The sequence below is a fragment of the Paenibacillus dakarensis genome (genome assembly GCF_001373415.1).
Lineage (GTDB): Bacteria > Bacillota > Bacilli > Paenibacillales > Paenibacillaceae > Paenibacillus_AQ > Paenibacillus_AQ dakarensis.
Genome location: NZ_CDSE01000028.1, coordinates 1 through 57671 on the forward strand (window position 1 = coordinate 1; position 57671 = coordinate 57671).

52 protein-coding genes (1 of these 52 running past the window's edge) are annotated in these 57671 nt (G+C 45.8%); all 52 read left to right on the top strand.

Annotation, left to right across the window (positions count from 1 at the left end; translation table 11 throughout):
• Positions 1-260, top strand: a 260-nt coding sequence (locus BN1234_RS07795) for an endolytic transglycosylase MltG (RefSeq protein WP_170308005.1), incomplete at its 5' end; no start/stop codon positions are given.
• Between the two features lie 186 nt (positions 261-446).
• Positions 447-1145, top strand: a complete 699-nt coding sequence (gene rpsB / locus BN1234_RS07800; RefSeq protein WP_054956102.1) for a 30S ribosomal protein S2 — start codon at positions 447-449, stop codon at positions 1143-1145.
• 145 nt (positions 1146-1290) lie between these two features.
• Complete coding sequence (gene tsf / locus BN1234_RS07805) at positions 1291-1941, top strand: translation elongation factor Ts (RefSeq protein ID WP_054956103.1); 651 nt, start codon at positions 1291-1293, stop codon at positions 1939-1941.
• Positions 1942-2325: 384 nt separating this feature from the next.
• Complete coding sequence (gene pyrH, locus BN1234_RS07810; protein WP_054956104.1) at positions 2326-3054, top strand: UMP kinase; 729 nt, start codon at positions 2326-2328, stop codon at positions 3052-3054.
• Entirely contained in the window at positions 3054-3608 is a 555-nt protein-coding gene (gene frr, locus BN1234_RS07815) for a ribosome recycling factor (protein WP_054956105.1), read from the top strand. Before pyrH ends, frr begins: the two co-directional genes overlap by 1 nt.
• A 68-nt stretch (positions 3609-3676) precedes the next feature.
• Positions 3677-4444, top strand: coding sequence for an undecaprenyl pyrophosphate synthase (gene uppS / locus BN1234_RS07820; RefSeq protein WP_054956106.1), 768 nt, complete (start codon positions 3677-3679; stop codon positions 4442-4444).
• A 19-nt stretch (positions 4445-4463) separates the two neighbouring features.
• A complete protein-coding gene (locus tag BN1234_RS07825) occupies positions 4464-5264 on the top strand; it encodes a phosphatidate cytidylyltransferase (RefSeq protein ID WP_054956107.1) in 801 nt (266 codons plus the stop codon).
• Positions 5265-5283: 19 nt separating this feature from the next.
• Entirely contained in the window at positions 5284-6423 is a 1140-nt protein-coding gene (locus tag BN1234_RS07830) for a 1-deoxy-D-xylulose-5-phosphate reductoisomerase (protein WP_054956108.1), read from the top strand.
• Between the two features lie 132 nt (positions 6424-6555).
• On the top strand, positions 6556-7830 hold the full coding sequence (gene rseP, locus BN1234_RS07835; protein ID WP_054956109.1) for an RIP metalloprotease RseP: 1275 nt from the start codon (positions 6556-6558) through the stop codon (positions 7828-7830).
• A 165-nt stretch (positions 7831-7995) separates the two neighbouring features.
• Entirely contained in the window at positions 7996-9444 is a 1449-nt protein-coding gene (gene proS, locus BN1234_RS07840) for a proline--tRNA ligase (protein ID WP_054956110.1), read from the top strand.
• 151 nt (positions 9445-9595) lie between these two features.
• Positions 9596-13909, top strand: coding sequence for a PolC-type DNA polymerase III (locus BN1234_RS07845; RefSeq protein ID WP_054956111.1), 4314 nt, complete (start codon positions 9596-9598; stop codon positions 13907-13909).
• Positions 13910-14103: 194 nt separating this feature from the next.
• The gene (gene rimP, locus BN1234_RS07850; protein ID WP_054956112.1) at positions 14104-14565 is read left to right on the top strand and encodes a ribosome maturation factor RimP; all 462 of its coding nucleotides are present in this window, start codon (positions 14104-14106) and stop codon (positions 14563-14565) included.
• A gap of 36 nt (positions 14566-14601) precedes the next feature.
• Positions 14602-15699, top strand: coding sequence for a transcription termination factor NusA (nusA, locus tag BN1234_RS07855; protein ID WP_054956113.1), 1098 nt, complete (start codon positions 14602-14604; stop codon positions 15697-15699).
• 24 nt (positions 15700-15723) lie between these two features.
• Entirely contained in the window at positions 15724-16032 is a 309-nt protein-coding gene (gene rnpM, locus BN1234_RS07860; protein WP_054956114.1) for an RNase P modulator RnpM, read from the top strand.
• Positions 16022-16348 carry a L7Ae/L30e/S12e/Gadd45 family ribosomal protein gene (locus tag BN1234_RS07865; RefSeq protein ID WP_170308006.1) on the top strand — a complete coding sequence of 109 codons (327 nt, stop codon included), beginning with the start codon at positions 16022-16024 and terminating at the stop codon, positions 16346-16348. Before rnpM ends, BN1234_RS07865 begins: the two co-directional genes overlap by 11 nt.
• A complete protein-coding gene (infB, locus tag BN1234_RS07870; RefSeq protein WP_054956116.1) occupies positions 16341-19040 on the top strand; it encodes a translation initiation factor IF-2 in 2700 nt (899 codons plus the stop codon). The genes BN1234_RS07865 and infB overlap by 8 nt, the downstream gene beginning before the upstream one ends.
• Positions 19041-19059: 19 nt before the next feature.
• Positions 19060-19413 carry a 30S ribosome-binding factor RbfA gene (gene rbfA / locus BN1234_RS07875; RefSeq protein WP_054956117.1) on the top strand — a complete coding sequence of 118 codons (354 nt, stop codon included), beginning with the start codon at positions 19060-19062 and terminating at the stop codon, positions 19411-19413.
• Positions 19414-19442: 29 nt separating this feature from the next.
• Positions 19443-20420 (top strand): DHH family phosphoesterase, encoded by a 978-nt coding sequence (locus BN1234_RS07880; RefSeq protein WP_054956118.1) that lies wholly within the window; start codon positions 19443-19445, stop codon positions 20418-20420.
• Positions 20417-21331: a tRNA pseudouridine(55) synthase TruB gene (gene truB, locus BN1234_RS07885; protein ID WP_054956119.1), complete on the top strand. Its 915-nt coding sequence runs from the start codon at positions 20417-20419 to the stop codon at positions 21329-21331. Before BN1234_RS07880 ends, truB begins: the two co-directional genes overlap by 4 nt.
• Positions 21332-21373: 42 nt before the next feature.
• The gene (locus tag BN1234_RS07890) at positions 21374-22321 is read left to right on the top strand and encodes a bifunctional riboflavin kinase/FAD synthetase (RefSeq protein WP_054956120.1); all 948 of its coding nucleotides are present in this window, start codon (positions 21374-21376) and stop codon (positions 22319-22321) included.
• A 168-nt stretch (positions 22322-22489) separates the two neighbouring features.
• On the top strand, positions 22490-22759 hold the full coding sequence (gene rpsO / locus BN1234_RS07895) for a 30S ribosomal protein S15 (RefSeq protein WP_006211281.1): 270 nt from the start codon (positions 22490-22492) through the stop codon (positions 22757-22759).
• Between the two features lie 286 nt (positions 22760-23045).
• On the top strand, positions 23046-25139 hold the full coding sequence (gene pnp, locus BN1234_RS07900) for a polyribonucleotide nucleotidyltransferase (RefSeq protein WP_054956121.1): 2094 nt from the start codon (positions 23046-23048) through the stop codon (positions 25137-25139).
• 190 nt (positions 25140-25329) lie between these two features.
• The gene (locus BN1234_RS07905) at positions 25330-26310 is read left to right on the top strand and encodes a polysaccharide deacetylase family protein (RefSeq protein ID WP_054956122.1); all 981 of its coding nucleotides are present in this window, start codon (positions 25330-25332) and stop codon (positions 26308-26310) included.
• A gap of 95 nt (positions 26311-26405) precedes the next feature.
• Positions 26406-27671, top strand: coding sequence for a M16 family metallopeptidase (locus tag BN1234_RS07910; RefSeq protein ID WP_054956123.1), 1266 nt, complete (start codon positions 26406-26408; stop codon positions 27669-27671).
• Positions 27649-28095 carry a dUTP diphosphatase gene (dut, locus tag BN1234_RS07915; RefSeq protein WP_170308007.1) on the top strand — a complete coding sequence of 149 codons (447 nt, stop codon included), beginning with the start codon at positions 27649-27651 and terminating at the stop codon, positions 28093-28095. Before BN1234_RS07910 ends, dut begins: the two co-directional genes overlap by 23 nt.
• Before the next feature lie 174 nt (positions 28096-28269).
• A complete protein-coding gene (dpsA, locus tag BN1234_RS07920; RefSeq protein WP_054956124.1) occupies positions 28270-29169 on the top strand; it encodes a dipicolinate synthase subunit DpsA in 900 nt (299 codons plus the stop codon).
• Positions 29166-29762, top strand: a complete 597-nt coding sequence (locus BN1234_RS07925) for a dipicolinate synthase subunit B (RefSeq protein WP_054956125.1) — start codon at positions 29166-29168, stop codon at positions 29760-29762. The genes dpsA and BN1234_RS07925 overlap by 4 nt, the downstream gene beginning before the upstream one ends.
• Before the next feature lie 333 nt (positions 29763-30095).
• The gene (dapG, locus tag BN1234_RS07935; protein ID WP_054956127.1) at positions 30096-31310 is read left to right on the top strand and encodes an aspartate kinase; all 1215 of its coding nucleotides are present in this window, start codon (positions 30096-30098) and stop codon (positions 31308-31310) included.
• A gap of 48 nt (positions 31311-31358) precedes the next feature.
• Positions 31359-32240 carry a 4-hydroxy-tetrahydrodipicolinate synthase gene (gene dapA, locus BN1234_RS07940; RefSeq protein ID WP_054956128.1) on the top strand — a complete coding sequence of 294 codons (882 nt, stop codon included), beginning with the start codon at positions 31359-31361 and terminating at the stop codon, positions 32238-32240.
• Positions 32241-32494: 254 nt separating this feature from the next.
• Positions 32495-34174 carry a ribonuclease J gene (locus BN1234_RS07945; RefSeq protein ID WP_054956129.1) on the top strand — a complete coding sequence of 560 codons (1680 nt, stop codon included), beginning with the start codon at positions 32495-32497 and terminating at the stop codon, positions 34172-34174.
• 199 nt (positions 34175-34373) lie between these two features.
• The gene (locus BN1234_RS07950; protein WP_054956130.1) at positions 34374-35132 is read left to right on the top strand and encodes a ClpP family protease; all 759 of its coding nucleotides are present in this window, start codon (positions 34374-34376) and stop codon (positions 35130-35132) included.
• On the top strand, positions 35129-35377 hold the full coding sequence (locus BN1234_RS07955) for a YlzJ-like family protein (RefSeq protein WP_054956131.1): 249 nt from the start codon (positions 35129-35131) through the stop codon (positions 35375-35377). The genes BN1234_RS07950 and BN1234_RS07955 overlap by 4 nt, the downstream gene beginning before the upstream one ends.
• Before the next feature lie 40 nt (positions 35378-35417).
• A complete protein-coding gene (locus BN1234_RS07960) occupies positions 35418-38069 on the top strand; it encodes an FtsK/SpoIIIE family DNA translocase (RefSeq protein ID WP_245640121.1) in 2652 nt (883 codons plus the stop codon).
• A gap of 507 nt (positions 38070-38576) precedes the next feature.
• Entirely contained in the window at positions 38577-39398 is an 822-nt protein-coding gene (gene sleB / locus BN1234_RS07965; RefSeq protein ID WP_054956133.1) for a spore cortex-lytic enzyme, read from the top strand.
• Positions 39399-39519: 121 nt separating this feature from the next.
• Entirely contained in the window at positions 39520-40803 is a 1284-nt protein-coding gene (yfmF, locus tag BN1234_RS07970; RefSeq protein ID WP_054956134.1) for an EF-P 5-aminopentanol modification-associated protein YfmF, read from the top strand.
• 3 nt (positions 40804-40806) lie between these two features.
• Entirely contained in the window at positions 40807-42090 is a 1284-nt protein-coding gene (gene yfmH / locus BN1234_RS07975) for an EF-P 5-aminopentanol modification-associated protein YfmH (protein WP_054956135.1), read from the top strand.
• The gene (gene ymfI, locus BN1234_RS07980; RefSeq protein WP_054956136.1) at positions 42087-42857 is read left to right on the top strand and encodes an elongation factor P 5-aminopentanone reductase; all 771 of its coding nucleotides are present in this window, start codon (positions 42087-42089) and stop codon (positions 42855-42857) included. Before yfmH ends, ymfI begins: the two co-directional genes overlap by 4 nt.
• A 113-nt stretch (positions 42858-42970) precedes the next feature.
• Positions 42971-43225: a DUF3243 domain-containing protein gene (locus tag BN1234_RS07985; protein ID WP_054956137.1), complete on the top strand. Its 255-nt coding sequence runs from the start codon at positions 42971-42973 to the stop codon at positions 43223-43225.
• 182 nt (positions 43226-43407) lie between these two features.
• On the top strand, positions 43408-44175 hold the full coding sequence (locus BN1234_RS07990) for a DUF3388 domain-containing protein (RefSeq protein WP_054956138.1): 768 nt from the start codon (positions 43408-43410) through the stop codon (positions 44173-44175).
• Between the two features lie 33 nt (positions 44176-44208).
• Entirely contained in the window at positions 44209-45192 is a 984-nt protein-coding gene (locus tag BN1234_RS07995; RefSeq protein ID WP_054956160.1) for a helix-turn-helix domain-containing protein, read from the top strand.
• 184 nt (positions 45193-45376) lie between these two features.
• Complete coding sequence (locus BN1234_RS08000; protein ID WP_054956139.1) at positions 45377-45868, top strand: YajQ family cyclic di-GMP-binding protein; 492 nt, start codon at positions 45377-45379, stop codon at positions 45866-45868.
• Between the two features lie 244 nt (positions 45869-46112).
• Positions 46113-46700, top strand: a complete 588-nt coding sequence (gene pgsA, locus BN1234_RS08005; RefSeq protein ID WP_054956140.1) for a CDP-diacylglycerol--glycerol-3-phosphate 3-phosphatidyltransferase — start codon at positions 46113-46115, stop codon at positions 46698-46700.
• Between the two features lie 109 nt (positions 46701-46809).
• Entirely contained in the window at positions 46810-48072 is a 1263-nt protein-coding gene (locus BN1234_RS08010) for a competence/damage-inducible protein A (protein WP_054956141.1), read from the top strand.
• 236 nt (positions 48073-48308) lie between these two features.
• Positions 48309-49370, top strand: a complete 1062-nt coding sequence (gene recA, locus BN1234_RS08015) for a recombinase RecA (protein WP_054956142.1) — start codon at positions 48309-48311, stop codon at positions 49368-49370.
• Between the two features lie 126 nt (positions 49371-49496).
• Positions 49497-50240, top strand: coding sequence for a regulatory protein RecX (locus BN1234_RS08020; protein ID WP_054956143.1), 744 nt, complete (start codon positions 49497-49499; stop codon positions 50238-50240).
• 356 nt (positions 50241-50596) lie between these two features.
• The gene (gene rny, locus BN1234_RS08025; protein ID WP_054956144.1) at positions 50597-52138 is read left to right on the top strand and encodes a ribonuclease Y; all 1542 of its coding nucleotides are present in this window, start codon (positions 50597-50599) and stop codon (positions 52136-52138) included.
• 103 nt (positions 52139-52241) lie between these two features.
• A complete protein-coding gene (locus BN1234_RS08030; RefSeq protein ID WP_156337172.1) occupies positions 52242-53036 on the top strand; it encodes a TIGR00282 family metallophosphoesterase in 795 nt (264 codons plus the stop codon).
• A gap of 129 nt (positions 53037-53165) precedes the next feature.
• Positions 53166-53426, top strand: coding sequence for a stage V sporulation protein S (locus tag BN1234_RS08035; RefSeq protein WP_054956146.1), 261 nt, complete (start codon positions 53166-53168; stop codon positions 53424-53426).
• A gap of 82 nt (positions 53427-53508) precedes the next feature.
• The gene (locus BN1234_RS08040; RefSeq protein WP_170308008.1) at positions 53509-54468 is read left to right on the top strand and encodes a dipeptidase; all 960 of its coding nucleotides are present in this window, start codon (positions 53509-53511) and stop codon (positions 54466-54468) included.
• Positions 54469-54599: 131 nt separating this feature from the next.
• Positions 54600-56354 carry a 2-oxoacid:acceptor oxidoreductase subunit alpha gene (locus tag BN1234_RS08045; protein ID WP_054956147.1) on the top strand — a complete coding sequence of 585 codons (1755 nt, stop codon included), beginning with the start codon at positions 54600-54602 and terminating at the stop codon, positions 56352-56354.
• Positions 56355-56356: 2 nt separating this feature from the next.
• Positions 56357-57223 carry a 2-oxoacid:ferredoxin oxidoreductase subunit beta gene (locus tag BN1234_RS08050; RefSeq protein WP_054956148.1) on the top strand — a complete coding sequence of 289 codons (867 nt, stop codon included), beginning with the start codon at positions 56357-56359 and terminating at the stop codon, positions 57221-57223.
• A gap of 111 nt (positions 57224-57334) precedes the next feature.
• On the top strand, positions 57335-57671 hold the 5' portion of the coding sequence (gene pduL, locus BN1234_RS08055; protein WP_054956149.1) for a phosphate propanoyltransferase. 236 nt of this gene lie beyond the right edge of the window; 337 of the gene's 573 nt are visible here — the first part of the coding sequence; the start codon lies at positions 57335-57337; the stop codon falls past the right edge of the window.

Genomic DNA, 57671 nt, shown 5'->3' on the forward strand with positions numbered 1-57671 from the left:
CTTCTCCCGCCGTAAATAAACCCAAAACACCTGAACCAGCTCATGTCGGTTTTGTCATTTCAAAGGGCAGTAATTTAAGTGACGTGGCAGAAGGCCTGAACGCTGCAGGTGTAATTACAGATAAACAAGCTTTCATTAAAGAAGCTACGAAACAGCGGATTAATTCACATATTCAGACGGGTACATATACATTTACTGTCGGGGAGAATTATCAATCCATTATACGGAAAATATCCGAGAAGCCGTCCGGTAATCCTTAACAGGTTCCGTACGGTTTTTTTCATGCTTAAAATAATTGCATATGCCTAATACTTATGATATAGTAATTGACGGTGTTAATACACACGCTGAGAGATTTCGTTAAGGGTGCTTTCTATTTGAAAGTCTTAATGGGAAATGACCTTGGCGGAGGGCACACAAAAACCAAACTTAGGAGGTGTGTGAAGATGGCAGTTATCTCCATGAAACAGCTTTTGGAAGCTGGGGTACACTTCGGTCACCAAACACGTCGTTGGAACCCGAAAATGGACAAATATATCTTCACTGAAAGAAACGGTATTTACATTATTGACCTGCAAAAAACGGTTAAGAAAGTAGAAGAAGCATTTAACTTTGTTAAGAGTGTTGCTGGCGAGAACGGAACAATCCTGTTCGTTGGTACTAAAAAGCAAGCTCAAGACTCCGTTAAAGAAGAAGCTGAGCGTTGCGGCATGTACTACATCAACCAACGTTGGCTCGGCGGAACGCTGACTAACTTCGAAACCATTCAAAAACGTATCAATCGTTTGAAAGAACTTGAGAGATGGGAAGAAGACGGCACGTTCGAAGTACTGCCTAAGAAAGAAGTTATCCTTCTCCGCAAAGAGAAAGATCGTCTTGAGAAATTCCTTGGCGGTATCAAGAACATGAAGAGCCTTCCAAGCGCATTGTTCATTATCGACCCTCGTAAAGAGCGCATCGCAGTTGCAGAAGCTCGTAAATTGGGTATCCCAATTGTAGGTATCGTAGATACTAACTGTGATCCAGACGAAATCGACTATGTTATCCCAGGTAACGACGACGCGATCCGCGCGGTTAAGTTGCTGACTGGTAAGATGGCTGATGCTGTTGTAGAAGCTCACCAAGGTGAAGAAACTACAGCTTAATACAGGTCTTTAAGTATTGAGGATAAATTAAATGAAAAGGGTGGTTGGTAGGTGGATAACCTCTCACTGCCCTTTTTTTAAAGTCGGAATGTTAAAAATGCTGGGAACGGCATGACTATGTTAATTACAATTGGAGGGAATTTCAATGGCAGTAACAGCTAGTGCGGTTAAAGAACTTCGTGAAAGAACAGGCGCAGGTATGCTTGATTGCAAAAAAGCGCTTGATGAAACAAACGGTGATATCGATAAAGCGATCGCGCTTCTTCGTGAAAAAGGCTTGTCTGCAGCGGCTAGCAAAGCTGGACGTATCGCAACAGAAGGCGTTGTAGAATCCTACATTCATGGCGGCGGACGTATTGGTGTCCTCGTTGAGATCAACTGTGAAACTGACTTTGTTGGTAAAACAGATCAGTTTAAAGAATTTGCGCGTGATATCGCAATGCATATCGCAGCAGCTAGCCCTAAATATGTTCGTCGCGAAGAGGTTCCAGCTGATGAGCTTGAGAAGGAAAAAGAAATTTTGAAAGCTCAAGCGCTGAACGAAGGTAAGCCTGAGAAAATCGTTGAAAAAATGGTTGAAGGCCGCATTAACAAATACTATGAAGAATACTGCTTGCTTGATCAATCTTTCGTAAAAGATCCAGACAAAACAATCAGCGCGCTTCTTAACGAAAAAATCAGCACAATTGGTGAGAATATCTCCATTCGTCGCTTTGTGCGTTATGAGCTTGGTGAAGGTCTTGAGAAGAAAGTTGACAATTTCGTAGAAGAAGTTATGTCTCAGGTGAATAAATAAGCCAGTCAAGCTAAATATAGGTTTTAAAAAAGAGTGGAACACTTTGTGTTCCTTCTTTTTTAAAATAATATAACTAAGTATAATAATATCGTTATACTAAGCTTATATTTCTTATGAAACGATCACTGACCAGTAAAGGATCAGAGAATCGTTTTCACTTGGATATAGAAGAGAATATGCATCTTGGGGGACGGCTTCTCTATATCGCAAGAAAACTTCCGCTTAAAGCGGTCTGCTACGCTGAAGGTGTGTCGATAGACGTTTCCATGCGAAACGGAGTTTTTTACCCGATGAAAGTGCCGTCATGTCATGCTTTGCGTCTGTCTGTCGTTTTTCAAACGGGCGTCTTTCGAAAGGCGCCGTCTTAAAGTGGAGGGTAAACATTTGGAACAGCCTGTATTTAAACGTGTTATTTTAAAGGTCAGCGGGGAATCCCTGGCGGGCCAAAATGGTTATGGTATAGATGCCGACACGATTACATCCATTGCAAAGCAGGTTCAAGAGGTTGTTGCGCTTGGTGTTGAAGTTGCGATTGTATGCGGCGGCGGTAACATTTGGCGCGGCATCGCGGGTAGTGCCAACGGTATTGACCGGGCTACTGCTGACTACATGGGGATGCTTGCAACCGTAATGAATTCACTTGCATTGCAAGATGCCTTGGAGCAAATAGGTGTACCTACGCGTGTACAGACATCAATCTCAATGCAGCAGATTGCTGAACCGTATATCCGCCGCAGAGCGATCCGTCACCTTGAAAAAGGCCGGGTTGTTATCTTTGCAGCAGGTACGGGTAACCCGTACTTCTCTACCGATACGACTGCAGCTCTGAGAGCTGCTGAGATCGAAGCTGAAGTGATTCTAATGGCGAAGAACAAAGTGGATGGCGTTTATTCTGCGGATCCGTTCAAGGATGAAACGGCTGAGAAATACGAACAGCTTACTTATTTGGATGTATTGAATAAAAATCTGGGAGTTATGGATTCAACAGCTTCCTCATTGTGCATGGATAATAACATTCCGCTTATTGTATTTGCTATTACGGAGCAAGGTAATATTAAGCGAGTCGTTCTGGGTGAAAAAATTGGAACGATCGTTAAAGGGAGTGTAGATTAATGCCGCAAACGGTGAAGAAACATGCTGAAGAGCGTATGGAAAAAGCAATCGTGTCATTAAAACGCGACCTCGCTACCCTGCGTGCCGGCCGGGCAAGCTCATCTCTGCTCGACCGTATTCAAGTAGAATATTACGGGGCACCAACCCCGATTAACCAGCTTGCCAATATTACAACACCGGATTCCCGGACGTTAATGATTCAGCCATGGGATAAATCCTCGCTGGGTGATATTGAAAAAGCAATTATGAAATCAGATCTTGGATTGACACCGGCGAATGACGGTAACCAAATCCGCTTGTCGATTCCTGCTCTTACAGAAGAGCGCAGAACTGATCTGGTTAAAATGACAAAGAAGTTCGGTGAAGAAGCGAAGGTGGCCATCCGCAATATTCGCCGTGACGCCAATGACGACATTAAGAAAATGGAGAAAACGGATATTTCCGAGGACGAGTCCCGGAGACATCAGGATGACATCCAGAAGGCTACGGATAAATTTATTGCCGAAGTCGACAAAGTGCTCGTTGCAAAAGAAAAAGAAATTATGGAAGTATAGAGACTTAGGCCCCTCCTGCAAGGTGGGGTTTGTCTCTTTTTTGCAGAAAGATGCCTGGAGGAAATGGAATGATCAAACGGGTTCGATCGTGGTTGAATCAGGAGGACAGTCAGCAGGCGCCCAAGCTCTCTTCCGACAACATCCCTCAACATGTAGCCATCATTATGGACGGTAACGGTCGTTGGGCTAAAAAACGTGGATTGCCGCGGATTATAGGACACCAAAATGGCATGAAAGCAGTCAAGAGAGCAGCTATTGCGGCAGATGATTTGGGGATCAAGGTTTTAACGCTGTATGCTTTTTCAACGGAAAACTGGAAGCGTCCCAAGGATGAGGTCGATTTCCTTATGAAGCTTCCGCAAGAGTTTCTTGCAATTGAGTTGGAAGAACTGATTGAGAAAAATGTTCGGGTCACCATGATGGGGCATCCCGAGGATCTTCCCTCACATACGCTTGAGGCGATGAAAGAAGCGGTTGCAAGGACGGCGAAAAATGATGGGCTTGTTTTGAATTTTGCGTTGAATTACGGCAGCCGCAAGGAGATCACCGAATGTGTCAAAGCACTTGGGCGCGACATTAGCGAGGGAAACCTACAGCCTGAGGATGTTACTGAGGAACTGATTAGTAAGCGACTCCTTTCAGGTGATTTGCCAGATCCGGATTTATTAATCCGTACGAGCGGAGAACTGCGTCTCAGCAATTTCATGCTGTGGCAGCTTGCATACAGCGAATTGTGGTTTACCGACATTTTATGGCCTGAATTTACCAGTGAACATTTGGTGGAGGCTGTAGCTGAATATCAACGCAGATCACGGCGCTACGGCGGCTTGACATAGTTATGGGGGTTGGGACGTAATGAAGCAGCGTTTGATTACCGGAGTTATAGCGGGAGCAGTCTTTTTAGGATTATGTTTCATGGGTGGATTTTGGTATCATCTTCTCATTCTGGCTATGTCCTTGATCGGCTATTATGAATTTGCCCGAATGACAAAGATAAACCCATTCGGTGGAACCGCAGCTATAGGTTACCTTGGTGTTCTGATGTTTGTATTTCCTTGGAAACTGCTTGATCTGTCGTTCCCTCTTGCCGGGGAACATGGCATATGGCTTGTAATGCTGTTGTTTTTACTGGTGACGGTAATCAGCAAGAACAGAATTGGCATTCAGCAGGTTTCGCTGCTGTTTCTTGCGTCCGTCTACATCGGAATGGGCTTTATGTATATAGCGGAATCGCGCAATACACCTGACGGACACGGTTTGTTCTGGACCTTCTTGCTGCTGGCAAGTATATGGGCAAGTGATGCGGGTGCATATTTTGTAGGTCGCAAGCTGGGACGTACGAAATTATGGCCTGCGATCAGTCCGAACAAAACGGTTGAAGGTGCTGTTGGAGGGGTGATTATTGCTGTCATCACTGCTATGGTTTTCGCTTTCTTCTCAGGGGGGCTGCTACCGTTGAGCAATGCCTTACTGATCGGAATTGCCTGTGCTGTAATCGGACAGCTTGGAGATCTTGTGCAATCGGCGTACAAGCGCGTATATGGCATTAAAGACTCCGGCACTCTTTTGCCTGGTCATGGTGGGATTCTGGACCGGTGCGACAGCTGGATTGTAGTATTTCCATTTGTACATATATTAGGTCTTCTGCCTTACTGATGAAAGGAAAGATGCAGCAATGAAAAAGATTAGTGTACTAGGTTCTACCGGCTCCATCGGAACCCAGACATTAGACGTGGTATCAAAATATCGGGATTCTTTTCAGATTGAGGGCTTAGCGGCAGGCAGCAACATTGATTTATTGGCACAGCAGGTTAAGGAATTCAGGCCGAAAAAGGTCTCGGTAGCAACGAAGGAGCTGGCGGACCGAATTCGGCCGGACCTTCCGGAAGGTACACAGCTGTATTATGGCCAAGAAGGTCTGATTGAGGTCGCTGCCGCAACTGATGCCGATATGGTGGTTACAGCAGTTGTAGGGAGTATGGGCTTGCCGTCTACACTGGCTGCGATTAAAGCCGGAAAAACAATTGGACTGGCAAATAAAGAAACGCTGGTTACAGCGGGACATCTGGTTATGTCTTTAGCTGAGAGCAGAGGTGCTGCTATCCTTCCGATTGACAGTGAACACTCGGCAATATTTCAATGTCTGAACGGAGAGCGGCGTCAGGATGTAGATTTTATTACCTTGACAGCATCTGGAGGCTCCTTCCGGAATTTGAGCCGGGATCAGCTTGAACATGTAACCGTTGAAGATGCCTTGAAACATCCGAATTGGTCCATGGGTGCGAAAATCACGATAGACTCAGCTACGATGGTTAATAAGGGGCTGGAGGTCATCGAAGCCCATTGGTTATTCGGACTGCCGTACGAACAGATTCATGTTCTATTACATCCGGAGAGCATTATACATTCGTTCGTACAATATCGGGATTCCAGCATCATTGCACAGCTCGGGAATCCGGATATGAGAGTACCGATTCAATATGCTCTTACCTATCCGGAAAGATGGCCTTCACCATCTCAGAAGCTATCCTTGGCGGAAGCGGGTAAACTTCAATTCCTTGAAATGGACTTTGATCGGTTTCCTTGTTTAAGGATGGCCTATGAATGTGGTAAGATGGGTGGAACGGCACCAACGGTATTTAATGCCGCCAATGAAGTTGCAGTAAGCCGTTTTCTGCGGAGAGAAATTTCTTTTCTGCAGATTGAGAATATCATTGAAGGCGTGCTGGATAAGCACCAAAACACACCTGAACCGGCTTTGGAGGCTATTGAAGAAAGCGACCGTTTGGCCCGCAAACTTGCCGCAAGTCTATAGGAAATCTAAAGCGATCTGAACAATCTCCCTTGAAAAAAGCTGACAGAATGTGATTCTCTTGTGGTGTATAAGAGAATAATGATAATCTATAGGGACATACTGCGTTCTCAGAGGAAAAGGGGGATGTCAATATTGGAAATGGTACAGGTTGTTTTTTTAACGGTACTCATGTTTTTTGTTATCGTTACAGTGCATGAGTGGGGGCATTATTATTTTGCCAAAAGAGCCGGGATTTTGGTTCGTGAGTTTGCGATCGGCTTCGGTCCGAAGCTGTTCTCTTATAAACGCAACGAAACTCAATTCACACTGCGTCTTCTCCCATTCGGCGGATACGCCCGGATGGCTGGTGAAGATCCTGAATTGGTTGAAATTCAGGCAGGGCAGACGATAGCCGTAAGATTAAACAGCGAGAATCAGGTGAAGCGAATTTATTTGGATCAGCTGGATAATCGTAAAAATGTAATCCGGGGTGAAGTTCAGTTTATTGACCTGGAAGAGCGCCTGTCCCTGCGTCTCGATGTAGATGGAGAGTTTCAGCAGTATGAGGTTCACCCTCAAGCAATGATGATTACCAAGGGAGTTGAAACACAAATCGCTCCTAAGGACCGTCAATTCGGAAGCAAAACGGTTGGACAGCGTGCACTTGCTATTTTTGCTGGACCGGTGATGAACTTCTTGCTTGCGTTTATATTGTTTGCCCTCCATATACAGATGGCAGGCATTCCGGTGGAGAACCCTACCTATGTACAGATTGGCAAAATTACCGAAGGCATGCCGGCTGAAACAGCGAATCTTCGTGAAGGCGACATTATTGAAACGATAAACGGCACGGCAATCGGTGCAGATTACAAAAAAATGATCGAGCTTATATCGGAATCGAAGGACAAGCCGATGGACTGGACTGTACGTCGTGGTGAACAGGTGTTTAATGTGACGATAACGCCTGTTTCGATGGAAGGACAAGAAGGCGGCAAGGTCGGAATCGTGCCGGAACTTCCAACACGTTCTGCGGGACTTGGTGAGACTATTACAGGTTCCGGAAAAGCAATGGTTGATACCACGAATATTATTTTCCAGGGATTCAGTCAGTTGATTCAGCAATTCTCAATGGATGATTTGGGAGGCCCCGTTCGGACCTTTGAGGTAACAGGTCAAATTGCGAAGCAGGGTATTGTGCAGCTGACCTACTGGGCTGCCATCCTTAGCTTATATCTTGGCATATTCAATCTGCTGCCTGTTCCGGCACTGGACGGAAGTCGTCTCGTATTTCTGGGTATTGAAGCGCTGCGAGGCAAGCCGATCGATCCAAACCGTGAAGGAATGGTCCATTTCATAGGATTCGCCATGCTGTTCTTATTGATGATCGCCGTAACTTATAATGATATATTGCGATTAATAAACGGTTAGATAACGATTTACGGCTCGGTGCGCCAGCCGCACTAAGCCGTAAATTTTTTTAATTACTTAAGCATTTTAGTAAATTGCTGTTTATGAGCTGTAAACAGTACAACACCTAACATCAGCTTGATAGCTGTATAATCGATGCTTTTCATATGGGAGGACAATATTCTTATGTCTAAGGATAAACAATTCGTGACCGAAATTACTCCGCAGGGAGAAGACTTTTCACGCTGGTATATTGATGTCATCAAAAAAGCGGATTTGATGGACTATTCACCGGTTCGCGGCTGTATCGTATTTAAACCGGATGGTTATGAGATATGGGAGCATATCAAGGATGAACTGGATCGTCGGTTTAAAGAAACGGGCCACCGGAATGCTTATTTCCCGCTATTTATACCAGAAAGCTTTTTCCAAAAAGAAAAAGAGCATGTTGAAGGGTTTAACCCGGAGCTGCCTTGGGTAACCGAAGCCGGCGGTGAAAAGCTTGAAGAACGCCTCGCAATTCGCCCAACATCGGAGACAATGATTGGTCATATGTATTCCAAGTGGATCCAGTCCTATCGTGATCTTCCCGTGATGATTAATCAGTGGGCTAACGTTGTGCGATGGGAGAAGCGTACACTTCCATTTTTGCGGACAAGTGAGTTTTTATGGCAAGAAGGTCATACAGCTCATGAGACTGAAGAGGAAGCACGTCATGAAACGATGCAAATGCTGGATATTTATTGTGATTTTGTAGAGAATTACCTGGCTATCCCGGTTATTAAGGGACAGAAGACCCCTTCTGAGAAGTTTGCAGGTGCAGTAGATACGTATTCCATTGAAGCCATGATGAAAGACGGACGCGCTGTACAAGCAGGTACATCTCACTACATGGGTACCAATTTCTCCAAAGCTTTTGAAATCGAATATTTGAATCGTGACAATACGCTGGAGTTCGCACACACTACTTCCTGGGGTGTGAGTACTCGATTGATCGGATCCCTCATTATGGTGCACGGTGATGACAGGGGACTTGTCCTCCCGCCGAAGGTTGCTCCAACACAGGTGATCATGGTCCCAATTGGACCGCCTAAGACTTGGGAGTCTGTGGTAGCCCGTACCGATGAATTGTATCGTGAGCTTAAATCTGCCGGTGTTCGTGTCCGTGTTGACGACAATACAGATGTGCGTCCGGGCTGGAAGTTTAACGAATATGAAATGCGCGGTGTGCCTGTGCGTCTTGAAATTGGACCGCGTGATATGGAGAACGGCGTATGTGTGCTCGTATCCCGGATCACTGGCGAGAAGAAGGTTATAGAGCAGGCAAACCTGGTAGAAGAAGTGAAAGCGATGCTGGATCAGGTTCACCAGGAAATGTATGACCGTGCGAAGGAATTCCGTCAGGAACATTTCTATTCTGTAGATACTCTTGATGAAATGAAAGAAAGTATGGAAGAAAAACGCGGCTTTACCTTAGCCGGATGGTGCGGCTCTGAAGCATGCGAAGATACGGTGAAGCAGGAAACAGGCGCAACAAGCCGAAATATTCCTTTTGAGCCGGCTGAACACAAGAAGACTTGCCTGGTATGTGGAGAAGAGGCAAATCATACCGTACTGTTCGCAAGAGCTTATTAATGTGATAGAGTAATAGGTACCTAAGAAAATAAATATTCCGGAAAGCTTCTGGATGGCATGACGCTCTGTGGGAAACAGGACGAATGGGTGCTTCCCCAGGGGCTTTTCGTTTGTTATTTAACGATTTTTTTGTAAGCAGGGGGAGGAAACCATGGGCACAGCGGAAGAGAAGAGAAAACGGTTTGAGCTGCTGATGAAGCAGGGAGAGGTCCCGTCAGGTTTGATTGAACCCTATTTTATGGACGGTGTCATTGAACAGGTAGTTACAAGCCGCGGCAGTAAGGAATGGGCGATTACGATTGCGAAGGAGACGCTCGTTCCGTCAGAGGTGTATCGCACTTTTTGTTTAAGAATACAAGAGAAAATGAATCATATAGCGAAGATCCGATTTGTATTCCGTTATCAGGACTCGGTTAGGGAAGCTGATATTGTACAGGAATATTGGAGTCTGTTTCTGGAATGGGTACACCGGGAAATACCATCTGTAAATGGATGGATGGCCAGAGCCAAACAGGAAGTGGAAGAAGGGCAGCTGCTTCTAACGATGTCGGATGGAATGTCGCTCGAGCTTGCACGCAAGAAGCAGATTGACTCTGCAATCACCCGCTTCTTCAGTCAGTATTTTGAACTTAATCTTCGAGTGAAGATGAGTGTCGGTGATACGGATCAGACTGCATACGAGGAATTTGAACAGAAGAAGCGTGAAGAAGAACGAGAGGTTATCCAGGCGATGATGACGAGTCTGGAAGCGGAGAATTTTGAAGAAGAGGAAGAGGGAGATATCAAGCTGCAGGTTGGTTATGATATCAAGGATCAGCCTGTCTCCATTCAGCAAATTCAGGATGAAGAGAAGAAAATAACGATTCAAGGGACAATTTTCGGACTAGACCGCAAAGAACTTCGTAACGGCAGCACGCTCTTTATGTTTAATCTTACCGATTTCACAGACTCGCTCCAAATGAAGATGTTCGCCAAAACGAAGGATGATCTGAAGGTTCTTAGTCTGCTGGAAAATGGTAAATGGGTGAAGGCACGAGGTCGTGTTGAATATGACCGGTTCATGCAGGTGCCCGAGCTGGTCATGATTCCGTCCGATCTTTGTGAAGTGAAGGCACCCCCATCCCGTAAAGACAATGCCCCCGTGAAGCGTGTAGAGTTCCATCTTCATACAACGATGAGCGCGATGGATGCTGTAACACCGATCGATAAATATATAAAGACGGCTGCTTCGTGGGGTCACAGGGCAATTGCTGTCAGTGATCACGGCGGTATACAGTGCTATCCCGATGCCGATAAACATGCGAAAAAGAATGGCATCAAGATGATGTACGGGGTAGAAGCTAATGTCGTAAACGATGCGGTTAATGTTGTGGAGCAAGCTCAGCCGATTGAATTGAAAAGCGCCACATACGTCGTATTTGATATTGAAACCACCGGTTTATCGATTACTCAAAACAAAATTACAGAGCTTGCGGCAGTCAAAATGCACGAGGGTAAGGAAATCGACCGTTATGCTACATTTGTAAATCCGCATGAAAAAATTCCGTATCACATTCAGCAGTTGACAAACATTACGGATGAAATGGTTAAAGACGCTCCGGATTTAGAGCCGGTTCTTGAAGAGTTTGTCAAATTTGTTGGGGATGCTGTAATCGTCGCTCATAATGCCAGATTTGATATGGGCTTCATTCAGGCTTCACTTAAAAATGCCGGAATGCCTCTACTAGAGAATCCATATCTGGATACCCTGGAGCTGGCACGATTAATTCATCCAAGCATGAAGAATCACCGATTGAACACATTGGCGGATAAGTACAAGGTTATGCTGGAAAGCCATCACCGGGCGATTGATGACACGATAGCACTTGCAGGCATACTGAACGGACTTCTTGCAGATGTGGAGAAGGTGAAAGGGATAACGATGCTGGACCGGCTAAATGATTATGTCGGTACAGACCTATCGAATACGAGACCTTTTCACTGTGGTATTTATGCCTTGAATCCGGTTGGCAAGAAGAATCTTTACAAGTTAGTTTCGATGTCTCACACCGAATATTTCAAGAGGGTTCCTTGCATTCCGAAATCCAAGCTCGTGGAAATGCGTGATGGATTGATCGTTCTTTCAGGCTGTGAAAAAGGGGAGTTCTTTGAAACGGTTCTTAACAAGACCGAGGAAGAAGCGGAAGAGGTAGCCCAGTTCTATGATGTTCTGGAAGTCCAGCCGCTGACGATGTATATGCATCTTGTTGAAAAAGGCCTGGTCGGAAGCCCGGATGAAATCAAAACAGCTATTAAAAAAGTGATCCGGATCGGAGAGAAATTGAACAAGCCTGTTATTGCGACAGGGAATGTTCATTATCTTGAACCGGGACATAAACTGTTCCGGGATATCACGATTCATGGTATTACAGGCTTCAGTCCGCTGAAGGATATTACTAAACCGGATGCTCATTTCCGGACAACGGATGAAATGCTGAAGGAGTTCGAGTATTTAGGGCAGGATAAGGCTTATGAAATCGTCGTTCAGAATACCAATGATCTGGCTGACCGGTTTGAGGAACTCGAGCTGTTCCCATCCAAGCTGTTTACGCCAATTATTGAGGGAGCCGACGAGGAGATCCGCAACACCTGTTATGAAACGGCCAAATCCATCTATGGTGAAGAGCTTCCAGAGGTTGTCGTTGCCCGACTGGAGAAAGAACTCGAGCCGATTATCAAGTACGGGTTCTCGGCGAACTATCTCATTTCCGAGAAGCTGGTTAAGAAGTCGAACAAGGATGGATACCTTGTAGGTTCACGGGGCTCCGTAGGCTCCTCCGTTGTTGCCACATTCCTCGGCATTTCTGAGGTTAACCCGCTGCCCGCACACTACATTTGTAAGGATGCTTCTTGTAAATACAGTGAGTGGTTCCTAGATGGCAGTGTACCGAGCGGATTTGACCTGCCGGATAAACAATGTCCGAAATGCGGCGGTTCGCTTAAGGGTGAAGGACAGGACATTCCGTTCGAGACCTTCCTTGGTTTTAAAGGGGACAAGGTTCCGGATATCGACTTGAACTTCTCGGGTGAATATCAGCCGGAGGCTCATAACTACACGAAGGTCATGTTTGGTGAGAAAAACGTATTTCGCGCGGGAACGATTGGTACAGTGGCGGAAAAAACCGCTTTCGGTTATGCCAAAAAATATGAAGAGGATCATCACAAGCGCTGGCGCGGTGCTGAACTTAACCGGCTGGCAGCCGGCTGTACAGGCGTGAAGCGGAGTACCGGTCAACATCCCGGCGGTATCGTAGTTGTACCTGATTATATTGATGTCGAGGACATTACGCCGGTGCAGTTTCCGGCAGATGATGTCAACGCGGAGTGGAAGACCACTCACTTTGATTATCACGCTTTTGATGCGAACCTTCTTAAACTCGATATACTGGGTCACGATGATCCGACAATGATGCGTATGCTTCAGGATTTGACAGGAGTAGATCCAACAACGATTCCCATGAATGATCCGAAGGTTATGAGCATGTTCAACTCCACAGAAGCGCTTGGAGTTACGCCGGAGGAGATCCGTTCACCTGTTGCTACTTACGGAGTTCCAGAGATGGGTACGAAATTCGTGCGGCAGATGCTTATCGAATCACAGCCATCCAGCTTTGCTGACTTACTGCAAATATCGGGACTTTCACACGGAACAGGTGTATGGCTCGGAAACGCTCAGGAGCTGATTAAGAATGGTACATGCAATATCAAGACGGTTATTGGTTGCCGTGATGATATTATGCTGTTCTTGATCTATAAAGCGGGGATGGATGCAGGGCTAGCGTTTAAAATTACGGAGAGTGTTCGTAAGGGTAAGGGACTGTCACAGGAGTGGATTGACGAGATGAAGAGATGCAAAGTACCGCAGTGGTATATCGATTCATGTCTGAAAATCCAATACATGTTCCCGAAGGCACACGCCGCAGCATATGTTATCTCAGCTGTGCGTACCGCCTACTTTAAGCTTTATCATCCCATTGAATATTACGCCACTTATTTCTCCGTCCGTGCGGCGGATTTTGATATTGAACTCTGCTGTCAAGGCTATGATGCGATCCTAAGACGAATTGTTGAGATTGAACAGTTAGGATTCCAGGCAAGCATGAAGGAGAAAAGCCTGCTGCCAATCCTTGAGATGGCTTTAGAGATGACAGCCCGTGGGTTTTCTTTCAAAAGCATTGATCTGTACCGCTCGGATGCTCTTCGCTTTACGGTGGATGGAGACTCGCTCATTCCTCCTTTCTCTGCCCTGCAGGGAATCGGGGATAACGCTGCCCGCAATATTGCTGCTGCAAAAGAGGCTGGAGAGTTTCTCTCGATTGAAGACTTCCAGCAGAAAGCCAAAGCGAGTAAGACAGCAGTGGAGCTGCTTACACAGATGGGCTGCTTCCGCGGATTACCAGAGAGTAACCAGCTCTCATTGTTTTGAATAATAGCCCTGAATACTAGCAATAATAGGCTTCTTGACAACTTGACAGTCAAGGACTGATACTTGTCACTATTGTAAGACTATGTTATAATTTTTTTGGTAATCATGGAGATAAAACCGTTGTGTAAAGAGTGGGGCAACCCACTCTTTACTCTTTGGTATATAGGAAATGAAAGTGTTGGAGGTTATGTTCTTTGAGCACACCGAAGATTAAAACGACTGTGGAACAAATGGTGCAGCCGTATTTGGATGAACACGGCTTTGAACTGGTAGATGTGGAATATGTTAAAGAGGGAAGCAATTGGTTTTTGCGTGTGTTTGTTGACAAAGAAGGCGGCATTGATATCGACGATTGCGGTTTGATCAGCGAATACTTAAGTCAAAAGCTGGATGAGAATGATCCCATTCCGACGGCTTACTTTCTTGAAGTTTCTTCGCCGGGTGCAGAGCGTCCATTGAAAAAGAAGGAAGACGTGGCCAAGGCAGTCGGGAAAGACGTTTTCGTAACAGTCTATGAGGCTGTGGATGGAATGAAAGAATTTGAAGGCAGGCTGGAATCCTTTGAAAATGAGGAGCTTGTCATTAAATCCGGGAAGAAACAACATGTTATTCCATATGAAAAAGTTGCCAGTGCCAGATTGGCCATCATTTTTTAGAAACACGGAAGTTTTGAAAGGGGGAACCGATTTTCAATGAGTATGGATTTTATTGAAGCAATGAATGAATTGGAAAGAGACAAGGGCATTAGCAAGGATGTGCTGTTTGAAGCGATTGAAGCGGCACTCATTTCCAGCTATAAACGCAATTTTAACGCCGCTCAAAACGTACGGGTAGATATGAACCGTAATACTGGGGTTATTAAGGTGTATGCCCGTAAGCTGATCGTGGAAGAGGTTCTGGACTCCCGGACTGAAATCTCACTGACAGCTGCAAGAGATATCAACCCGCATTTTCAAATCGAGGATATCGCTGAGATTGAAGTAACACCGCGCGATTTTGGCCGTATCGCTGCTCAAACCGCGAAACAGGTAGTTACTCAGCGTATTCGCGAAGCGGAGCGGGGTCTGATTTACAGTGCCTTTATCGACAAGGAAGATGATATTGTTACAGGCACACTGCAGCGTCAAGACGCGCGTAATATTTACATTGACCTGGGCAAGATTGAAGCGGTTCTGCCGCTCACAGAGCTGATGCCTAATGAGAAATTCAAGCACGGCGACCGGATTAAAGCGTACATTACAAAAGTTGAGAACACAACGAAGGGACCGCAGATTATGTTGTCCCGCACACATCCCGGTCTGCTCAAGCGCCTGTTCGAGCTTGAAGTGCCTGAGATTTTTGATGGTGTGGTGGAAATTCGTTCTGTTGCCCGTGAAGCTGGCTTCCGTTCCAAAATCGCAGTGTATTCCCGCAATGAGGAAGTTGATCCTGTCGGCTCCTGCGTAGGTCCGAAAGGTATGCGTGTGCAGACGATCGTTAATGAACTTCGCGGTGAGAAGATCGACATCGTACGTTATTCCGAGAAAGTCGAGGAGTATGTTGCGAATGCACTCAGTCCTTCGAAAGTTCTGGAAGTACAGGTGTTTGAGGACGAGAAGATGGCTCGCGTCATTGTTCCTGACTACCAACTGTCTCTGGCTATCGGAATCAAAGGGCAAAATGCCCGTCTTGCAGCTAAATTGACAGGATGGAAGATCGATATTAAGAGCGAGAGTCAGGCGGAACAGGAATACGGCAGACCAAGAACCCTTACGGGTGAGATGCATCAGGATTCTGTCTCCGTCGATTAATGTAAAGGGACGGGGGTACTTGCTTTGAAACAGAGAAAGATTCCGCTTCGTAAATGTGTCGCTTGTCAGGAAATGAAGTCCAAGAAGCAGCTTATCCGTGTTGTTAAGACACCTGAAGATACAGTGCTTATTGATCTGACAGGTAAGAAGTCGGGCAGAGGCGCTTATTTGTGCGGAAAGCTGTCCTGCTTTAAACTGGCACAAAAAAACAAAGCGCTTGATCGTGCTTTAAAGCATCATGTTCAGTCTGAAATTTATGAACAGCTGGCTCAGGATTTCATCACGGTAGAAGATGAATTTCTTGCGGCTAAGGAGAGTGCCGATGAAGAATAGGGCACTTTCTCATTTAGGCCTTGCCATGCGAGCAGGTAAAGTGGTTACCGGCGATGAGATCGTGCTCAAAGCAATCCGGTCTTCTGAAGCGAAAATGGTCCTTCTGGCGGGTGACGCCTCAGATAATACAAAAAAAAAGTTCCGTGATAAATGCGGAACTTACAAAATCCCTCTGGTAATCGGATTTGACCGGGAAAGTCTGGGCACAAGTGTAGGTAAACCTGAACGTGTTGTGCTGGCAGTTACGGATCAAGGATTCGCAGAAATGATCTCCAAGCAAGTGGGGATAATGTCGGAGGTGGAGTATATTGAGTAAACAGGAAAACAAGGACAATAAACTTCGAGTATATGAGTACGCTAAATCATTGAATATGAGCAGTAAGGAAATCATTACAATACTCAAGCGTCTAAATGTTCCAGTTAATAATCATATGAGTGTTATGGAGAATGATACGGTTACCAAGGTGGAGCAGTTCTTTAAAGACATTAAGTCAAATGCTGCTGCAAAGCGGGACGGCTCGGATGCCTCCCGTAATGAAAGCCGTAAACCGGCAGTTTCAGCTGTAGGGTCAGGAGATGCTGCCAAAGCTCCCGCTGCAAACACTCAGACAAACGCTCCAACGCACAGCAGCGAAGGCGGCCAAAATGGGCAAAATGGCGGCCGTAATCAAGGTCAAAGACCATCTGGTCAAAGACAGGAAGAAGAACAGCCCAAAAAACAACAGGAAAAGCAGGTAGGTATGAACAATAGAAATCAAAACAACTCAAATGTAGCAGGTTCTCAGCAGCGCTCCCAAAGCAGTCAGGATTCCCGGAGAACGAATACAGGTTCTTCCCAAGGAAGCCAGCAGAACAACCGGAGCAGAAGCCCACAGCAGGGTTCTAGTCAACAAGGATCCCGTCCTCAGCAAGGCGGAGGACAACAGGGAGGTTCCCGTTCTCAGGGTTCAGGACAAGGCGGAGCTCGTAATCAGGGTTCACAATCCCAAGGTAACCGTCCACAGGGCGGAGGACAGTCCCAAGGTGGACGTTCGGATTCAAACCGTCCTAGCGGAAACACTGGCAGCAATAACAATGCTGGCAACCGCGGTGGAAATAGAAACAACAATAATAATAACAACAATAATAACCGTTCCGGCTCAAAGCGCTTTGACGATAATCGTCAAGGTGGAGGATTCCGTAACAATAATCGTGGAGGCAAGAATAACCGCGGACGGAATCAGAGCCAGCAGCCGCCTCGTGAGAAAATCGACAACACGCCGAAGAAAATTATCGTCCGTGGCAATATGACCGTCGGTGAAACGGCGAAGCTGCTTCATAAGGACGCTTCCGAGGTTATTAAGAAGCTGATTTTCCTCGGCGTGATGGCCACAATTAACCAAGAACTCGACATTGACACCATTCTGCTTCTAGCTGCCGAGTTCGGAGTTGAAGTAGAAGTGAAGATTCCGGTTGAGGAAGATCGCTTTGAAACTGTTGAAGAGGTCGATGATCCTGCGGATCTGAAAGAGCGCCCGCCGGTTGTTACTATTATGGGTCACGTTGACCATGGTAAAACAACACTGCTTGATGCGATTCGTAAAGCGAATGTGTCTGGCGGCGAAGCTGGTGGTATCACTCAGCATATTGGTGCTTATCAAGTTGAAATTAACGGCAAGAAAATTACGTTCCTTGATACACCTGGTCACGAAGCTTTTACAGCGATGCGTGCCCGTGGTGCACAGGTTACGGATATGACCATCATCGTAGTAGCTGCTGATGACGGCGTTATGCCACAGACGGTTGAAGCAATCAACCACGCGAAGGCAGCTGGACTGCCTATCATCGTTGCAGTTAACAAGATCGATAAGCCGGATGCTAATCCTGATAAAGTGAAGCAGGAATTGACAGAATATGAATTAGTGCCGGAAGAGTGGGGCGGAGACACGATCTTCGTTAACGTTTCCGCGAAACAGCGCATGGGTCTTGAAGATCTTCTGGAGATGATTCTGCTTGTAGCCGAAGTAAATGAGTACAAAGCGAATCCAAATAAACGTGCCCGGGGTACCGTTATCGAAGCTGAGCTCGATAAAGGCAGAGGACCTGTTGCTCGAATACTTGTACAGCACGGTACGCTTAAGGTCGGAGATGCATTCGTAGCAGGTAACTGCTTCGGTCGTATCCGGGCTATGGTGAATGATAAAGGACGCCGCCTCAAGGAAGCTGGCCCATCAACACCTGTAGAAATTACAGGTTTGACTGAAGTGCCAGGAGCAGGCGATCCGTTCATGGTATTTGAAGATGAACGTAAAGCCCGCTCCATTGCGGATAAACGTTCCATCACGCAGCGTGAATCCGAGCTCAATAAGAATACTCGTGTTACGCTTGATGATTTGTTCCAGCATATTAAGGATGGAGAAATCAAGGATCTTAACGTTATTATCAAAGGTGACGTTCAAGGATCGGTTGAGGCGCTTAAAGGCTCGTTGAGTAAAATCGAGGTGGAAGGCGTTCGCGTGAAAATCATTCACAGCGGAGCAGGTGCTATTACAGAGTCGGACGTTATCCTGGCTGCTGCTTCCAATGCGATTGTAATTGGCTTTAACGTTCGACCGGATGCTCAAGCAAAACAGACTGCTGAACAGGAAAAAGTAGATGTTCGCTTGCATCGTGTTATTTATAACGTTATCGAAGAAATCGAGCAAGCCATGAAAGGCATGCTGGATCCAGTCTACAAGGAAAATGTCATTGGACACGCAGAAGTGCGTAACACCTTTAAAGTGAGCAAGGTGGGTACCATTGCCGGTTGTATGGTTACTTCCGGAAAGATTGCCCGTAACGCAGAAGTACGCCTGATCCGTGACGGTATTGTTGTTCATGAAGGTAAGATCGATTCCCTCAAGCGTTATAAAGATGATGCCAAAGAAGTGTCACAAGGTTATGAATGTGGTATTACCTTGGAAAGCTATAGTGACGTCAAAGAAGGAGACGTTATTGAAGCCTTTATCATGGAGACGGTAGAGCGCTAACGTAAAGAGGTGATCAGACATGGCAAAAATTCGAACAGGACGCGTCAGCGAACAAATCAAGAAAGAGCTTAGTCAGCTTATACAGACAGAGCTTAAAGATCCTCGTATTGGTTTTATTACCGTAACCGGGGTGGATGTGACAAATGACTTGTCACAAGCTAAGGTTTATCTTAGCGTTCTTGGCGATGAAGACCAGAAGGCAGCATCGCTGAAAGGTTTGGAGAAGGCCAGCGGCTTTCTCCGCTCAGAACTGGGCAAGAGAATTCGCCTCCGGCATGTACCGGAGCTAATCTTTAAATTCGATGAATCGATAGCATATGGCAGCCGAATTGAGAAGCTGCTGGGTGAAATCGGTGAACGGGAAGAGGATTAGACAGATCTTTTTTATAAAGGAGAAGGCGAATGCAGACCTATAACCATGAGCTGCAGCAGGCCAAGAAATTCCTGCTGGAGCATGATGATTACTTGATAGTGTCGCACGTTCAGCCCGATGGAGATGCAGTCAGTTCTACCCTTGCGGTAGGCTGGCTTCTCTCATGTTTAGGCAAAAAATTCACCATGATTAATGAGGGACCTATTCCTAAACGAATGAATTCCTTATGGCATGCTGATGAACTTATTAACATGTCCGAGCAGAAGCCGCAGCGCACTTTTAATAAGGTTATCTGCGTGGATTGTGCTGATTTTGACCGTGTAGGCCGAACGAAGGAACTTTTCTCTGAAGATGTGGTCATCATGAATGTGGACCATCATCCTACCAATAACCGATACGGAACTGTGAACGTTGTGCTTCCTGAAGCTGCAGCGACTGCGGAAATTCTGTTTGATCTGCTGAGCCTATTTGATATCAAATGGGATGCTGAAGTGGCAACAGCCATTTATACGGGTCTCTTGACAGATACCGGAGGCTTCCGTTACTCGAATACAACTCCCAAAGTGATGGGAATAGCCTCTACACTTCTATCGTATGGTGTAGATGGGCCCGAGCTTGCAGAGTCACTGCTTGAGGAAATGACACTTCCCCAGTTGAATGTGCTTGTTGCAGCACTTAATACGTTAAAGATGTCTGCGGATGGTAAAGTGGCTTGGGTTCACGTTACACCTGAACATATGCAGGCAAGCGGAGCAATTAATGAAGACCTGGAAGGCATCGTCAATTATCCGCGCAACATCCAAGGTGTTGAAGTGGGGATATTGTTTAAACAGATCAACAGCGGGGCTGTTAAGGTGAGTTTACGATCTGCCGGAAAAGTGGATGTAGCAGCATTGGCACAATCCTTCGGAGGAGGCGGTCACGTTCGAGCTGCTGGCTGCCGAATTGAAGGATCACTGGAGGACATCATTAATCAGGTAGTAGAGCGGGTGAATCAAGCATTATGACAGAACTTGAAGGTGTTTTGGCGGTCCTAAAGCCTGCTGGATGGACTTCGCATGATGTTGTTGCTAAAGTTCGCCGTTTGGTCAAAATGAAAAGAATAGGCCATGCAGGTACGCTTGATCCTGAGGTGACAGGGGTATTGCCGCTTTGTCTCGGGCGGGCGACGCGTGTGGTTGAATATATGCAGGACCTTCCTAAAGAATACAAGGCAGTACTTCGGCTTGGACTTTCTACAGATACCGAGGATTTGACCGGGAATGTCATTGAAGCGGTGGATGAAGTAAAAGTGACAAGAGCAGAAGCTGAGGAAACACTTCGTTCTTTTACAGGTGAAATTTCTCAGGTGCCTCCGATGTATTCAGCGGTAAAGGTCGATGGTAAAAGATTGTATGAGCTTGCCCGTGAGGGTAAGACTGTTGAACGTAAAAGCCGTAAGGTGAACGTGCATGAGATTGAAATGACGGGTTTTGAGGAACAAGGGACCTACACGGATATTACTTTTCGGGTATTGTGTTCGAAGGGAACCTATATCCGTACACTCTGTGTGGATATCGGAAAGAAACTTGGACTTCCATCCACAATGGCGAAGCTGGAGAGAACCCTATCTGCAGGAATCTCCTCCTCAAAATGTCTGACGCTTGAAGAAATTGAGCAATTCATGGCCGATGGAAGTCTGCATTCCCGGTTGATCCCGGTCGATGAAGCCATTTCTCATTTGCATGCTCACACGGTAACTGATGAGAAGAGAAGCGCTGCCCTGCAAGGACAACGGCTGTCTGCGCAAGTGGTAAGTCCTCCTGTTAAAACTTCGGATTGCATTCGTTTATACGATAGTGCGGACAAGTTCCTGGGAATCTTTCGAAAACAAGAGGAATCCGGAGCAATTGCCCCGGTTAAGGTCTTCTCAGATTAAGATGATTGATGTCTATATAAGTGAATTGCAGGTGAGAAGCACATGAAAATCGTATCCCTATCTTATCCGTTAACCCCTGAACAGAAAATTGAACTGGGAATGCCGCAAATCGCGGCAATCGGTCAATTTGATGGTCTCCATACAGGTCATGCCAGTGTAATATCGACAGCCGTAGAGTTGGCACGTAAAGAAAGTTTGCCGTCAGCCGTTATAACCTTTTATCCACATCCAAAAGATGTTATGCGTAAAGGAAAATACGAGGGCTATCTAACACCTCAGCAGGATAAGCAGCAGCTGCTTTCTGATATGGGGGTTGACATATTATATGTGGTGGATTTCAATGAAGAGTTCTCACAAGTCAGCCCCGAGGATTTTGTGACTGAAATGCTTATGCCGCTTCAGCTGCATACAGCGGTGGTAGGCTTTGATTTTCGTTTTGGCTTTAAAGGTGCCGGTCATGCAGACATGCTGTGTGAGATGAGCCAGGGAACCATTCAGGTTGTTATTGTACCGCCTTTTTTGATGGATGGTGAGAAGGTGGGAAGCTCTGCGATTCGGGCAGCATTATATAATGGCCATATTTCGGATGTGACCCGGTGGCTTGGACGATATTACCGGATTCGAGGCACTGTGATTCATGGGGAGAAACGGGGACGGGCTTTAGGATTTCGTACAGCAAATCTGGAGCTTGAGGAGAATTATGTTACACCAGCGCTGGGAGTGTATGCGGTATGGGCCCGCTGTACTTCTCATCAAGAGTGGATTCCGGGTGTGATGAGTGTGGGCCTTAAGCCTACCTTTCATGAAGGAATTGTAAAGCCGATCTACGAAGTTCATCTGCTTGACTATGATGGTGATCTCTATGGACAGACGATGGTTGTTGATGTAGTTGAATTTATCCGCAGAGAACTTAAGTTTAATTCAATTGACAAATTGATTAAAGAAATTCAAAACGATGTAGAGAAGACACGCGCGATATTGCTGCCTTAATTTATATCGTTCTAGCGAAATATCATTAACTTATTTTCCTTTTTGAAAAAAGTATGATATACTCTTAGAGGCTGATCGGGTTAACCGATGCCGTAACCGTGGCTTGGTTGTTCGATCTCACCGTCGGCGACGAGGCTACAGGCGATTATAATGAAGGAGGTGAACAGGATGGCATTGACTCAAGAACGTAAACAACAACTGATTGACGAGCACAAAACTCACGAGTCCGATACAGGATCTCCAGAGGTGCAAATCGCTATCCTAACGGAAAACATTACGAACTTGACTGACCACTTGCGTACGCACAAGAAAGATCATCACTCCCGTCGTGGATTGTTGAAAATGGTCGGCCAACGCCGTAAGTTGCTTGCATACTTGAAAAACAAGGATGTTAAACGTTACAGCGCTTTGATCGAGAAGCTTGGATTACGCCGCTAATAATCCATAAGGTGTACGAAAGCAGCCTGGTTGTCCACTGTCCTTCTTGGAACGACAGCGGTGCAGCCGGGCTCTTTTTTAGATTATAAGAAACATCGATTAGACGTTTTTCTGTTGAAGATGATGGAGCGTCACTGTACATAGCATCCTTATTTTGCAAGAAAAGCAGCAGGGAGAAAGCGAAATCTTTTTACTGGTGACGTTTTTCTTATGAAGAGTGCGTATGTAGGCAATACTTTAATTTAGCCGAGTTAAATAAAAGATTTTCCTCAAGAGGAGGGGTTATATGGAAAAACGTGTTGAAATGATGCTGGGTGGAAGACCTCTTGTTCTAGAAACCGGGCGTTTAGCCAAGCAAGCAAATGCTGCGGTTATGGTTCGTTATGGCGAGACCGCTGTATTGTGTACAGTAACGGCTTCTAGCGAACCGAAAGATCTGGATTTCTTCCCGCTGACTGTGAACTATGAAGAAAGATTGTATGCTGTTGGTAAAATTCCAGGCGGATTCATTAAGCGTGAAGGCAGACCAAGTGAAAAAGCGATTTTATCCAGCCGTTTGACAGACCGGCCGATTCGCCCATTGTTTCCTGAAGGCTTCCGGAACGATGTTCAGGTATTGAACCTGGTGATGAGTGTGGATCAGGACTGTGAGCCTGAAATTGCTTCTATGATCGGTACTTCTGCTGCACTCAGTATCTCTGATGTTCCGTTTAACGGTCCTATCGGTGGTGTTGCCGTTGGCCGTATTGATGGTAAATTCGTTGTGAATCCAACCATTGCTGAGCAAGAAGCCAGTGACATTTATCTGGTTGTAGCCGGTACAAAAGATGCCATCATGATGGTTGAAGCTGAAGCGAATGAAGTACCGGAAGAAGTTATGCTGGAAGCAATTATGTTCGGTCACGCAGAAATTCAGAACATTGTAGCTACAATTGAGGAACTTGTTAGTATCGCTGGTAAAGAGAAGATGGAAGTAAAACTCCATGCTGTCAATGAAACAGTGAACAAGGAAGTCCGTGAGTATGCTGCAGAACGTCTGGTGGAAGCGGTTCGCATTGCCGAGAAGCATGCACGTCAGGATGCAATTGACGCAATTAACGATGAAACCTTCAATGTGTTTGAAGAGAAATACATCGAGACTCCTGAACTTTTGAAAGATGTTAAGGAAGTTCTGCATGACATCGTAAAAGAAGAAGTAAGACGTCTTATCACTCATGATAAAGTACGCCCTGACGGTCGTGGCCTTTCTGAGATTCGTCCGATCGATTGTGATACAAGCCTATTGCCTCGTACACATGGATCAGGACTCTTTACACGTGGTCAGACACAAGCCCTTAGTGTATGTACACTTGGAGCACTGGGCGATGTACAGATCCTTGACGGAATTGATCTGGAAGAGACTAAACGTTTCATGCACCATTACAATTTCCCTCCGTTCAGTGTGGGTGAGGCTCGTCCGCTTCGTGCCCCAGGACGTCGTGAAATCGGTCATGGAGCACTCGGAGAGCGCGCATTGTCCAAGGTTATCCCGTCTGAGGTTGAGTTCCCGTATACGATTCGTCTCGTGTCTGAGGTTATTGAGTCAAACGGTTCAACTTCCCAGGCTAGTATCTGCGCAAGCACACTTGCCATGATGGATGCTGGTGTACCGATCAAAGCACCTGTTGCTGGTGTTGCAATGGGCTTGATTAAGGACGGAGAGCATGTTTCTATCCTGACAGACATCCAAGGCATGGAAGATCATCTTGGCGATATGGACTTTAAGGTAGCAGGTACGGCAGCTGGTGTAACTGCAATTCAAATGGACATCAAGATTGATGGGATTGACCGTAACATTTTGCAGGAAGCGCTGGATCAAGCTAAAGAAGGCCGCATGCATATTCTTGGTAAGATGCTCGAAGTTATCGATAAGCCGAGAGAAACTTTATCCCAGTATGCGCCTAAGATCATTACCATGAACATTAATCCGGACAAGATTCGCGACGTGATTGGTGCCGGCGGTAAAATCATCAATAAAATCATTGAAGAAACTGGCGTGAAGATCGACATCGAACAGGATGGACGTGTATTTATCGCTTCTTCAAATGCAGAGATGAACCAAAAGGCAATGTCGATCATCGAAGGAATCGTGCGCGAAGTGGCTGTAGGTGAGATTTATACAGGCACCGTGAAGCGGATTGAGAAATTCGGCGCTTTCGTTGAAATTCTTCCAAACAAAGATGGTCTTGTTCATATCTCCCAATTATCCACCGAGCGAGTAGGTAAAGTGGAAGATGTCGTTGCGATTGGTGATGTGATAACAGTGAAAGTAACTGAAATCGATCAACAAGGTCGGATCAACCTTTCCCGTAAAGCAGTATTGACAGCTGAAACAAAGTAAAGCTGGTTCGAAAATACCATTCATAACTAAAGGAAAGAGGCAGAAATATATTCTGGCTCTTTTTTTATGTCCTATTAGCTGTTGATCAGAATGGTGGAGATAAGGGTGCTGGTTAAACAAGTTAAGTTACATATTACGGATCATCCTTTCATAAAATGGGACAAAGCCAGCAAAGGGGATGGATACGCCCATGAAGGGACTGAAAGTGGCAGTATTGCTAGTCGGCATTGCATCTGTATCCGGGATCACCATATTAACCGGATCTTGGGACTACGTTCATCAACTAAGTGAAGCAAGCGGCGGAGCAGCAACAGGACAGCAGGCGGCATCTATTGATTTGGAGTTACTCAGTGAAATTGAAACGGAAGCAGCTAGAACAAAAGTAGAGCCAATCGATGCCAGAGTGGATTCGGTATGGAAGGCAATGCCCGGATATAATGGTCAGGAGATAAATATCGATGAAACGTACAAGCGAGCGCTCAAGAGGAAACCGGGCGACCCGATCCCTTATGTATATCAGCAAATTCCGGCCAAAATTACACTTGAGGACTTGGGGGAGCAGCCTATTTATCGGGGGAACCCGAATAAACCGATGGTATCCTTCATGATCAATGTCGCTTGGGGAAATGAGTTTATCGAACCCATGCTCAAGGTTTTGGATGAGGAAAAGATTAAAACAACATTTTTTCTGGATGGAAGCTGGTTGAAAAAAAATCCGGAGCTCGCAGCCGAGATATTGAAAAGAGGACATGAGGTTGAGAATCATGCATATTCACATCCGAATATGAGTCAGCTCAGCAGGGCACGGGCCGAGCTGGAAATTTCGAAGACACAGGATCTGCTTAAAGAGAGCCTGGGTATAACGAACAAATGGTTCGCTCCCCCTTCCGGTGATTTTAATCAACAGACGGTTTCTATCGCTCACGCGAGAGGGCTCAAGACAGTTCTATGGACACTGGATACAGTAGACTGGCGAAATCCAGCTCCTGAAGCGGTGGTTCAAAAGATATCCAAGAAGGTTGAACCGGGATTTTTAATACTAATGCATCCTACGGCATCTTCATCACAAGCCCTAAGAGGAATGATACAAGGCGTACGTGCGAAAGGGCTTCATATTGGTACCGTAAGTGAAACACTATCACCCGAACGAATTATGCCTTATGGAAGTTGAGCAGTCTTATTAATTTTGTTACAATGAATGGATGGCACAAATTATTAATTTTATATAGATGTATTGTAACCTAGAAGCAGTCAGGAGGGCCTTTCGTGAAAAAAATACAGCTGTCAAACGGCCTGAGAGTAGTTATGGAACAAATCCCTACAAGCCGTTCGGTTTCTTTCGGGATATGGGTGAAGACGGGGTCCCGGAATGAGTCCGAGAATGTTAACGGGATTACGCATTTTATTGAACATATGATGTTTAAAGGTACAGAGCGTTTTGATGCCCGTGCTATTGCCGAGCAGTTTGATGCAATTGGTGGAAATGTCAATGCATTTACATCCAAGGAGTATACATGTTATTACGCAAAGGTACTGGATGAGCACCTTCCTATTGCAGTCGATGTGTTATCGGATATGTTTTTTAACTCCAAGCTTGATTCGGTGGAGCTGGCGAAGGAGAAAAATGTGATTTTAGAGGAAATCGCGATGTATGAGGATACTCCGGATGATCTCGTTCACGATCTGATGTCGATGGCGGCATACGGAGAACACCCGCTTGCATACCCGATTCTGGGCACGAAAGAACGTCTTGAAGCCATGGACTCGGATGCCTTACGATCCTATATGAACAGCCACTATACGATTGAGAATACAGTAATTGCTCTGGCTGGTCATATTGACGATGGCGTGATCGAACTGTTGGAACGACATTTTGGCGCTTTCAGGAATAGTGCTTCCAGCCGGAAGCTGACAGTTCCAGATTTTAAAGACGGGGTATTATTCCGCAAGAAGAAAACAGAGCAAAACCATATTTGTATGTCTTTTCCCGGCAGTTCCATTGGGGATGATCTTCAGTATGCAATGGTACTGCTCAACAATGCTATCGGCGGCGGCATGAGCTCACGTTTATTCCAGGAAATCCGTGAGAAGCGGGGACTAGCCTATTCTGTGTATTCCTATCACAGCTCTCATGCAGATAGCGGGATGTTTACCATATACGCAGGTACAGCACCGAAACAAACGAAGGAAGTTCTGGAATTAACCAAAGAGATATTGTCAGATCTGGCGGTAAACGGGATGACAGAGGATGAACTGCGAAAAGGTAAAGAGCAGCTTAAAGGAAGTTTGATTCTCAGCCTGGAAAGCACAGGAAGCCGGATGAACCGCCTTGGCAAAAATGAGCTTATGCTCGGTCGTCATTTTAGCCTGGATGAGATGATTGAGCGAATTGAAAAAGTTAACATGAATGATATTGAGAGCGTATTAGACCGGATGTTTGTAACTCCATTTGCTCTGGCAATGGTCGGGTCCTCAGATAAGGCGCTTAACAACATTAGGAGGGACGAATTTGTTGCATCACGTTCAAATTAACAGATTATCAGGAAATGAAGATGTATTGCTCCCGGTTAAAATGTCAGAGCTTGCTTCTGGCTTTGACCTGCATGCTGCCGTTGCAGAACCGGTGGTTTTGATGCCAGGAGAGCGCAAGCTGATCCCTACCGGATTCGCGATCGCAATGCCGGGGGAATTAGAGGCGCAGATTCGTCCACGCAGCGGACTGGCCTTTAAACATGGTATAACCTGCCTAAACACGCCAGGAACCATTGATGCCGATTACCGTGGAGAAGTTAAGGTACTGCTCATTAATCTCGGTCAGGAGCCATTTACGATTGTACGTAATGAACGGATTGCTCAGATGGTATTTCAGACCGTACCGGTAGTCGAATTCGAGGAAGTCGACGAATTATCCGATACCGTTCGCGGAAGCGGAGGATTTGGGCATACAGGTAAATAAGAAATATATTAATCAGGAAAAGCCTGCAGAGATCATCTCTGCAAGCTTTTTTTGTTATGAATTCAAAGATTTATGCTGAATTGAAAGTAGGTTTAGAAACTGCCCCGCTCACCTCTTTATAGGCCAGTGCATAAGATGGTCTATACATTGGTTTGGAAAGGAGCGACGCCTTGCATGCTGACAGGAGTCCGAACCGTATTTCTTGGCGGTGACGCGCGGCAGATTGAAGTAATCCGCAAATGCGCTGAAATGGATGCCTCTGTATCAATAGCCGGTTTTGACAAATTGCAGGATTCCTTTCAGGGAGTAACCCGGGAGCCTCTTACAGCTGAGCTGCTGTCAGATGCTGATGTGCTGATACTGCCTGTTGTTGGTTGTGATGATGAAGGCCGTATTGGTGCGCTTTACGCGGAAGGGCCGCTGAAGCTTGAAGAGGAACACATCCAAGCCATGCCGAAACATGGTGTTGTATATACTGGGATGGCTAAAAGCTATTTAAGATCACTGTGTGAGAAAAACAACATCAAGCTGGTTGAGCTGTTAGAGCGTGATGACGTAGCCATTTACAATTCGATTCCGACGGCAGAAGGCGCGCTGATGATGGCTATTCAAAATACAGATTTTACGATTCATGGATCGACCAGTATGGTACTAGGTATGGGGCGCACGGGTTTTACAATGGCAAGAAGTTTACAGGGTTTAGGAGCCAAAATCAAAATGGGAGTACGCAAAACAGAGCATTATGCCAGAGCGGAAGAAATGGGCTGGAAACCTTTTATGATCAAGGATCTCAGCTCTCAGTTATCTGATATCAATCTGTTATTTAATACGATTCCATCGATGATCGTTACAGCACAAATTATATCGAAGATGCCTCGTGAGGCTGTCATTATAGATCTGGCCTCTGCGCCTGGCGGATGTGATTTCCGTTATGCCGAGAAGAGGGGGATCAAAGCCATGCTTGCACCCGGACTACCCGGAATCGTAGCTCCAAAAACGGCGGGCATTATTATGGCTAATACGCTAGTGGAGTTGATTTCAGAAGAAATCAAGATTCGGGGGGACGCCAAATGAATTGGAACGGGATAACCGTAGGTTATGCATTAACGGGCTCACACTGCACCTTTGAAGAAGTTATGCCCCAAATCAAACGTTTTAAAGATGGAGGTGCGAATGTAATTCCCATTGTATCCGGAACGATCATGACAACGGATACTCGATTCGGGACTTCAGAAAATTGGCAGAAACAGTTGAAAGAAATAACAGGGAATGATATTATTTCTACAATTGTGGAGGCTGAACCGCTCGGTCCCTCCAAGCTTCTGGATGTTTTGGTTATTGCGCCTTGTACAGGGAATTCGACAAGTAAGCTTGCGAATGCCATGACGGATGGCGCTGTCTTAATGGCAGCCAAAGCGCAAATGAGAAACGGCCGGCCGCTTGTGCTGGCTATTTCAACGAACGACGGACTTGGATTGAATGCTGCAAATATTGCGAAGCTGCTTGTTACGAAGAATATTTATTTTGTTCCTTTCGGACAGGATAATCCAGAGCAAAAGCCCAATTCGCTTGTTGCGAAGATGGATCTTATTCCTGAAACTTGTTATGAAGCGCTGAAGGGTAAACAGTTGCAGCCAATGATCATTGAACGGTTTCATTCCGCATAAATTGGATCGATCCCGAAGATTTGCAGTTTGCGAGAAAAAAGGTTATGCCCTATACATTGAACGAAAAATTGGCCCGTGAGACCGAAAAAGGGCGACAACTCCACTGACGTTACCAGCTGCTTGCACGTATTCCAGTAGCTTATGGCCATTCTTAAATCCGTAACTTTAGAATTCAAAGCGATTCGTTTCGGATAACCTGCTGAGCAGCGCGGCTTGGAATGCTGTGCAAATTGCAACATTAATTGCTTCCAAACGAAACGGCCAGGCTTGTTCTGGCCGTTTCAATCCATCGGGCGCCTTGTTTTGTCTCCGGAACTAAACGGAGGATTTACCATGCGCATTCTGGTTCAGAAATTTGGAGGCACCTCATTGTCTTCGCCTCAGGCAAGGGCACGTGTCATCGAGCATATTCGCCGTGAATTGGCCCAGCAGTATCATCTAGTTGTGGTCGTATCTGCCATAGGACGTCTGGGCGAACCTTACGCTACGGACACGCTTCTTCATTGGATTGAGCAAAACGGCAATGAACTTCCGGTAAGAGAAAAGGATATGCTTCTCTGCTGTGGAGAGATCATTTCGGCAGCGACCTTATGCAGTCTTCTTCAACATGAAGGTGTTTCAGCAGTTGTATTAACAGGAGCACAAGCGGGATTGATTACAGATTATCAGTATGGGAATGCGAGGATCCTCGATGTAAGGCCAGGCAGAGTCCGAACAGAACTGGAGAAAGTTCAAGTTGTGATCGTTGCCGGGTTTCAAGGACAGACCGAGAACGGGGATTTAACGACACTTGGACGAGGCGGCAGTGATACATCGGCTACAGCCCTAGGCGCAGCCCTAAATGCAGAAATGGTTGATATTTATACAGACGTAGACGGTATTTTGACGGCTGATCCCAGAGTAGTTGAAGACGCCAGACCGCTTAGCCAGGTGAGTTATACAGAAATATGCAATATGGCGTACCAAGGTGCAAAAGTTATCCATCCGAGGGCTGTTGAAATTGCTATGCAGTCTTCTATACCGCTGCGTGTTCGTTCAACCTTTACAGATACGGAAGGTACGCTTGTAACACAGCCTGACGGTTTTAAGGATTCACCAACAGGTATTCTCGACCGCCATGTAACGGGGCTGGCCTATGTAAGTAATATAACTCAGATTGCGATAGATGGTGACCGAACGGAGAACCTCCAGCTGAAGGTATTCCGGACAATGGCTGAAAATTCGATCAGTGTTGATTTTATCAATGTTACTCCTACAGGAGTGTTATATACCATATTTGATTATGACGCTGAGAAGGCGATTTCTGCATTGCAGAAATTAAGTCTGAAGCCAAAGAGCTTATCCGGATGTGCCAAGGTTTCCGTGATCGGAGGCGGAATAAATGGAGTTCCAGGGATTATGGCCAAAATTGTTGAAGCGCTGAGTGAAATTGAAGTTCCGATACTCCAATCAGCGGACTCCAACACTACAATATGGCTTCTGGTTAAAAAGGAAGATATGGTTCAAGCGCTCAGAGCGCTTCATCATAAATTTGAGCTTCACCGGTAGAATTTATCTATAATACATTTTCGCCGGCAATATGAAGGAGGAAGCACTGTGGATTTTGGAAGATTAATTACAGCAATGGTTACCCCGTTTGATGCTGATGGCGAGATTAATTGGGACGAGACCGCGAGATTAGTCGACTACCTTATTGAGGATCAGCACGCTGATTCTTTAGTAGTTGCGGGTACGACAGGAGAATCTCCCACTCTAAGCGATGATGAAAAGCTGCAGTTGTTCCGATTTGTTGTAGAGCATGCCGCAGGAAGAATTAAAGTTATTGCGGGAACGGGAAGCAATAACACCGAACACTCCATTAAGCTTACACAAAGTGCAGAACAGTGCGGTGTAGACGGCATATTATTAGTATCTCCGTATTACAACAAGCCTAACCAAGAAGGAATGTTCCTGCATTTTAAAGCTATAGCAGAATCCACGACACTTCCGATCATGTTATATAATGTGCCTGGGCGGACAGGAATTAGCTTGACTGCCGCTACAACACTCAGACTGGCTCAAATACCTAACATTGTGGCTACCAAGGAATGTGCTTCACTGGATCAAGTAACACAGATTGTTTCCGGAGCTCCTGAAGGCTTTTTCACATATACAGGTGACGATTCCTCGGCCCTTCCTGCAATGGCGGTTGGTGCGTATGGGATTGTGAGTGTTGCAGGACATATTGCAGGCAAGGAAATGAAGGATATGATTCATGCCTACCTGAAAGGTAACGTTCAAGATGCAGCCAGACTGCATCAGAAGCTAATGCCGCTGTTTAAAGGGTTATTTGAATGCCCTGAACCGCTCCCGAATCCGTCTGCGGTAAAATTCGCGCTAGTTGAGAAGGGGTATCAGGTCGGGGGAGTCCGGTTACCTTTGGTTTCACCTAGTGAGAATGAAGTTGTTTATATCCGAAAAATGCTGGAACATTTTTAAAATGTGAGTCGCAAAAACCTGCAAATTGTGTATATATACCATATATTCCGAAAAACCGCCGTCTTCACTCAAGAAGGCGGTTTTTCTTTTATAAAACGTTGCTTTAGAGGGGTATCCTAACCCTTACTGGGTGGGTGACTTGTGTTTTCACTTTTTCATCATGTATAATGAATTCAAGTGACTGGGTGCGGTATATTTTGAAATTTAATATAAGAATTGGTGATCGTCCAAAACTTTAGGAGGGTTAGATTGATTTGTCTAAAAAAATAAACAGCGATAAATTATCGATTTTTGCCTTGGGCGGCGTCGGTGAAATCGGAAAAAATATGTATGTCATTCAATATGCAAATGACATCGTTGTCGTGGACGCGGGGCTTAAATTTCCGGAAGAGGATATGCTTGGAATCGACATTGTCATTCCTGATATTTCTTATTTGACGGAGAATCGTGATAAAGTGAGAGGGATTTTACTCACTCACGGACACGAAGACCATATTGGCGGCTTGCCGTACGTATTGAAACATTTGAATGTACCTGTATACGGTACGAAGCTGACTTTGGGTCTTGTAGAGAACAAACTGAAAGAAGCGAATTTGCTTGGCGAGACGAAGCGGATTCTTATTCATGCGGATTCGGAAATTCAACTGGGAAGCACGCTGAAAGCGACTTTCTTCAAAACAAATCACAGTATTCCGGATTCCGTCGGCATCTGCATTGATACACCGGAAGGCTGTGTTGTTCATACGGGTGACTTTAAATTTGACCATACACCTGTTAATGATCAATACGCCGATTTGCAGCGTATGGCTGAAATCGGAAGCAGAGGCGTTCTGGCCTTGCTGTCTGACAGTACGAATGCTGAGAAGCCTGGATTTACGCCATCTGAGAAGAATGTGGGTATCGTTCTTGAAGATATTTTCCGTAAAGCAGATCAGCGTGTAGTTGTGGCTACATTTGCTTCGAACGTACACCGTATTCAACAGGTAATTAACGCTGCTGAATCCACAGGCCGTAAAGTAACGGTTATTGGCCGCAGTATGGTGAATGTTGTGTCTATCGCTTCCGATCTTGGTTATCTTCATATTCCAGACGGCATGCTGATTGAGCCAGAGGAAGTAAATAAGATGGCTGCTGATCGTGTAGTTGTACTGTGTACAGGCAGTCAAGGAGAACCAATGTCCGCGTTAACGCGTATGGCGCGTTCAACACACCGTAAGGTTGATATTTTGCCGGGAGATACCGTTATTATTGCAGCTACCCCAGTACCCGGAAATGAGAAGTATGTAGGACGTACGATTGATGAACTGTTCCGTCTTGGTGCGGATGTCATATATAGTGGTTCGAATTCCGGTGTACACGTATCCGGTCATGGAAGTCAGGAAGAGCTTAAGCTTATGCTGAACCTGATGAAGCCGAAATTCTTCATCCCTGTCCATGGTGAATTCCGCATGCAGCGTCGTCATGCTTTGCTGGCTGAGTCTGTAGGAGTTGACCCCGATAATATCTTTATTACGGATCTGGGAGAAATCGTTGAAATTCAAGCAGGCTCCGCACGTAAAGCAGGTAAAGTAACTGCAGGTAACGTATTAATTGATGGACTAGGTGTAGGCGATGTCGGTAATATCGTGCTGCGTGATCGTAAATTGCTGTCCCAGGATGGTATTCTGGTCGTAGTGGTTACACTTAGCAAGCAGAATGGTGCGATTGTATCCGGGCCGGACATTATTTCCCGGGGCTTTGTGTATGTTCGTGAGTCAGAAGGGTTACTTGAGGAAAGTAACCGGATTGTATCGAGCACATTACAGAAGCTGATGAGTGAAAATGTCAATGAGTGGGCTTCACTTAAGACGAGTGTTAAAGATGCTCTGGGACGCTTCCTGTACGAGCAAACTCGCAGAAGACCGATGATACTTCCAATTATCATGGAAGTGTAATAGGCACAACAAACTAAATAATCAGGCACACAGTCGCCCCTTTCGCAGGTATATTGGACGGTTCCCGCGAAAGGGGCTTTTTGCGTAGCGGGAAAAGGATGAATGGTTGAGAAAATATGAAAATAGGCATAATCCGGCTTAAAATTTTCCATACTACACCATAGTACAATATCAAAATGATAGAAGGCAGGGTGTAGAAATGACTAATAAATCGGGAAACAGCAATAGAACGGGAGAGACGGGAGTGCCTTCCACTCAGCCTGGAGAGAACAATAAACCGTCAGTGGTCGATACCATCCAGCAGTTAGGTCAGACCACAGTGCCTGGAAGCGGGGATTCTAATATATTTTGCATGACGATTATCGGTCAAATCGAGGGCCATTTGGTTCTTCCTCCGCACAATAAAACAACGAAATATGAGCATATCATCCCTCAGTTAGCTGCAGCTGAACAGAATCCGCGAATTGAAGGACTTCTAATCATCTTAAATACGGTTGGTGGTGACGTAGAAGCAGGCCTCGCTATAGCAGAAATGATTGCTTCCTTAACCAAGCCTACAGTGACGGTAGTTATAGGTGGGGGCCATAGCATTGGAGTGCCCATTGCTGTGGCTTCCAGTTATTCAATTATTGCGGAGAGCGCTACGATGACGATTCATCCAATCCGGATGAGCGGACTGGTCATTGGAGTGCCACAGACTTTTGAGTATATGGAGAAGATGCAGGAGCGGGTCGTCCGGTTTGTTACCTCCCATTCTCGAATTTCGGAGGAGCAGTTCAAAGCCTTGATGTTCAAGACAGGAGAGCTTAACCGTGACATTGGAACAGCCGTGTCGGGCATGGACGCAGTGAAATATGGGCTCATGAATGAAGTGGGCGGCATCGGACAGGCGCTGGCTAAACTGAATGAATTGATTGGGGAACTAAAGAAGACGACTTCTGGGGGGCTTGCTCAGTGACGCTTTACACTGTAATACCTGAAGATATGATCTGGTCAAATGACAACAGGGAGCAGGAGCCTTCTCATACGGTGGAGATTCAAATCGGCGGCATTCTTATGCAGGTTGAACCGATGCAGGATCACAAGGCTAAAATTGTTCGTTTGCTGAATGGTGAACTGGGAGATTACTTGAATCCGCTGTACACCCCGGGTAATACCATTTCCTTCGTTCCTGTCATGGATCAAAATAGTTCTAAAGTCTGAAAAGAGAACATAGGTGCGCCATCTGAAAATATGCTATAATATGGCTTCGGGGGTGACACTATTGGCAAAACGCAAACGCAAGAAAAGAGCCGTCTTTGCCTCGGTTCTTAAGTATGAAATTTATGGAATTATATTGATGACGCTCTCGGTGATTGCATTATCCGGAGAAGCTCCGGTAGGCCGGACATTGTCGAAGATGTCTGGTTATCTGCTTGGAAAATACTATTTTGTAATCCCCCTGATAGGAATTTATTACGGATTAATGGTGATGATTCACCGGGAATGGCCGAAACGTTGGAATAGCCGCCGGACTGGTGTCCTTCTGTTTGTCTTATCGCTTACCTTAATGAGCAGTATTAGCGGCCTTGAGCCTAAGCTGAACCCAATCGGCCAACTGAGCCCGGGTAATGTGCTTGCTCAGATACATAGTGATTTGCAAGGAGAACTTCTGCATGGCAGAGCAGACGGGAGCCATCCCGTTATGGGCAGGGATATAAGCGGGGGATACATAGGTGCATTGGAATTATCACTGCTGTTGATGTTCTTTGGCCTAGTTGGAGCCCGTCTGATTATGATTGTCATGCTCTTCATCAGTTTTATGCTGATTACCAATTTATCTTATGTGGATTTAATGCGAATGCTTCGGGTCCGATTGGTAAAAGCAGGTGAACAACTTCAAAAGAGGATGCGGGGACAGCAGACTAAGGCTAAAGCTAAATCGTCTTCAACCGGAAAGGCAAAGCCGCAGACAATTCCGCCATATGAGGATGATGGTGGTGATGATCTGGATGATGTGGATATGCCTTTGAAGAGAAAGAAATCCTCGCCCGTTTTTTTTCAGTTGTTCGGAAACAGAGATTCGAAATCCAAGAACGCAACAGAAGAATCGATGCAGCTGCAGGAGAATGAAGCCCATGCACAGCATGAGTTTCATTCTGGTATGGAATCTTCCGGATTGTCTTCAGACTACGATGGGGAGAACTCGTTTGGATACGACGACATTCCATCACAATCAGGTGTTCCAGCTCATTCTTCACCTATAATTCGAGATTTTTTTGAGCAAGTAAAACATGAGGGCACAGTTGATGAAGAGGATATGGATGAGCTGGACCATAACACGGGTCAGGCTTTTTCCCCAGACGGATCTCCTATCGATGAGAAGGATGCGAGTCCGGCGGCTGTAGAACCGTCGCCTGCTGATCATCCTGCAGGTGTTGAAGCGGATCAGGAGACAGCACCTGCTGCTCCGCCGCCTCCACCACCCAAACCTTATAAGCTTCCTTCGTTTCGTTTATTATCCAAACCGAAAAATGGAGGAAAGTCGGGAGATCAGAAGGATTACATGCAGACTGCCCGTAAGCTGGAGGCAACCCTCGAGAGCTTTGGAGTTCGGGCTAAGGTACTTGAGGTGGTTCGGGGACCCGCTGTTACCAGATATGAAATTCAGCCGGATATCGGCGTGAAGGTGAGCCGCATTGTTAGTCTGACGGATGATATTGCCCTTGCTTTAGCTGCAAAAGATATCCGCATGGAAGCTCCGATCCCCGGGAAATCAGCGATTGGGATTGAGGTTCCGAATAATGAAGTGTCTATTGTAACCATGCGGGAAGTCATGGAGACGCCGATGTTTCAGGACGCGCAATCCAAGCTGTCTGTTGCATTCGGGCGAGACATATCCGGCCAGACCATCGTGGGCAACCTTGCTAAAATGCCCCATCTTCTCGTTGCGGGTGCTACGGGATCAGGTAAATCCGTATGTATTAACGGAATTATCACGAGTATCCTCTTCAAAGCCAAGCCGGACGAAGTCAAATTCCTTATGGTCGATCCCAAGATGGTTGAGCTGAATGTATATAACGGCATTCCTCATCTGATGGCTCCTGTAGTTACAGACCCTAAGCGGGCTTCACTGGCGCTGAAGAAAATCGTGGTGGAAATGGAGAAACGTTATGAATTATTCTCCAAATCAAGTACAAGGAATATTGAAGGTTACAACACCTTGATGAAGGATAATAACCCGACTGCTGTACTGCCATATATTGTTGTGATTGTGGACGAGCTGGCAGACCTGATGATGGTTGCTGCACATGATGTTGAGGAAGCGATAACCCGTCTGGCGCAAATGGCCCGGGCGGCAGGTATACACTTGATTATCGCAACTCAGCGTCCTTCAGTAGACGTTATTACGGGTGTAATCAAGGCGAATATTCCTTCCCGGATTGCATTCGGCGTATCCTCTCAGGTCGACTCCAGAACGATTCTCGATATGGCGGGAGCCGAAAAGCTGCTTGGACGCGGCGATATGCTGTTTATGCCAATGGGATCATCTAAGCCCATAAGGGTCCAAGGGGCATTCATGAGTGATCAGGAAGTGGAGAGTATTGTAGGATTTGTTCGGGATCAGGGACAGGCAGAATATGATGAGTCTCTTGTGCCTGAAATCGATGAATCCGGGGCTTCCGATGATGAAGTGCTTGATGAACTTTACGATCAAGCCGTAACCATTATTTTGGAAGCAAAACAGGCATCGGTATCTCTGCTTCAACGGCGTATGCGGGTTGGGTACACCCGCGCAGCCCGGTTAATCGATTCGATGGAAGCCCGAGGTGTAATCGGCCCCTACGAGGGTAGTAAACCCCGGGAGGTATTGATGTCTATGGAGCAGTACCAGCAGAGCCGGGTAAGCTCATAAACTGGTCTATAAACGGTTCAACGTGGGTGTCTCAAGGGTCAATCTACTTTACGATTGGATAGCAAGATGAATTAAAAAACAGAAATAAACCAAGAATAGCGGTGCTAGGGAGCGTATCAGCGTATCCCTGCACCGCTATTTCTTGTTTTTTGGTATATCAATACTTCCTTGAGTAAATTGTGGGCAGGAGAAAGCCCATCCTACCTCAAGATTGCTACGCCAAGAGGCAATCGGGAATTCAGTGTGAATTGACTATCTGCGGTACAAGTAGTTAACCTGCGAGAAACTGGGCACGAAGAACATGAGTGCTTTCCGTACGGTGATTGATTGAATTTGAGCGTTTGGTCAAATGAAGAATAACCGAGGGTTCAGACGGCTCCTGCTCTTTTTATATGAAGGACAGTGCTCTAATTCTTCTCTTAAAATATGGTGCATAGGAAACAGGTTCGCTTGTCATAATAACCTTAGCGAGGGTTGTTAAACCATAAGAGAAAGGTAGAGCGCAGCATGAAAAACATAAAGATTTGGCTAATCATCGGTGTCGTAGTCCTGTTATCGGCAGCGGTCATTTCCCAGACGAAGACTCCGTCAAAGATGACGTCCACAATGGAACAGAATCCAATCAGCGAAGAAGTCATACCGACCTTTAGCCAGGCTATTTTGAAATTTGGATCCACGGGTGACGATGTTTATGAGCTTCAAGGGCGCTTGAAGTTTTTGGGGTTTTATCATGGAAAGATTGATAGTGTATTCGGATCAAAGACTCGTGCCTCCGTCAAATGGTTTCAATCTGAGTTCGGTATGAAGGTGGATGGCATTGTTGGACCTAAAGTGAAACTCAGGCTGTATAATGCGACCAAAGATTGGCGTCCAACGGAGCCGAAGCAGCCTGTAGGCGAAACAAGCAATAGAGGAAATGCTAATACCGGTAAGAAAGAGGGAGCTAAGCTCTCTTCAGCAAATGCGATGGGACTGTCAGACAACGATTTAAAAATTATGGCTAACGCGGTTTATGGAGAAGCCCGGGGCGAACCTTTTGAAGGACAGGTAGCCGTTGCTGCTGTTATTCTAAACCGTGTTAAATCAACGAGCTTTCCGAATACACCATCCGGGGTAATCTTCCAGCCGCGTGCCTTTACGGCGGTAGCGGATGGGCAAATTTGGCTTGAACCTAACGAGACGGCCAAGAAAGCGGTGCTTCAAGCATTAAACGGATGGGATCCGACAGGCGGATGTCTCTATTACTTTAATCCAAGAACAGCTACCTCGCCATGGATCTGGACCCGACCTCAGGTTAAAACAATAGGACAGCATATCTTCTGTATGTAATGCCTTGCTGGAAGCAATCGAGGGTTTGTCTTCGGTTGCTTCTTCACTTTGCGATGGGTTAGAATGGAATTGAAATAATCCTGGAGTACCATCAATTCAGCTGGTAAGGGAGTTTTGAACCTTGACGACAAATACGGGATTTCAACACGGTTCGGCTGGCGGCATCCGGATTCATGTGCTGCCGACAAAACGTTTTAAAACTTTTGCTATTTCCTTGTATGCCGGAAGTCCGTTGAAAGAAGAGACAGTGACGACAACGGCATTAACTCCGTTTGTACTCCGTAGAGGTACTGTCTCCTATCCGGAGACCAGAGCTTTTCGGGAAAGGCTTGAACAGCTTTATGGGGCTGGTTTCGGATTCGATGTTTATAAACGCGGAGATCACCAAATCGTCCATTTTCGGATGGATACGATTAACGATTCATTTGTTAAAAGCTCTGAGAGTTTGCTCGGCTCGTCTTTCGCTTTTTTGGGAGAGGCTTTGACTGCGCCGGCTCTGGAGAATGGTGTATTTCGGGCTTCCTATGTTCAGACAGAGCGGGACACAGTACGTAAAAAGCTTGAAGCCATTGTGAATGACAAGATCAGATATGCGGCAGAACGCTGTATTGAGGTAATGTGCAGAAATGAGCCATACCGTCTGCACCCTTTAGGACAGCGTAAGGATTTGGATGGGATAACAGCTGAAAGTCTTTATGAAGCATATCGTAAATGGATGGACGAAGCTGTGTTTGATCTTTACGTGGTGGGCGATACCTCTATTGAGGAAGTACAGAAGCTTGTAGAAGAGCATTTCACCATGAATCGGACTACGGCATCAGAATACACCGCGTCTGTTGTTCGTTCTGATCCTGGTGAGCCTCAGACGGTTGTTGAGAAGCTGGATATTAATCAAGGGAAGCTGAACCTTGGGCTTCGAAGCAAGATTACGTACAGCGATAATGATTATGCTGCAGCGTTAATGTATAACGGTATCCTTGGGGGATATCCACATTCCAAGCTGTTTGTTAATGTACGGGAGAAGGAGAGCTTGGCCTACTATGCTTCTTCTCGATATGACGGCCATAAAGGGATCGCCACGATTCAGTCGGGAATTGAAATTCAGAATTATGAAAAAGCGGTCGAGATTATTCGAAAGCAGCTTGATGATATGGCAAAAGGTGTAATTTCAGAGATGGAAATGACTCAGACGAAGGCCATGATCCGAAATGTGGTCAAGGAAATTCAGGATTCCGCTTTTGAGTTAATCGCTTATGATTTTAACCGTGTCCTGTCAGGTAAGGAGCGCACGGCTGAGGAACTTCTGGACCAGGTGGGGAATGTTTCAGTTGATGATGTTGTACGCGCTGCCTCCGCTTTTTCGCTGGATACGATTTATTTCCTGAAGGGCCAAAAGGAGGAATAGCCGGTGCAAAGCATTCATTATGAAAATCTGCAAGAAACCTTGTATTATGAAGTGCTGGAAAACGGGCTGCATGTGTATGTCCTGCCTAAACCAGGATTTCAGAAAACATACGCCACCTTTGCCACCAAATATGGATCTGTAGACAATCATTTTCAGGTTGAGGGCAAGCCTGAAGTGAGAGTTCCTGATGGCATTGCACATTTTCTGGAACATAAAATGTTTGAGGAGCAGGAAGGGGACGTGTTTACAAAGTTTGCTTCCAAGGGAGCCTCTGCTAACGCATTCACGAGTTTTGACCAGACGGTATACCTGTTCTCTGCAACAGAAAGCATCATGGATAATTTGGAGACCCTCATTGATTTTGTTCAGAATCCTTATTTCACAGATCAGAACGTAGAGAAGGAAAAGGGCATTATTGGGCAGGAAATCAATATGTATCAAGATAATCCGGATTGGCGTGTATACTTTGGTCTGATCGAAGCGATGTATAAAATTCATCCGGTGCACATTGATATTGCAGGGACGGTCGAGTCGATCGGAACCATAACAAAAGAAGACCTATACACTTGTTATAATGCCTTCTATCACCCAAGCAACATGCTCCTGTTTGTTGTTGGCGGTGTAGACCCTGAAGCAACGATAGCGATGGTTAGGGAGAATCAGGCCCGTAAAACATATGAAAAGCAGGGGACGATCGATCGTATATTCGATCCTGAGCCGCAGGAGGTTGCACAGAAGCAGAAGGTATGCCGGCTTGCTGTTTCCTTGCCAAAATGTCTTTTTGGCTTTAAAGAGAAGGAAGTTGGCCTTACACCGGAGGATCAGCTCCGCCGTGATTTGACGACCAAACTGATGCTGGATCTGTTATTCGGTTCAAGCACAGAGCTTTATCAGAAGCTGTATGATGAGGACTTAATTTCCGACAGCTTTTCCCATGAGTTCAACAGCTCACCACAATACGCCTTCTCTGCTGCTGGTGGCGACACGAAGGACCCTGAACAACTCCTGGCCCGTATTCGTGAAGAGGTAGATCGGTTGAAGGAAAGCGGGTTTGATTCTGCTGATTTCGAACGGGCCCGGAAAAAGAAGATGGGTGGGTACTTGCGGATGCTCAATTCCCCGGAGAACATTGCGCATGAGTTTACACGCTATCAGTTCAGAGGAAGCAACCTTTTCTCCGTTCTGCCTGTGTACGAGTCGATCACATTGGAAGATGTTAACCGGAGATTGCAGGAGCATGTGGATTGGAATCAGATGTCAGTGTCCCTGGTGTTAAGCCCTGAATGAACGGTTTAGTGGGAGAGGAACAGAAACCGATCGGGGAAATGACCGTTCTGATCACGGGGGCCAGCAGAGGCATTGGGGCGGCTATAGCCGAGCGTTTTGCTGCGGTAGGTATGAATGTCATCATCCATTACATGCGCTCTCATGAAGCCGCTAATGAAGTAGCACGGCGCTGCATAAGCTTAGGTGCTAAGGTGATGACCGTTGCTGCAGATTTGAAGGATAAGGAACAAGTGCTGCGAATGCAGGAGAAGCTCCGGAAACATGGAATGGAGCCGGATATATTGGTTAACAATGCCGGGGTGTCCCATTACGGTCTTCTCTCGGATGTGACGGAAGAGGAATGGGATACGGTCATGTCGATCAATCTGAAGGGGACATTTCTGTGCACACAAGCCTTTATGGGGCGGATGATTTCACAGAAGTATGGACGAATCATCAATGTTTCTTCGGTATGGGGAATCTCGGGCGCCTCCTGTGAAGTGCTTTACTCAGCCAGTAAGGGCGGGGTCAATGCATTCACGAAAGCATTGGCCAAGGAGCTTGCTCCTTCGGGTGTAACGGTAAATGCCGTAGCTCCGGGTGCCGTTGACACTTCCATGCTCAGTCATTTGGAAGCTGATGAAATTCATATGCTGGAGGAAGAGATACCTGTCGGTCGTCTTGCCCATCCCGATGAAATTTCTTCACTTGTTTACTTTTTGGCATTACCGGAGTCTGGCTATATCACAGGACAGGTAATTAGTCCGAATGGCGGATGGGTGACTTAAGCTGCTTGGAATATGGGAGGTATTTTTCACCACTCATAGCGATGGAGGTAAGGGGACATATTATTATTGTTCATCTTACATCTCAATTGCCAACAAGCAGAGGAGGATTTATCATGCCATCCGTACTCAAGAATTTCGATTCATGGAAAAAGTTCCTTGGTGAGCGCGTTGTTCAAGCTGAAAAAGCCGGGATGAAGGAAGACACAATTTCCCAGCTGGCATATGAAATCGGTGAATTTCTGGATGAGAAAGTTGATCCTCAGAATTCTTCAAACCGAGCACTGAAAGAGCTCTGGGATGTAGGTAATGAGGAAGAACGCCGCGTAATCGCAAGACTTATGGTGAAATTGGCTAAATCGAACGTATAGCTAAGCTGCAGCCCCCTAACCAGGGGGCTTTTTACGCGAATGGTTACAGACTTGCCCTTGCCTTTCATTTTCATTTTATATATCATTAACGTGACCCAATTAATTAATCTTTTATTTGCATTATCCTGATTGGAAAATGATGCCGAAGATTAATGGAATCGAAGTTCGGATGAGGTGCTTGTGTGGAAGCGAAACAATGGTACATGGAGTATAAGATACATAAGAACCGTCCTGGATTGCTCGGAGATATTGCATCTATGCTGGGTATGATGGAAGTGAATATTTTAACCATCAATGGTGTAGAGGGCAGGACGAGAGGTATGCTCCTTGAAACAAATGATGAAGAGAAAATTACGTTAATGGGCAGAATGTTAAATAAAGTCGAGAATATCACCGTCACGGCGTTAAGACCGCCCAAGCTGGTTGATATTTTGGCTGTCCGTCATGGAAGGTATATTGACAGGGATTCTGATGACCATAAAACTTTTCGCTTTACTCGTGATGAGTTAGGTTTACTTGTTGATTTTTTAGGTGAATTGTTCAAAAGAGAAGGTAATCAGGTCATTGGTCTTCGCGGGATGCCGCGAGTCGGGAAGACCGAGTCGATTATTGCCGGAAGTGTGTGTGCCATGAAACGGTGGACATTTGTTTCTTCGACGCTGCTGAGACAGACCATTCGCAGTCAGCTGTCAGAGGATGAAATGAATCCATCGAATGTTTTCATTATTGACGGAATTGTGAGCACGATTCGTTCTAACGAGAAGCACTATCAGCTGCTTCAGGACATTATGTCCATGAATAGCACGAAAGTGATAGAGCATCCGGATATTTTTGTGCGGGAATCCGAATACTCATATGATGATTTTGATATTTTGATCGAACTACGAAACAATCCGGGTGAAGAAATCGTTTATGATACATTCACCGGTTCGTATAATGAGGATTTGTAAATGACCGCAGAAATTCCAAGAGGAGGTGATGGTATGTCCGAGCTGGGACAACAATTGAGAGAGGCTCGTCTACAGAAGGGAATGAGTCTGGATGACGTGCAGGAAGTTACAAAAATACGCAAACGCTACTTAGAAGCCATCGAGGCTGGGGACTATAAGGTGCTTCCAGGCAGCTTTTATGTCCGGGCATTCATCAAAACCTACGCGGAAGCGGTAGGAATAAATCCGGATGAGCTGCTGGAGGGACATAAGCAGGATGTTCCGAAGCCTGAACCGGCTGAAGCAACAATGGAGCCTGTTATGCAAAAGCGTTCTTCAAGAGCATCTTCTGACCGGTCAATCAGCTGGCTTCCGACAGCATTAATGTGGACATTTCCAATTCTGATTATCGCTGTTATTTATATCTATGCTTCTCAATCCAATTCCGATGTGCCTGACAAGGTACCGCCGGTTACACAGACGGATCCTTCGGATCAAGGAGAAGCCGGAGGCGATACCCCGGTACCGAATCCAGGAGGAGCTCAGGGTGACGGCGGTTCAAGCGAAGGAACCGAGGCCGATCCAGGCACGGAAGCAGATCTTTCTGAGAAACCGGACGGCGAGGAGCAGGATCCTGAAGAAGAGAATAAGCCAGACGATCAGCCAGGGCAAGTAACGGTTACAGAGGATCGCAAGGAAGGCAAGAACGTTGTCTTTAAAGTAGCAGCTTCCGGAAATACACCTGTAAAAGTTGAGATTAAAGCTTCAGGACAAAGTTGGGTTGAGGTATACCGTGGTTATAACTCAACTGGAGAAAAGCTTTCCTTCGGCATGATGAATGAGGGTGACTCTGTGAGCTTTGATCTGGATGAACAAGGCATGTATGTAAAGTCCGGATATTCCCCGGCAACGGTTATTACAGTTGGCGGACAGACGGTTACAGATGGAAAAACATCTTCGCGTCTGTTGTTTGAGCCTGCAACTGCAGAAGATTCAGCAGCTGATGGCACCGAAGGTACAGGAACTGAAGTTGAATAATTTCTTCCATATATGGAGAAATTAAATAGCGGTGTGCTGTTTTGGCACACCGCTATTTATATTTTTCACTGGAAAAGAAATGAGACATTTCAGTGAGCTTAACGGTATGATGAGGACATTAGACTTCTACCGGATTTATAACTTATAATGGAGTAGACATATTGCATGAAAGGAAGGTATGACCATGAGTTCTGAAAGTTCATTTGATATCGTGTCCAAGATGGACATGCAGGAGTTAAACAATGCAATTAACCAAGCAGAACGTGAAATCGAGAACCGCTTCGATTTTAAAGGCAGCAAAAGCAGCCTTAAGCTGGATAAGGACGCATTAGTCATTACATCTGACGATGAATATAAGCTGAACGCGGTAATCGATATTTTGCAATCCAAGATGGTAAAGCGGGGACTTTCCCTGAAGAATGTAGATTATGGTAAGATTGAGCCTGCTTCGCTGGGAACGGTAAGACAACGGCTTTCGCTGAAGCAGGGTATCGATCAGGAGAACGCAAAGAAAATCAACATTTTGATTCGTGATTCCAAGCTCAAGGTAAAGAGCCAGATTCAAGGAGATCAGATTCGCGTGACTGGCAAGAGCAAGAATGATCTTCAGGCCATTATACAGTTGTTACGCAAAGCGGATCTGCCGCTTGATCTGCAGTTCACGAATATGAAGTAGGCTGCAGGCCTCCCTTCGAGCACGAGGAGGAGGTCTTTCACCTTTTGACATGGAACCAGCCTTAATATTATACTGTAATTCGATATTAAATCGCGGTTATGTTCAGGCGGTATGTGCCAGGACCCGATTTACTTAATTATGCTGCTGTACATAAGATTATCAACGTTACACATCTGAGAATTGATTTATGGACCCATATGTCAGATTCGATGATAAAGACACTCCAGAATAGGGAGGCTGCTTCATGAATTTACCCAATCGCATAACGCTGGCCCGAATTTGTTTAATACCCGTTATGATGATTTTTTTGCTGGTGGATTTCGAATTTTATCCAGAGCCGATTGTATGGAATGAATTTATACTGCCGTATAACCAGCTTATCGCTGCGTTAATTTTTATTGTGGCAGCCAGCACGGATGGAATTGATGGTTATCTCGCCCGTAAAAACAACCTTGTAACTAATCTTGGTAAACTTATGGACCCCTTGGCTGATAAATTACTGGTGGCTGCGGTGCTGATCTCTCTGGTAGAGATGGGCAAAGTAGACTCATGGATTGTAGTCGTAATTATTAGCCGTGAATTTGCCGTGACAGGACTGCGTCAAATTGCACTTCTTGACGGAGCGGTTGTGGCAGCAGGCAATTCAGGAAAATTAAAAACAGTAATTCAAATCGTAGCTATTGTAGCTCTGCTTCTAAACAATTTCCCGTTTGTATTCTTTGGAATTCCGTTTGACCAGATTGCGATTTGGGCAGCTGCAGTGATAACGATTTATTCCGGTGCTGAGTATTTTGTGAAAAATAAACACCTGCTCAAGGGCACAGGAGCCTAAAAGCAATAGGAGAAATCCTATTGCTTTTTTCTTCCAATTTTCGAAAGGGTGAAATTGAGTTAAAAATAGATATAACAATTTTGATCTATTTATCAGGAGGTCTTTTGGAATGAAGGCAGAAATTATCGCGGTTGGTACGGAGCTGCTGCTCGGACAAATCGTAAATACAAATGCTCAATATTTATCCAAACAGCTTGCAAGCATGGGGATTGATGTATATTACCAAACCGTCGTTGGCGACAATATGGAACGTATTAAAGAAACACTGAAGCTATCCAGTTCCCGTGCGGATATAATTCTCATTACAGGTGGAATTGGTCCGACACAGGATGATGTTACAAAAGATGCATTGGCAGAATTTATTGGAACATCTCTTCATATTGACCGATTGGCCATGGATAATATCGAGCGGTTTTTCATGGACCGGGGCAAGGAGATGACAGAAAATAACAGACGGCAGGCATTAACTCTGGATGGAGCGACGCCACTGGCAAATGAAACCGGACTAGCAGTAGGGAATGCGATCACACACAATGGCACTCATTATATTATTTTTCCGGGGCCGCCAAGAGAGCTGAAGCCTATGTTTGAACAGGAGGCAAAGCCTTGGTTAATGCAGCATGTGCTTACCGATGAATTGCCGCTTTACTCCAGAATGCTTAAGTTTGCCGGGATCGGTGAGTCTTTGTTGGCTGATCGACTTAATGATCTGATCACGACCCAGGTGGATCCGACAATCGCTCTATATGCAAAAGAAGGGGAAGTAACCGTCCGTATTTCCACCAAGGCTGCGAGCGAAGGAGAGGCCGTAGAGAGACTGGATAAGCTCGAAGAACATATCAAGGGAATGGTTCCGGAGCATATGTATGCCAATGAAGACGTTCCTATTGAAAAGGTCGTTGTTGATATGATGGCTGATCAGGGATGGACGGTCAGTGCGGCTGAAAGCTGTACTGGTGGTCTTGTTATGGAGAGCATCACTTCAATTCCGGGCAGTGCGACGATGCTGCTTGGCGGTATTGTATGCTATACGAATCAGATCAAGCACAAGCTGGTTAATGTGCCGCAGCAGCTCCTGGAAGGCGATGATGCCCCTGGTGCTGTATCACCTGAAGTAGCGGAAGTGCTTGCAGAGCAAATCCGGATGGTGACGGACAGCGACTTCGGATTGTCGGTGACAGGTGTAGCGGGACCGGGATATGCCGAACGAAAGCCGGTAGGGCTTGTTTATATCGGGTTGTCTGAACGCGGTAAAAAAACAGAAGTGCATGAGCTTCATCTGCATGGTGACAGAGAAATGATACGAATTCGTGCGACCAAGGCGCTTCTGTATCGCCTGTGGCTTAAACTGAAAGCGGCTGATGCCCAGTAAGAAATTTACATTCATCTTGAATCGCATCCTGCGGTTAAGTTATAATGAACCTACGGAAGAACCGTGGCATATCCAATGATGTAGCCGCGGTTTTTGCTGTTTAAAGAGCATCTGCGGTTATAACCGGGGAGGTAAGACTCTGTAAAAAAAACGAATGTATGTTCGAAAAAATGCTTGGCAAACACATTAAAACAAGGTATTATTAATCTATCAACAATTGAAGGGTTGTGGAAGAATTGTCAGATCGTCGTGCTGCGCTTGATATGGCGCTTCGCCAGATAGAGAAACAGTTCGGTAAAGGTTCAATTATGAAGTTGGGTGAATCAACCCATATGCAAGTGGAAATCGTGCCTAGCGGATCATTGGCATTGGACATAGCATTAGGAACAGGCGGTCTCCCTAAAGGCCGGATCATCGAAGTTTATGGACCTGAATCCTCAGGTAAGACAACAGTGGCACTTCACGCTGTCGCTGAAGTACAAAAGGTTGGTGGACAGGCTGCTTTTATCGACGCCGAGCATGCTCTGGATCCAGCTTATGCTAGTAAATTAGGTGTGAACATCGATGAACTTCTGTTGTCTCAGCCAGATACAGGTGAACAAGCTCTTGAAATCGCAGAAGCCTTGGTACGCAGCGGTGCTGTCGATATTATTGTAATTGACTCGGTAGCGGCACTTGTTCCGAAAGCAGAGATCGAAGGTGACATGGGTGACTCTCATGTGGGTCTCCAAGCCCGTTTGATGTCGCAAGCTCTTCGTAAACTGTCTGGAGCAATCAGCAAATCGAAGACGATTGCCATATTCATCAATCAGCTTCGCGAGAAGGTCGGCGTTATGTTTGGTAATCCTGAAACGACGCCGGGCGGACGTGCATTAAAGTTCTATTCCACCGTTCGTTTGGATGTCCGTCGTGTTGAAAGTATAAAAATGGGCAATGATATAGTGGGTAACCGGACACGTGTTAAAGTTGTGAAGAATAAGGTTGCTCCTCCGTTTAAACAAGCTGAGATTGATATTATGTATGGTGAAGGCATTTCGAAAGAAGGAAGCCTTATTGATATCGGTACAGAACTTGATATTGTAGATAAGAGCGGTGCATGGTATTCCTATAGTGGTGAGAGACTGGGACAAGGGCGTGAAAATGCGAAGCAATTCCTGAAAGAGAATCCAGCAATTGCCGATGTTATTGAGCAAAAAATCCGTGAAGCGAGCAATCTGACTACAGTTGTTCCTGAGCCTAGCGAAACTGATAAGGCGAAGGAACAACAGGAAGAACAAGAATTGTTTAAAGTTGAATAGAACACCTGGAATATAGGGTGTCTTAATAAGACCGTTTGGTGGCTTTAAACCCCGAACGGTCTTATTTACAATGGAGACTGAGCCGCTTATATTTTATGTCGTTACGGCTGTATCAGGAGGATAACGATGGATATACAAGATAAACATCAAGAAGTATCACAGGAAGAAGGGTCAAACAGTGTCTCTCATTTTCCGAATGACGAGGATCTAGTGATTACCTCCGTTGAGATGCTGCGTAAGCCAAAACATCGCTATCTGATCCGGTTCGGGCCCTACTCTATGACCGTTCATGAAGACGTTATGATTAAATATCGGATGATGAAGGGCAGTATGTTCCGTAAGGAAGAGCTTGAGGATATTGTGGTAGCTGATGAACGACAGCGAGCTTATGTGGAGGCAATTCGATTTCTCGAACGAAAGCCCCGGACAACACAAGAGATTGCACAGCGCCTTCATCAAAAAGGCTTGACAGCAGATGGAATTGAGAAGACGATCATGCGTTTAGAGCAGGAACGTTTAGTCGATGATGAACTGTATGCCAAGCAGTGGGCGCAGCAGCGCATTACAAGACAAAAGAAAGGCCGGATGTGGGTCCGACAGGAACTGCGTCAGAAAGGAATTGAGACAGAATTGATCGCAGAAGCTCTTCATGAAGTTAGTGAAGAGGATGAACTGGAAAGTGCTTATGTAATTGGACAGAAAAAATGGCAGCAGACTAAAGGTGAAGTATTAGACCGCAAGCGTAAGACAGGAGCTTTTTTAATGCGGCGGGGCTTTACGGGTGAGCAGGTTCGCAAAGTAATCAATAGACTCATTGCTGAAAATAGTGAAGATCACGAATCTCTTGAGGAACCGGAAGAGTTTGAATAAGCACCCAAATGGGTTTTAGTGGCATTATTGAGGGAGCTTTAGGTGAAGATGGCGATTAACTGGTGCTTTCCCTTGACAATATCTTTTCATAAATACTAAAATGAAAATGAATCTTTATCATGTACAGGTGCCTTTTTCCTTCCAAAAAAGTTACTTTTATGAAAGATTCAATGATTCGCCAATTCATAGTGAAATGTTCTCTGCCGGTTTCGGTGGACATGCAAAGGTTAAACCCTTATGCAGTGTTAACGGCAGAATAAGCAGCCGGAATTTTATGTATGAATGAAGCTAGTGTGACATGACAATTGAAAAATTCCCAAGGAATGCCTTGGAGGAACCAACGAGGAGGTGAACAGATGGAACCCTGGATCTGGATCATAATCGTTCTCTTCGTTGCCGCTATATTCTTTGGGTTCGGTTATTTTATTCGCAAAAACCTTGCTGAAGCTAAAATTTCCAGCGCAGAGCATGCCGCAGTCCAAATCGTGGAAAACGCGAAGAAGGAAGCGGAAGCGCTGAAGAAAGAAACGGTTCTCGAAGCTAAGGATGAAGTCCATAAAATTCGAGCCGAAGCTGACAAAGACACTCGCGAACGTCGGAATGAAATTCAACGACAAGAACGCAGATTGTTGCAAAAGGAAGAATCGCTGGATAAAAAATTGGAATCTTTGGAACGTAAAGAAGAACAAGTGGCGAACAAAGAGAAACGAATTGAAGAAACTCAACAGCAGATTGATTTAATTTACAAAAACCAGGTTACAGAACTGGAGCGTATCTCCAATCTGACGATGGAAGATGCGAGAAGCATTATCTTAAGTAACGTAGAGCAGGAAGTTCGCCATGAAACTGCACAGATGATCAAAGAGCTTGAACAACAAGCTAAGGAAGAGGCAGATAAGAAATCACGTGAGATTATTACGCTTGCCATCCAGCGTTGTGCAGCTGATCACGTTGCAGAAACGACGGTTTCCGTCGTTACACTGCCGAATGAAGAAATGAAGGGCCGGATTATCGGTCGTGAAGGACGTAACATTCGTGCGCTTGAAACCCTTACAGGGATTGACCTCATTATTGATGATACTCCTGAAGCAGTTATTCTGTCAGGCTTCGATCCGATTCGCCGGGAAATTGCTCGTACAGCACTTGAAAAATTGGTGGCTGACGGCCGGATTCATCCGGCTCGTATCGAAGAAATGGTAGAGAAATCCCGCAAGGATGTAGATGACCGGATTCGTGAATACGGAGAGCAAGCAACCTTCGAGGTTGGTGTTCATGGTTTGCATCCGGACCTGATCAAGATTTTAGGTCGTCTGAAGTTCCGTACGAGCTATGGACAAAATGTGCTGAAGCACTCGATGGAAGTAGCTTATCTGGCTGGTCTGATGGCCGGAGAACTGGGCGAAGACATCACATTGGCGAAACGTGCCGGGCTGTTGCATGACATCGGTAAAGCGCTGGATCATGAAGTGGAAGGTTCGCACGTTGAAATCGGCGTGGAGCTGGCGAAAAAGTACAAGGAACATCCGGTGGTTATCAACAGCATCGCTTCCCACCACGGAGATTGCGAAGCAACTTCAGTTATTGCTATGCTGGTCGGTGCGGCTGACGCATTGTCTGCAGCAAGACCTGGAGCTCGCAGAGAAACTCTTGAGACATATATCAAACGTCTTGAGAAGCTGGAAGCGATCACCGAATCGTTTGAAGGTGTTGAGAAGTCTTACGCTATTCAAGCCGGACGCGAAGTCCGTGTTATGGTACAACCTGATAAGATCGATGATGCCGAGGCTTTCCGCTTGGCACGTGATATTACCAAAACCATTGAGAATGAACTGGACTATCCTGGTCATATCAAAGTCACTGTCATCCGTGAAACGAGAGCGGTTGATTACGCAAAATAATGTCCCAGATAAAAAGTGGCCGCTTCTAGGCCACTTTTTATCTTTTATATGTGAATCGATAAACGGATTCGAGAATTATTGACGATTAGAGGAGTGGATTGGCATCAACGTATTATTCATAGGCGATATTGTTGGCAGCACAGGCAGAAAGGCTCTTAAAGCATCTTTGCCTGAATTAAAGTCCAAGTATAACCCGCATATTATCATTGCAAATGGTGAAAATGCGGCATCCGGGCGAGGAATTACATCAGCGATAGCTAATGAGTTCTTTAATTGGGGAATTCACGGGATAACAATGGGGAATCACACATGGGATAACCGTGATATTTTTGAATTTATAGATCATGAGCCGAGAATGGTCAGACCAGCGAATTATCCTCCGGGCACTCCGGGACTTGGTTCCACTCTTATTAAGGCAAATGGTAAGGAGCTTGCGATCGTCAATTTGATGGGGCGGACTTTCCTTCCTGCGATTGATTGCCCGTTCCGGGCGGCAGATGAGATCGTGGATGAACTCCGAAGAAAGCATAAGCATATCCTGGTTGATTTTCATGCTGAAGCTACATCGGAGAAAATTGCGATGGGATGGCATTTGGATGGACGTGCATCCATTGTGGTGGGAACACACACCCATGTACAGAGCAATGATGATACGATTTTACCGAATGGGACTGCTTATTTAACAGATACCGGAATGGTCGGCTCCAAGGAAGGGATATTGGGTATGCAGCGAGATGCTGTGTTATACAAGTTTAAAACACAACTCCCGGCCCGGTTCCAGGTGGATGAAGGTAAGTGGCACTTCCATGCCGTATATGTGCAGCTGGATGATACAACGGGAAAGGCGAAGAAAATAGAAAAGATTCGCCTGTATGAAGATGAGTGGCGGATGGATTGAAAAATGGCGGAGCGGTTTAAGTGATATAAGAGGAATCTGGAAAAAAAGAGGAATTAATTTGCCGCTCGCGAATAAAATCAAGTAACGGGAGCAAACCATCACTCAACATTCCCAGGGGAGGTACTTACCATGGAAGTATTAAAAGTTTCAGCAAAATCCAATCCAAACTCAGTTGCAGGTGCACTGGCAGGAGTTCTCCGTGAACGTGGCGGAGCAGAGCTGCAAGCAATTGGAGCGGGTGCACTGAACCAGGCTGTGAAGGCAGTAGCCATTGCCCGGGGATTTGTAGCGCCAAGCGGGGTAGATTTGATCTGCATCCCTGCTTTTACGGATATTGTGATTGATGGCGAAGACCGGACGGCGATAAAGCTAATCGTAGAACCTAGATAATGACGGAATGTTGAGGATGAGCCTGTTTACCGAACCGTGTAAACAGGCTTTTTGCCATGTAATGATGAGAGGAGAGTCAACGATGAAGATTGTAGATTTTCATTGTGATGCTTTAAGTAAACTCTGGGAAGATTCAAAGCTGTCCTTTGAGCAAAGTACAGAGCTTGATGTGACACTTCAGTCAATGAATAAAGGGAAAGTTGGCCTTCAGGTGTTTGCAATATTTTTATCTGAGCAGTATGGGCGTGCTTCGTTTGAAAGAGTGATGGCTCAAATCGACATATTCCGTTCCCGGTTAATACATACAGGACATCTGGAGTGGCTCAAGTGGAGTAATCAGGTTGAAGATGTACGGAACGGGGAGAAACGTTGGGGGCTTATATCCCTTGAAGGAATGGACGGTCTTGAGGGGAATCTCCATTATGTTCGACTCTGCTATGAGCTCGGGGTGAGATTTATGGGGCTGACCTGGAATCATGCGAACTGGGCTGCTGATGGAGTTATGGAAAAGCGGGGAGGCGGACTGACCAATCAGGGGCGCAGTGCAATCCAGCTGTGCAATGAACTCGGCATTCTGCTCGATGTATCCCATTTATCAGTTGCGGGATTTTGGGAGTTGGCTGAGCTTACAACGAAGCCTCTCATCGCATCCCATTCGAATGTGTTTGAAGTGTGCCCGCATCCCCGCAACTTAAACGATGAACAGATCCGAGCCATTATTGCTATGGATGGACGTATAGGGCTTACGTTCGTACCGTGGTTTATTAAGAGGGATACACATCCTGTTAAACCTGAGGACCTGCTGCCGCATATTGAACGGATTTGCACGCTTGGTGGAGCAGAGCATTTGATGTTTGGGTCTGATTTTGACGGAATCGATGAGTGGGTAGAAGGTCTGGAGAATCCCGGGAGGTATCAGGCCTTTACAGAAATGCTGTTAAAATATTACCCTGAACAACTGGTTCGGGGATGGATGTCTGGAAACGCCCTGGATTTTCTGGGTGAGCATCTGCCTGAACAGCCGGATAAGCAGAAAATATAGCTTGCTATTTTAGCATTATATCGATAAACTTTATCGTGTTTTTACAGATCGAAGATAATGTTATATTATGATTTAAATATTATTGAATGATTACTATAATCAGATGTTTTGATATAAAAGGAGTGGAGAGCTTGATCAATCAATTATCTTGGAAAATCGGGGGTCAGCAAGGAGAAGGGGTGGAGAGCACTGACCGTATCTTTTCAACAGCTTTAAACAGGCTGGGTTATTATCTATACGGTTATCGGCATTTCTCTTCCCGAATTAAAGGCGGCCATACCAATAATAAAATTCGTATCAGTACACAGCCGATTCGGTCTATTGCTGATGACTTGGATATACTTGTGGCATTTGATCAGGAGAGTATAGAACTAAATGCTCATGAACTGCGTGCAGGAGGAGTCGTTGTAGCGGATGCGAAGTTTAATCCGGTTGTTCCTGAGGGCTCGGCGATCCGCTTGTTCCCTGTTCCGATTACGGCAATCGCGGAGGAACTTGGAACTTCCTTGATGAAAAACATGGTTGCATCCGGTGCATCATGGGCGCTTCTTGGACTCCCTCTCGATGTTTTCAATCGTGCTGTGGAAGAAGAATTCGGTCGTAAAGGTGCCGCGGTTGTGGAGAAGAATCTCGAAGCGGTCAAACGCGGAGCTGAATATGTTCTTGAATTGGCAGGGGGCCCGCTGGACGAATTTAAGCTTATGCCGGCTGATGGCAAGCAAAAGCTGTTTATGATCGGGAACGATGCAATCGGGCTTGGCGCGGTGGCGGCGGGCTGCAGATTAATGAGCGCTTATCCGATTACTCCTGCTTCTGAAATTATGGAATATTTAATTAAGAAGCTGCCTAAATTTGGCGGCACTGTTGTACAGACAGAGGATGAGATCGCTGCCGTAACGATGGCTATCGGTGCTAACTATGCAGGTGTTCGTACCATGACAGCTTCAGCGGGGCCTGGGTTATCTCTTATGATGGAAGCCATTGGTCTTGCAGGAATGACAGAGACGCCGGTCGTCATTGTGGATACACAGCGCGGGGGCCCAAGTACAGGCCTTCCGACCAAGCAAGAGCAGAGCGATATTAACGCTATGATTCACGGAACTCACGGGGAAATTCCGAAAATTGTACTTGCACCAAGCACCCTTGAGGAATGCTTCTATGATACCATCGAGGCTTTTAATTTGTCAGAGAAGTATCAGGTACCGGTGATTGTTGTAACGGATCTGCAGTTATCACTTGGCAAGCAGTCCTGTGAGCCGCTGGATTATAACCGTATCGTTATTGATCGCGGAAATCTTGTAACGGATGTACCGGACCAAGAAGATAAGGCTTTGTTCAAAAGATATGAATTTACGGAAAGCGGCGTATCACCTCGTGTGCTTCCAGGCGTTAAGAATGGAATTCATCATGTTACGGGCGTGGAGCATGATGAAACAGGCCGTCCATCGGAGTCCGCAGATAACCGTAAGAAGATGATGGATAAGCGTCTGGGCAAATTGAGTCAAGTCGTTGTGACAAATCCGATTCTTGCCGATGCACCTTATGAAACACCAGATCTTCTAATCATCGGAATGGGGTCTACCGGAGGAACGATTGATCAGGCTCGTGAAGAGCTTGAAAAGGATGGAATCAGCACGAATCATGTAACGGTCCGCCTGCTGCATCCATTCCCAGATGAAGAGATCAAGCCTTATATTGAGTCTGCAAGACAGGTTGTTGTGGTTGAGAACAATGCTACAGCACAGCTTGCTAATCTTGTGAAGCTGTATACAGGCAGCGGTGAGAAAGTGCGCAGTGTGCTTAAATACGACGGGAATCCGTTCTTACCGTCTATTATTTATAACGAATGCAAAAGTATTTGCGTTGACAGCAAGGAGCTGGTATAAAGATGGCTACGTTTAAAGATTTTCGAAACAATGTCAAACCGAACTGGTGTCCCGGTTGCGGCGACTTCTCTATACAGGCAGCTATTCAGCGTGCAGCGGCCAATCGTGGACTGGAACCCGAACAGCTGGCTGTTATCTCGGGTATTGGCTGTTCTGGCCGAATATCCGGTTATATTCAAGCTTACGGACTTCATGGTATACATGGACGAGCCCTGCCAATCGCACAGGGAGTAAAGCTGGCTAACCGTGATTTGACGGTTATTGCTTCAGGTGGAGATGGTGACGGCTTCGCAATTGGTATGGGACATACGATTCATGCCATTCGCAGAAACATCAACATCACTTATGTGGTGATGGATAACCAGATCTACGGTTTGACGAAGGGACAGACTTCTCCGCGAAGTGCAGAAGGTTTTGTGACGAAGAGTACACCGGAAGGGGCGATTGAGTCAACGCTGTCTCCGCTGGAGCTCGCGCTATCGGCAGGAGCAACTTTTGTCGCACAGTCCTTCTCCAGTGATATTAAGCAGCTGACTGCTTTAATCGAGGAAGGAATTAAACATGAAGGCTTCTCAATCATAAACGTATTCAGCCCTTGTGTTACCTTCAATAAAGTGAACACATATGAGTGGTTCAAAGAAAACATTGTTAGTTTGGACAGCTTCCCGGAATACGATTCCACAAACCGGATTAGTGCTATGACGAAGCTGATGGAGACAAATGGCCTCGTTACGGGGTTAATTTATCAGGATAAGAGCCGCAAGTGTTACGAAGACCAAATTTCCGGGTTCCGGGATACGCCGCTTGCGCATCAGGAACTTCAAATAACCGAAGAACAGTTTGACAATCTTGTAGCAGAATTCAAATAATCTGACTAAAGGCAGGCGGAGAAAACCGCTATGCCTTTTTATTTTTGGGTAATAGGGAGTATAATAGAAGTTGGCATGTACAGCTTATAGAGAATACAAGGAGTGAGACATATGAGTAAAACTGTACCTGTGGGTGTATCAGCCCGCCATATTCATTTAACTCAAGAGCATATTGAAGCATTGTTTGGAGCAGGTTATCAATTGACTGAGTTCAAACCATTGTCCCAGCCAGGACAATTCGCAGCTAACGAGACCGTTGCTGTAATCGGTCCAAAAGGACAATTCGATAAAGTTAGAATTTTGGGACCTGCACGTCCAGCTTCCCAGCTGGAGATTTCCCGTACGGATTCTTTTGCTATTGGCATTAAGGCACCTGTTCGCGAATCCGGAAACATCGAAGGAACACCAGGTGTTACAATCAAAGGCCCTGCTGGCGAAGTAACAGTGG

Coding starts and splice junctions, on each gene's coding strand:
- BN1234_RS08035 (WP_054956146.1), top strand. CDS start 53,166: ATGGAAGTATTAAAAGTTTCAGCAAAATCCAATCCAAACTCAGTTGCA.
- dapG (WP_054956127.1), top strand. CDS start 30,096: ATGCGCATTCTGGTTCAGAAATTTGGAGGCACCTCATTGTCTTCGCCT.
- rny (WP_054956144.1), top strand. CDS start 50,597: ATGGAACCCTGGATCTGGATCATAATCGTTCTCTTCGTTGCCGCTATA.
- tsf (WP_054956103.1), top strand. CDS start 1,291: ATGGCAGTAACAGCTAGTGCGGTTAAAGAACTTCGTGAAAGAACAGGC.
- BN1234_RS07960 (WP_245640121.1), top strand. CDS start 35,418: ATGGCTTCGGGGGTGACACTATTGGCAAAACGCAAACGCAAGAAAAGA.
- BN1234_RS07880 (WP_054956118.1), top strand. CDS start 19,443: ATGCAGACCTATAACCATGAGCTGCAGCAGGCCAAGAAATTCCTGCTG.
- dpsA (WP_054956124.1), top strand. CDS start 28,270: ATGCTGACAGGAGTCCGAACCGTATTTCTTGGCGGTGACGCGCGGCAG.
- BN1234_RS07845 (WP_054956111.1), top strand. CDS start 9,596: ATGGGCACAGCGGAAGAGAAGAGAAAACGGTTTGAGCTGCTGATGAAG.
- BN1234_RS08010 (WP_054956141.1), top strand. CDS start 46,810: ATGAAGGCAGAAATTATCGCGGTTGGTACGGAGCTGCTGCTCGGACAA.
- BN1234_RS07890 (WP_054956120.1), top strand. CDS start 21,374: ATGAAAATCGTATCCCTATCTTATCCGTTAACCCCTGAACAGAAAATT.
- BN1234_RS07825 (WP_054956107.1), top strand. CDS start 4,464: ATGAAGCAGCGTTTGATTACCGGAGTTATAGCGGGAGCAGTCTTTTTA.
- pnp (WP_054956121.1), top strand. CDS start 23,046: ATGGAAAAACGTGTTGAAATGATGCTGGGTGGAAGACCTCTTGTTCTA.
- BN1234_RS07985 (WP_054956137.1), top strand. CDS start 42,971: ATGCCATCCGTACTCAAGAATTTCGATTCATGGAAAAAGTTCCTTGGT.
- rbfA (WP_054956117.1), top strand. CDS start 19,060: ATGGCAAAAATTCGAACAGGACGCGTCAGCGAACAAATCAAGAAAGAG.
- ymfI (WP_054956136.1), top strand. CDS start 42,087: ATGAACGGTTTAGTGGGAGAGGAACAGAAACCGATCGGGGAAATGACC.
- rpsB (WP_054956102.1), top strand. CDS start 447: ATGGCAGTTATCTCCATGAAACAGCTTTTGGAAGCTGGGGTACACTTC.
- nusA (WP_054956113.1), top strand. CDS start 14,602: ATGAGTATGGATTTTATTGAAGCAATGAATGAATTGGAAAGAGACAAG.
- BN1234_RS08050 (WP_054956148.1), top strand. CDS start 56,357: ATGGCTACGTTTAAAGATTTTCGAAACAATGTCAAACCGAACTGGTGT.
- uppS (WP_054956106.1), top strand. CDS start 3,677: ATGATCAAACGGGTTCGATCGTGGTTGAATCAGGAGGACAGTCAGCAG.
- BN1234_RS07905 (WP_054956122.1), top strand. CDS start 25,330: ATGAAGGGACTGAAAGTGGCAGTATTGCTAGTCGGCATTGCATCTGTA.
- BN1234_RS07995 (WP_054956160.1), top strand. CDS start 44,209: ATGTCCGAGCTGGGACAACAATTGAGAGAGGCTCGTCTACAGAAGGGA.
- proS (WP_054956110.1), top strand. CDS start 7,996: ATGTCTAAGGATAAACAATTCGTGACCGAAATTACTCCGCAGGGAGAA.
- BN1234_RS07950 (WP_054956130.1), top strand. CDS start 34,374: ATGACTAATAAATCGGGAAACAGCAATAGAACGGGAGAGACGGGAGTG.
- BN1234_RS07925 (WP_054956125.1), top strand. CDS start 29,166: ATGAATTGGAACGGGATAACCGTAGGTTATGCATTAACGGGCTCACAC.
- truB (WP_054956119.1), top strand. CDS start 20,417: ATGACAGAACTTGAAGGTGTTTTGGCGGTCCTAAAGCCTGCTGGATGG.
- BN1234_RS08040 (WP_170308008.1), top strand. CDS start 53,509: ATGAAGATTGTAGATTTTCATTGTGATGCTTTAAGTAAACTCTGGGAA.
- BN1234_RS07830 (WP_054956108.1), top strand. CDS start 5,284: ATGAAAAAGATTAGTGTACTAGGTTCTACCGGCTCCATCGGAACCCAG.
- frr (WP_054956105.1), top strand. CDS start 3,054: ATGCCGCAAACGGTGAAGAAACATGCTGAAGAGCGTATGGAAAAAGCA.
- pgsA (WP_054956140.1), top strand. CDS start 46,113: ATGAATTTACCCAATCGCATAACGCTGGCCCGAATTTGTTTAATACCC.
- BN1234_RS07865 (WP_170308006.1), top strand. CDS start 16,022: ATGAAGAATAGGGCACTTTCTCATTTAGGCCTTGCCATGCGAGCAGGT.
- rpsO (WP_006211281.1), top strand. CDS start 22,490: ATGGCATTGACTCAAGAACGTAAACAACAACTGATTGACGAGCACAAA.
- BN1234_RS08000 (WP_054956139.1), top strand. CDS start 45,377: ATGAGTTCTGAAAGTTCATTTGATATCGTGTCCAAGATGGACATGCAG.
- sleB (WP_054956133.1), top strand. CDS start 38,577: ATGAAAAACATAAAGATTTGGCTAATCATCGGTGTCGTAGTCCTGTTA.
- BN1234_RS08020 (WP_054956143.1), top strand. CDS start 49,497: ATGGATATACAAGATAAACATCAAGAAGTATCACAGGAAGAAGGGTCA.